Genomic DNA, 56,419 nt, shown 5'->3' on the forward strand with positions numbered 1-56,419 from the left:
AGCCGGAGAAGGAACGCCTGCAGTCGCCGGAAGAGCGCGAAGAGCTCGACGGCCTGTACGAATGCATCCTGTGCGCCTGCTGCTCGACCTCGTGCCCGTCGTTCTGGTGGAACCCGGACAAGTTCGTCGGCCCGGCCGGCCTGCTGCAGGCCTACCGCTTCATCGCCGACAGCCGCGACGAAGCCACCAGCGAGCGCCTGGACAACCTGGAAGACCCGTACCGCCTGTTCCGCTGCCACTCGATCATGAACTGCACGGACGTGTGCCCGAAGGGCCTGAACCCGAACAAGGCGATCGGCAAGATCAAGGAATTGCTGGTGCGCCGCGCAATCTGAGACCGAAAGCAGCAAGCGTGTGCCGGTAGTCGTTTCGGTAGGGTGGGCGGATCTTCCGCCCACGCGTCCCGCACGCGTGATTTGAACGCGTGGGCAGAGAATCTGCCCACCCTACGCAGGACATGCCTGGCGCTGGGTTCAACCGGCGCGAGCGTGGCCGACAATGCGCGCAATTTGCCGCGTATACAGTAAAAGTACCGTACTGCCGAATCACGGCAGCCGGAGTATAGTGTTGACCCAACAACGGACTCTAGTGTGAAAACGCATCAATCCGACCCAGCCAACCGTGCGCGCCTGCGCTGGCGCGCACGCCGTGGTCTCCTCGAGAACGATCTGATACTGACGCGTTTCCTCGACGCGCACGAAACGGAGCTGAGCGACGAGGAAGTCGATGCGCTGACCCGTTTGCTGGACCTGGCGGACAATCCGCTGATGGACCTGCTGCTCGGCCGCGCCGAGCCCGAAGGCGAGGTCGACCTGCCGCATGTACGCGCCCTGGTGGCGCGGCTGCGGCAAGCGTGACGAGATAGAAGGACTTTGAAGAAACCGTAGCGAGCGGCCGCCAGTGCAACGCGCAGCAGGTTTATCGAGGGTCCCAGGTTTCGTTTTATTTTGTAGAACCCACTCCCAAGAAGGAAGTGCCATGAACATCTCTGATACCAAAGCCACCCTGTCGTTCTCGGACGGCAGCCCGTCGGTCGACATGCCGATCTACAAGGGCACCATCGGCCCGGACGTCATCGACATCCGCAAGCTGTACGGCCAGACCGGCAAGTTCACCTACGATCCGGGCTTCATGTCGACCGCCGCCTGTAATTCGAGCATCACCTACATCGACGGTGACAAGGGCGAGCTGCTGTACCGCGGCTACCCGATCGAGCAGCTGGCCGTCAACTGCGACTTCCTGGAAACCTGCTACCTGCTGCTGAACGGCGAACTGCCGAACGCCGAGCAGAAGAAGACCTTCACCGACACCGTGACCAAGCACACCATGGTCCACGAGCAGATGCAGTTCTTCTACCGCGGCTTCCGCCGCGACGCGCACCCGATGTCGGTGCTGGTGGGTACCGTCGGCGCGCTGGCCTCGTTCTACCACGATTCGCTCGACATCAACGACGCCAAGCAGCGCGAGATCTCGGCGATCCGCCTGATCGCCAAGCTGCCGACCCTGGTCGCCATGGCCTACAAGTACTCGGTCGGCCAGCCGTTCATGTACCCGCGCAACGACCTGTCGTACAGCGCGAACTTCATGCACATGATGTTCGCCAACCCGTGCGAAGAGTACAAGGTCAACGACGTGCTGGTGCGCGCCCTGGACCGCATCCTGATCCTGCACGCCGACCACGAGCAGAACGCATCGACCTCGACCGTCCGCCTGGCCGGTTCGTCGGGCGCCAACCCGTTCGCCTGTATCGCTGCCGGCATCGCCTGCCTGTGGGGCCCTGCCCACGGCGGCGCCAACGAAGCGGCCCTGACCATGCTGAAGGAAATCGGCAGCGTCGACAACATCCCGTCCTTCATCGAGAAGGTCAAGGACAAGAACTCGGGCGTGAAGCTGATGGGCTTCGGTCACCGCGTGTACAAGAACTTCGACCCGCGCGCCAAGCTGATGCGCGAAACCTGCCACGAAGTGCTGGAAGAGCTGGGCCTGCAGGACGACCCGCTGTTCAAGCTGGCGATGGAACTGGAACGCATCGCGCTGGAAGACGAATACTTCGTGTCGCGCAAGCTGTACCCGAACGTCGACTTCTACTCGGGCATCGTGCAGTCGGCACTGGGCATCCCGGTCTCGCTGTTCACCGGTATCTTCGCGATGGCCCGCACCATCGGCTGGATCGCCCAGTGGAACGAGATGATCGCCGATCCGGAACAGAAGATCGGCCGTCCGCGCCAGCTGTTCATCGGCTCGCCGGTCCGCGACGTCCCAAGCATCGACAAGCGCTGATCGCCTCCCGGCGTCACCAAAAAAGCGGGCTGCGGCCCGCTTTTTTTATGGCTTTCATGACCTCACAGCAAGGTCCATAACTGCCAAGAAAGAGCGACGAATGGCCGAGTCGCCAAGCCGCCACGTTGTGTAAACACAAGCATTGACGTACTGGCTAGATTGTCTATACTGCCATAATTCGACCAAGCACATCAGATGATCGATTCATGCCCACTACCCCTGTCGCGCGCCATTTCCTGCCAGTCCGGCAGTGGCTGCGTTGCGGCCGTAGAGCGTGGCGGCGGGGCATTCTGTCGCGTCGTGCAAGAGTATTTCCGGAATAGCGCCTGGCTTTCTTTGGCTCGGTGAGGGACTGACACAGGCCTGGCCTGGCGCCTCCCCGAGCTACCACCCAACGATCGAAACGCGGCCTTCAATGGCCGGGTTCCCCTATTGTCGCCGCGAACGCCGCGGCTGTTTATGGAGTGAAGAATGAAACCGAATATCGTCGTATCGTGGCTGGACCTGGAGCGCCTGGAGCGCCTGCTCGACAAACTGCCTGCCGCCCAGGCGCGCGCACGCGATGCACTGATGGACGAACTGGGGCGAGCGAGACTGGTCGAGCCCTGGGACATGCCGCCGGACGTGGTCACGATGAATTCGCGTGTGCGCTTCAGCTTCGATGGCGCCGAGAACGAGGAGATGACCATGACCCTGACCTATCCGAAGGACATGCGCGACAGCGCCGAGCAGCTGTCGGTCCTGACCCCGGTCGGCACGGCCCTGCTGGGCCTGCGGGTCGGCGACAGCATCGCCTGGCAGCGCCCCGACGGCGGGCAGTTCAAGGTCACGGTGCGCAGTATCGAATACCAGCCCGAGCGGGCGGGCGTGCTGCACCGTTGAAGCAGCGGGGCGCGCGCTGGATACCGGCGCGCGACCCCGATGAAGGACAAGCCGGTCAAGCCCACCACGCGGACGGAACCCTCTCCGGCCCACCCCAACAGCGCCGCGCACGCGGCGCGCAGGTCCCAGGAAACTCACGCACGGCCCCTTCGAGCACGTCGCCGCTCAGCCGCGCGCGCAGGGGAATGCTTTTGCATAATTTATTACATGTCCATGTGTACAATGCTGGCGCTTATATTCGACTTCACAAAAGGATACCCATGAAGCGCTTCCTGACCGCCTGTTTCCTGTTCCTGAGCCTGGTGGGCGCCGCCCGCGCCGAGACCGATCCCGTCCTGGCGCGCCAGGTGAACGCCTTCGTCGACGCGTGGCACGACGACGCCGCCAATGCGCGCATGGCCTACTTCGACAAGATGGCGAAGGATGGCGTCTATATCGGGACCGATCGCACCGAATTGTGGAAGCGCGACGAGTTCAAGGCATGGGCGAAGAAGTATTTCGATCGCAAGTCGGCATGGAGCTTCAAGGCCACGCGCCGCAACGTGTACGCGTCCGCCGACAAGTCGCTGATCTGGTTCGACGAGCTGCTCGACACGCCCAATATGGGACCCTGCATGGCCAGCGGCGTGATCCGCAAGACGAAGGACGGCTTCGAGATCGTGCACTACCAGCTGTCGATGGCGGTGCCGAACGACGTCAACGACAAGGTGCACAAGCTGATCGCCGACCACGAGGCGGCCGCGGCGAAGAAGTAGGACCTGCCGGGAGGCGGCCCTTGTGCTAAGGTAGCCGCCTCCGGCAAGAACATGACAAGCAAGTGAGCACACCCTATCTCGGCCCTGATGCCGGCCCCGATGCCGGCCCTTACATCGGCCGCTTTGCGCCGTCGCCCACCGGCCCGCTGCACGCGGGCTCGCTGGTGGCGGCGGTGGCCAGCTACCTCGACGCGCGCTTCCATGGCGGCGCCTGGCTGGTGCGCATCGAAGACATCGACGAAGGCCGCAGCGTGCCCGGCGCGGCCGAGGGCATCCTCGCGCTGCTCGATGCGCTGGGCATGCACGCCGACGGCGAAGTCGTCTGGCAGAGCCGGCGCAAGCACCTGTACCAGGCGGCGGCCGAGCAGATCGAGGCCAGTACCTATCCCTGCGGCTGCAACCGGCGCGAGATCGCCGATTCGCGCCTCGGTTTCGCTCCGGACGGCGCGGCCATCTACCCCGGCACCTGCCGCTATGGCCTGGCGCAGGGACGCGGCATGCGCAGCCTGCGCCTGCGCGTGCCCGATGCCGGCAACGACACCGTCAGCTTCACCGACCGCTTCGCCGGGACCGTGACCCAGCATCTGGCGCGCGACTCGGGCGACTTCGTGCTCAAGCGCGCCGACGGCTTCTGGGCCTACCAGCTGGCGGTGGTGGTGGACGATGCGGAGCAGGGCGTGACCGATGTCGTGCGCGGGGCCGACCTGCTCGATTCGACGCCGCGCCAGATCTTCCTGCAGCGCCTGCTGGGCGTGCCCACGCCGCGCTACCTGCATGTGCCGGTGGTGCGCAACGCGGATGGCGAAAAGCTGTCGAAGCAGACCGGCGCGCTGGCGGTGACGGCGGGCGACGAAGCGGCGGCCGTCGCGGCCTTGATGCAAAGCGCGGGTTTCCTCGGACTGGACATGGAACAGGCCGGGTCGCTGGACGCCTTCTGGCGTGCGGCGATTCCGGCCTGGGGTAAGTTGCTCGAACGGCGCGCAGGCGCTGCGCTGGCGTAGCGACGCCGCATTGCTACGTGGTAGGCAGGTTCTCGACACTTTGCTGCAAGTGGCGCCGCAAGCCCATCACTCCCAAGCCCGCCAGCCCGAAGGCCAGCATGGCCCATGCGCCCGGCTCGGGAATCGGCGCCGCCACCATGAAGCCACGGATTTCCCCGCCCGGATACTGGGTCGTGTGGATGTTCAGGTAGGCCGTGTTTTCCGTCAGCGCGTCGAGCAGGGCGGTGCTGGCGTCGGTCGCGGTACCGCCGAAGGCCGCCAGGAAGGCCGGACTGTAGACGGCCGGGTCGGCCAGGTCGAAGGTCTGGGAATAGCTGCCTGACGTCACCCCCAGCGGAAAGCCGAACAGCGGAATGGCGACCCCTGCCGTACCGGTGAGCGGCTCCGTCGTGCAGCAGTGGATATGGGCGTCGATCGTCGGGGTGACCAGGTCCTGGAACGGGATGTTGGCGCTCAGGATCATGCCATCGAGCGTATAGCTGGCAACGCTGAAGCCGGGCGACGGGTTCGGTATCGCTTCAGCCGGTCCGCTGGACACGGAACGGTAGAAATCGATCGCGTAGGCCGCCGGCGCCATCGCCAGTGTGGACGCCGCCAACGCGAGGGCGGACAAGACATTTCTCATGGCATACCTCCTGATTAGGAAAGAAACCACAGCAGCGCCCCCGGCCGGGAGCGCCTCGGAAAAAGTAGCACAGCGGGGGTGGCCCGCCCACACGGTACGGAAGGGCAAAGGATATTCGGCACGCACAGCCGAGTCAGGCCTTGCGCGCCGGGAAGCAGGAGAAAACGCTCCTGTTCTTATTGGGGGTTGCGCATGATGGTGATCTCGCCGTCGGCCTCGAGGAAGGCACATTTCATCTCATTGCGCGGGCAGTCGTGTTCGCGCAACGCTTCTTCGAGGTCGGTTTCACAAAGGCGGCAACTGCGCACGACCTTGTCGAAGAACACGCCGTCGCGGCCGATGAGGACAGCGCTGCCGTCGACCAGTTTCGAAAACTTTTCGCTGCGCGCGGTGGTCAGCGCCACCAGGGAATTGATACCCACCAGGGTCGCTGCCGCGATCAGGCCGCCCACCAGCGACTCGTCGCCCCCGGACAGCGAGTTCGATACCGCTTCCGACAGCAGCATCACGACCAGCAGGTCGAAGGGCGTGAATTGTCCGACGGTGCGCCGCCCGGACAGGCGGACCATGACGAGCAGCAGGCAGTAGACGACCAGGCCCCGCACAATGAATTCCCACCAGGGAAGCTCCATATCGAACATACGACCCTCATACGCTTGGCACCGTTGAGCTCATTGTAATCAGTTTGCCAACGCGGTGATTTCAAGCGTGCGGCTGCTTCAGGCGGGCTTCTTCCGTGCGGCATCGGCCTGTTCGGCAGCCAGCGCGGCCTCGTAGGCGGCCAGCGCCTTTTCATAGCGCGCCAGGGCTTCCTCGTAGAGGTCGAACACGCAAGGAAAGCAGCCGCTGCGGCAGCAATCCTCGAGCCCCGGCTGGACCGGCGGCTGGGGGCGGATGAGCGTGGCCATGACTACTTCTCGCGGTTCAGGAGTTCCTGGATTTCGGCGCGTTCCTTCTTGCTGACGTGGCCGCGCAGCGCGGCCAGCACCAGTTCCTTGCCGGAGCCGGAAAACGCCTTGTGGATCAGCTCCTTGATCAGGCTGGTCTGGAGGCTGTCCTGCGGCTGCGCAGGCGCGTAGACGTGCGCCCGCGCGCTTTCGTCGCGGCTCAGGAGGCCCTTGGCGTGCATCACCTGGAGCAGGCGCAGCACGTTGGCGTAGCCCATGTCGGGCCGCGCCTCGACCGCGGCTTCATGGACCTGGCGCGCGGTCGCCGGGCCGAGCTGCCACAGCAGGCGCAGCATTTCCAGCTCGGACGGGGTCGGCTTCGGTGGGGCGTCGTTTGCACTCATGCTTCTAGATTAAATGATCTAGAAGAGGAAGTCGAGCCGCCCCTGGCCTCAGTCTTCGAGGTGGTAGCTGCGCAGCTGGAACACCATGCCGCCATCCTCGCGTGCGCAGACGCCGGTCATGGTCTCGCCGTGCTTGATCACCCAGGTGAGCGCGCTGCCGTCGGCCTTGCCGGCGCAGGCGGCATGGGCGGCGGCGGGAATGTCGGGCAGCTCCACCGATGGCGGCGCGGGGGGCGCGGGCGGGGCCGGGATCGAGGGCATCGACGGCAGGCCTGGCGCGGCGGGCGGCGCGGGCGGGGCCGGCGGAGCAGGGGGCTGCGGCGGAGGCGGGCATTTGCCGCGGGTCTGCCTGCATTCGACATGCACGCCGGCCTGGCTGGCGCCGGCGCCCGCGGCCAGCAGTGCGGCGAACAGGATCAGCGGAATCGTTTTCTTCATGGTGGTCTCCTTCGGCTGCGGCCCGCACCCTGCGGCGGGCCATGACTGCATGATGCAGGCCAATTGTGGAGAAAACGTGGAGGCTTTAGAGGTCGCAGCGGTAGCCGAGCCCGTAGATCGAGCGGATCGGCTCCAGCCCGGGCGCGGTAGCGTCGATCTTGCGCCGCAGGTTCTTGATGTGGCTGTCGATCGCGCGGTCGGTCGCGTCCAGGCTGTCGGCGCGGGCCGCGTCGAGCAGCTGGGCGCGCGACAGCACCTGGCCGGGACGGCGCGCCAGCGCGGCCAGGATCGCGTACTCGCTCGGCGTCAGGTCGAGCGCCTGGCCGTGCAGCCTGGCGCGGCGCGCGCCTTCGTCGAGCGCCAGCACCGGGGGCGGCGGCGCGCCGCCGGCACGGCGCAGGATCGCCTTGATGCGGGCCATCAGCTCGCGCGGGCTGAAGGGCTTGCACAGGTAGTCGTCGGCGCCGCTCTCGAGTCCGAGCAGCCGGTCGATCTCTTCCACCCGCGCCGTCACCATCACCACCGGGACCGCGGAAAATGCGCGCAGCGCGCGGCACAGCGCCAGGCCGTCGAGGCCGGGCAGCATCAGGTCGAGCACCACCAGCGCCGGCGGCGCCGCCCGGATCGCGGCCAGGGCCGCGGCGCCGTCGTGGAACACCTCCGGCTCGTAGCCCGCCGCGCGCGCGTAGTCGGCCACCAGGGCCGCCAGTTCCGGCTCGTCCTCGACGATCGCGATGCGGGTGCGTGATGCGCTCATACGATTTCCTTTTCGCTCAGCGGCAGGCTGAAGGTGACGCGCAGCCCGCCCAGCGGCGAGTGGGCGAAGGCGAGCCGCCCGCCGTGGGCGTCGGCCAGGCGCCGGCACAGCGCCAGGCCCAGACCCGCGCCGCCGTGCGCGCGGCTGCGCGAGGCATCGACCCGGTAGAAGCGCTCGCTCAGGCGCGCCAGCGCCGCATCGGGCACGCCCGGCGCGCTGTCGTCGAGCACCAGCTGCAGGCTGCCCTCGCGGACCTGGGCGCCAAGGCGGATGCGCCCGCCGGGCATGGTGTAGCGCAGGCTGTTCTCGAACAGGTTGGCCAGCACCTGGCGGATGCGGTCGGGATCGGCCAGCACGACGCTACCCGACGCCGCCTCGGACGGGGGCGGGCCGAGCTCCAGCGCCAGTCCGGCCGCGCCGAGGCGCTGCGCGAACGCCTCGGCCTCGGCCGTGGCCAGCCGCCACAGGTCGATGCGTTCGCGCCGGCATTCGAGCGCGCCGACATCGGTGCGCGCAAGAAGGTAGAGCTCGTCGATCAGCTTGTTCAGCGCCAGCACCTGGCGCAGCATCGCTTCCAGCGTCTCCGGGGTGGCGCCGCGCACGCCGTCCTGGACGGCTTCGAGCTGGGCGCGCAGCACGGCCAGCGGGGTGCGCAGTTCGTGCGAGGTGTCGGCCACCCAGTGGCGGCGCGCCGACTCGGCCTGGGCCAGCCGCTCGGCCAGCACGTTGAAGTGGCGCGCCAGGTCGCCCAGTTCGTCGCTGCGGTCTTCAGGCAGGCGCACGCCGAAGTCGCCGCCCGCCAGCCGGGAGGCGCCGCGCGCCAGCCGGTCGATCGGACGGCGGAAGTGGCGCGCCAGCAGGCTGGCCGCCAGCGCGCTGAGCGCCACCGCGGCGCCGGCGATCAGCCACAGGCTGCTGCGCAGTTCGGCAAGGAAGGCATAGGCCATCGCGTCGCTCGGCTGGTGGCTGCGGGCGACGCCCAGGTAGCCCACGGTGCGGCCTTCGGCCTCGATGGCGCGCCGCGCCAGCGGCCGGGCGCCGGGGGGCTGGCCGGCCAGGTAGCGGCCATCGGCGTCGAGCAGGGCGACGCGCTGGTGCAGGTCCTGCGTGACGCCGGGCGGCGGCGGCGCCATCGCGCCGGCCACTGGCACGGGCGGCGGCGGCAGCGGCGGCAGGGGCGGCGCGGGCGGGGCCGGAGGCAGGGGCGGGGCGGGCGCCGTGGGGGAAGCCGGGGGCGCGGGCGGGGCCGGCGCAGCCACGATGCGCGCCACCGCGGGCGGCGCGGCGGGAGCGGCCGCGGCCGGCAGCGCCTGGCTGGTGCGCAGCGCCTGCAGGCGTGCCAGTTCGCGCGCGATCCAGCCGCGCCGCGCTTCATCGGCCGGCACGAAGTCCCAGCCGCCGTGGGCGAGGTACTGGCGCGACAGGGAGGCGGACAGCTCGTCCAGGCGGTCGAGTTCGATCGCGACCGCGTACTCGCCGAAGCTGTCGAGGACGTTCTGCCGCAGCAGGAGCACGCCCCCGGCGGCCACGAGCAGGAGGGCCAGCAGGACCGAGGCAAACAGGCGGTAGCCGATGGAAATCTTCACGGTTATCAAGTTTCGTTGTTGTGTGCTTAACTTGGTGGATTCTTGCTACAAAATTAATATTTTTATAATTAACATCCTATAAATTGCGCAGAGAGGATAAGAGTTCCCTCGGAGGTTGCCAGACCATCCCGGGTAGGGGAGCGAGGCATGGTCCTACAAAACGACTGCCCGAATGTGGTGTTCAGGGAAGCTTTCGATGACTAGGATGTGCAACTCGCAGCAGCATTTAGCTGATGTTTCAAATGATCAGGAGGCAATCATGGCATCGAACAACCAAGGCGGCAATCAGGGCAACCAAGGCAACCAGGGTAACCGGGACAATCAAGGCAACCAGGGCAACCAGGGCAACCAGGGCAACCAGGGCGGCGGCGCCAGCCAGCAGAGCGGTGGCGGCAGCAACCGCGGTTTCGCATCGATGGATCCGCAGAAGCAGCGTGAAATCGCCAGCGAAGGCGGCCGTGCGGCCCATGCCTCGGGCAACGCCCACGAGTTCACCTCGGAAGAGGCGCGTCGTGCCGGCTCGATGAGCCACAAGAACGACAGCCAGCAAAGCGGCCCTGGCGGCAGCCAGCAAAGCGGCAACCAGGGCGGCCAGGCCGGCCAGGGTGGAGGCGGGGGTACCCGCGGCGGTACGCCGGAGCAGCACGCCAAGGCCGGCGCGCAGAGCCACAAGAACGACAACAAGCGCTAAGCGCGTTTGGTGTCGGAAACCGCCGGCGTGGCCGGCGGTTTCTTATTCTGCGCAGTGCGCCGACGGCGCTCCAGTGCACGTCGCGCTGCTAGCGTCCATCCGCCAACAGTTCGCCCACCTGCAGCTTGCCGAGCAGCTCGACCAGCGCGTCACGCCAGCCATTCAGGGTCAGATCTGTCATTCGGACACCGATCGAGCACCTTTGATTTATCTCAAAATGCTGAGATTATTTCTCTTTTCCTGCCGCGCAATTACGGTCACAGAGACCGGAAAACAGGTCTCAGCAAACTCAAAGTCGTTCTGAGATTTCGCAAGGGTCGTGCGTCCATGTCCGAATGACAGACCTGACCCTGAACTGGACTTTGCATGCCAAGGCCGGCGCTTCAGTACACGTCGCGCCGGTAGCGGCCATCCGCCAGCAGGTCGCCCACCTGCTGCCTGCCGAGCAGCTCGACCAGCGCGTCATGCACGCCGCCGGCCATGCCCTGCAGGCTGCCGCAGACATAGATGGCCGCGCCGTCGGCGACCCAGGCGCGCAGCATCCCGGCCTGTTCGCGCAGCAGGTGCTGCACGTAGCATGGCGCCTCCTGGTCGCGCGAGAACGCGAGGTCCAGCCGCGCCAGCGCGCCATCGCCCAGCCATTGCCCGAGTTCTTCGCGGCACAGGAAATCATGCGCCCGGTTGCGTTCGCCGAACAGCAGCCAGTTGTCGCGCGCGCCGGCGTCGATGCGGGCCTTGATCAGTGCGCGCAATCCCGCCAGGCCGCTGCCGTTGCCGATGGCGATCAGGGGACGGCCGGCGTTCCCGTCCAGGCGGAAGCGCTGGTGGGCGCGGATCCGCAGCCGGATCGTGTCGGCGTCGCCCGCGCCCGCACACAGCCAGCCGGAGGCCGCGCCCGGACTGCCGTCCTCGCGCTGCTGCAGGCGCACCAGCAGTTCCAGCCGGCCCTCGGCAGGGACCGAGGCGATCGAATACTCGCGCGGATGATCGGGGTCGCCTGGCGCGCTGACCTGGGCCAGGTCGCCCGCTTCCCACACGGGCAGCGCGCCGTCGGCGGGCGCCAGCGCCAGCCGGTAGAGCGGGGCGCCCGCGCTGCCGGGATTGAGCCGGGTGCGCGCGGCGATGCGCCAGTCGCCATAGGCCGGCGCTTCCCAGTCCGGCGCATCGCTGGTGCCCGCCAGGCGGCTGAGCTGGTGCTGCCATTCGGCCAGCGCGGCGGGCGCGCCGCGGTCGACGTCGATGCGCCCGAACAGCGGCGTCGCGCCGCGCCCGGCGAGCCAGGCGTCGAGCGCGCGGCCGAAGCCGCAGTAGTTGGCGTAGCTGCTGTCGCCCAGCGCCAGCACCGCGTAGTGCAGGTGCGACAGGTCGTGCGACTCGCCCATGATCTTGCCGGCGAAGCGCGCGGCGGTGTCGGGCGCGTCGCCTTCGCCATAGGTGCTGCAGATGAACAGGATGCGTCCGGCCGCTCCCAGCAGGCCGGGATCGAGATCCGAGATGCAGGCCGCGCGCGCATCCAGGCCCCCGAGCGTGAGGGTCGCGGCGGTGCGCTGGGCCAGGTATTCGGCGCTGCCGGTCTGGCTCGCGTACACCACCAGCCAGTCGGCGGGCGCGGCGATGCCGCCGGCCTTGCCGTTGCTGCGCGCCATCCGGGCGCGCCAGATCGCCAGGCACATCGCGAGATAGCTGCCGCACAGCGCGAGCGCGCCGCCCCAGCGCAGCGGGTCGATGGTCAGCATCATTGGAGCAGGGCGCGCCAGGCGGCGGAAGTGGTTTCGAGCAGGGCGCCGGGACGGCGCAGCAGGAAGCGCGCCGCGATGCCGCGCGCGTCGGCATAGGCCAGGCCCTCCTCCGGGCCCAGCACGGTGAGGGCGGTCGACAGCGCGTCGGCGGCCATGCAGGTCGGCGCCAGCACCGTCACCGAGGCCAGCCCGTTGGCGACCGGATAGCCGCTGCGCGGGTCGAGCGTATGCGTGACGCGGCGCGGCCCGTGCTGGAAATAGCGGCGGTAGTCGCCCGAGGTGGCGATCGCCAGCCCGTGCAGGGCGACGACCGGCGCCGCGGCGGTGTCCCCCACGGCGTCGGGCACGCCTTCGATCTCGACCCACCATGGATCGCCGCCGGGCTTGACCCCGGCGCCGCGCAGCTCGCCGCCGGCTTCGACCAGGTAGTGGCGCAGGCCGTGGCGTTCCAGGCACTGCGCCATGCGGTCGACCGCATAGCCCTTGGCGACCGAGGAAAAATCGAGGATGGCGCCACCCGGCTGGTACAGGCGCCGGCCTTCGGGGTCGAGGCGCGGCTGGTGCGCGCGGCGGCGCGCCAGCACCTCGTCGATGGCGGCGGCGGCCGGCGCATAGAAGCCGGCCTGGTCGTAGCGCCCGGTGGGGCCGAAGCCCCACAGGTTGACCAGGGCGCCGCCGGCCGGGTCGTAGGCGCCATCGGTATCGCGGGCGACCTGCAGCGCGTACTCGGCCACGTCATGGAACTGCGGCGGCAGCGCATGCCAGCTGCCGCCCGGCGCGCGGTTGTAGCGCGCCAGCAGGGAATCGCTGTCCCAGTGGCTCATCTGGGCCACGATCTCGTCCAGCTCGCGCTGCAGCGCCTGGCCGAGGGCGTCGCCCGACTGGCCGGACGGCAGCATCATGCGCGCCGACCAGCTGCTGCCCATCGAGGCGCCGCCGGCCTGGTACAGGGCGCTGCCGGCGGGCGGCTGCGCCAGGTCGATCTGGAGCGGGATCAGGACTGCGCGCATCTTATTGCTGCTGCACTTCGAGCGTGGCCGAGTAGCTGTAGCGGCGCGCGCCGTTTTCGGGCGGCCCCTTGGGCTGCTCGACCGGGTACTTGGCGCTGAGCCAGTACATGTTCGCGGCCGGCAGGGTGAAGCTGGCTTCGCCCTTGGCGTCGGTGGTGAAGCGCAGTTCGCCGATGGTGCCGCGGTACTTGACGCCGCCCGGCACCAGGCTGAACGGGAAGTTGGCGAGCGGCTTGCCGTCCAGCTGGAAGCGGAATCTGGCGGTGTCGCCGGCGTGCAGCTCGTTCGGGTTCGTCACCGGCACCAGTTCCAGGCCGGCGCCGCTCGGCTTGAGCGCGCCGCTGCTGGTCTTGTTGGCCGAGACGAAGGTTTCCAGGCGGGTGTGGGTAATGCTGCGGGTCACGTCCTGGGCGCCGGCCGGGATCTGGCTGGCCACGCTCTCCTCGGTGCCGCGGAAGCGCCTGGTTTCGCCGTTCAGCTTGTAGCTGCCCATCACGTTGTTGTTCACCATCGCGATGCGGTAGGTGCCGTCCTTCGGCAGGCGCAGGTCGAGCGTGCTGCGCAGCTTGCCCAGCTGGGCGGCCGGGGCCGCGGCGGTGGCGCCGTCCGGATCGGTCACGGTGACGTTCTCCATGCGCAGCGGCACGTGGTCGAAGTCGAACAGGCCTTCCGAGATCGCGCCGTCGATGGTCACCCAGGCTTCCTCCTTCTCGACCAGGGTGGCGCTGGGCAGCATCCAGCCGCGGTGGGCGCTGGCGCCCAGGGACACGCCGGCCAGGATCAGGCCGAGGACCGTGTTCTTCATCAAATGAGCTTGCATGCCGGTTTCCTTTGGGTTTTTTGTCATTGGATCTGGATCGCTACCGCGCCGAGTTCTTCCTTGCCGGCCGCATTCGCCGCCAGCTTGCCCTTGGCCGGCCAGGTGAACGGCACTTTCACGACTTCACGGCCGCCCGCTTCGCGCGCCGCCTCGACCACCAGCTTGTAGTCGCCCGCCGGCAGCTTGTCGAGGCCGGTGCGGGCCTGGGAGAACGAGAGCGTGTGGCTGCCCGCGGCGCGGGTCGCGCCGCTGACGCCGTCGAGCGGCAGGTCGAGCTCGCGGCCCGACTTGCGCCACCAGGTGCGCAGGTCCTTGACCCACTTCTCGCCGGCGTCGTCCTTCTTCTTGACGTCGTACAGGACCGCCAGGTTGGAAGCGACGCTCTGGTCGGGACGTTCGATCCAGATGGCCACGTAGGGCTTGTGGTACTCGGCGACGTTCAGCTGCGGCAGCTCGAATTTGACCGACAGGTCGGCGGCCATGGCCCAGCCGGATGCCAGCGGCAGGGTGAGGGCGAGCGAATGAGACAGTTTCATCAGGTACCTTCTTGGAGGTGAATGGACAATTAATGAACGAACAAGAGTGCGAGCACGGCCGGCAGGACGATGCCGAAGCCGATCACGGGCCAGGTGGAAGGCCGGTTGGCCGCGTGGTACTTCAGGATCAGGAAACCGGTGACGCAGAAGACGATGCAGGCGAGCGCGAAGATGTCGATGAACCAGCTCCACACCGCGCCGGTGTTGCGGCCCTTGTGCATGTCGTTGAGCCAGGAAATCGCGCCGCGCGAGGTCAGCTCGTACTCGGCGCTGCCGTCGACGGCGATGCGCAGCCAGGCGTCGCCGCCCGGACGGGGCAGGGCGACGTAGGCGTCTTCCTCGCTCCATTCGGCGCGCTTGCCGCGCACGTCGACCGGGAAGGCGCTGTTCGCCCAGTCGGCGATCTCGCCCGGGAGCGGCAGCTCGGCGTCGGCGTGCTCCTCGGCGTAGGCCTGCAGCTGGGTGCGCAGCAGGGGCGGCAGCTCCGCCTTGATGCGCGTGACCTCGGGCCTGGCCTCGATCTGGGCCGCATGGTTCAGGGTGAAACCGGTGATGCTAAATAGCAACATCGCCATCAGGCAGATGGCGGAGCTGATCCAGTGCCATTGGTGCAGCTGCTTCAGCCAGATGGCGCGGCGCGCGCCGGGCAGGGCGGCGGCGGTCGCGGGGGCGGGCGGGGTGGGTACGGTGGGGTGCATATTCCAAATGATAACGATTATCATTTACGTGGTCAACCGGCAAGTCAACTGTACATTTTGTAATAAATAATTTCTCCCCTCCCGCCCTGCCGCGCTTTGTATGTTGCGTTACAATACCGTGCGCTAATTGGCAGGATAGTGCAAAGAACTACCCCTCTGAATAACGTCCTTCCCCCACAACTTGATGTCTTGTAAGTGCGATCCGCTAACCGGTCAGGCCGTGTCGCGGAAGGTTAGACCAACCCGCCCCAACCCTCGCGAAGCGCGAAAGAAAGGTGAGCAAGAATGATGCAACAATACAACGCCAACTCCTACCTGTTCGGCGGTAATGCGCCGTACGTGGAAGAGTTGTACGAGGCCTACCTGAACAATCCGGGCTCGGTGCCGGACAACTGGCGCGCCTATTTCGACCAGATGCAGAACGTGCCGGCGGTCGATGGCTCCGCCAAGCCGGACGTGGTCCACTCGTCGGTGATCGCTTCGTTCGCGGAGCGCGCCAAGCAGGGCCCGATCCGTACCGTGATCGCCAGCGCGGATTCCGAACTCGGCCGCAAGCGCGTCGCCGTGACCCAGCTGATCGCCGCCTACCGCTACCTCGGTTCGCGCTGGGCCAACCTGGATCCGCTGCAGCGCCAGGAGCGTCCGCCCCTGCCGGAACTCGATCCGTCGTTCTACGGTTTCACCGAAGCCGACCAGGACACCGTCTTCAACATCAGCAACACCTACTTTGGCCAGGAAACCGCGTCGCTGCGCGACATCCTGAACATGCTGCGCGACACCTACTGCCGCTCGATCGGCGCTGAGTTCATGTACATCAGCGACCCGGCGGAGAAGCGCTGGCTGCAGGAACGCCTGGAGTCGATCCGCTCGACCCCGACCTTCTCGGCCGAAAAGAAAAAACACATCCTCGAGCGCCTGACCGCAGCCGAAGGCCTGGAACGCTACCTCCACACCAAGTACGTCGGCGCCAAGCGCTTCTCGCTGGAAGGCGGCGAGTCCTTCATCGCCTCGATGGACGAAGTGATCCAGCGCGCCGGTGAAAAGGGCGTGCAGGAAATCGTGATCGGCATGGCCCACCGCGGCCGCCTGAACGTGCTGGTCAACACCCTGGGCAAGAGCCCGGCCGACCTGTTCGAGGAATTCGAAGGCAAGCACGCCGACGACCTGCCGTCGGGCGACGTGAAATACCACCAGGGCTTCTCGAGCGACATCTCGACCCCGGGCGGCCCGGTCCACCTGTCGCTGGCGTTCAACCCGTCGCACCTGGAAATCGTCAACCCGGTCGTCGAAGGCTCGGTCAAGGCGCGCATGGAACGCCGCGGCGACCGCAAGGGCAAGGAAGTGCTGCCGATCCTGGTGCACGGCGACGCAGCGTTCGCCGGCCAGGGCGTGGTCATGGAAACCCTGAACCTGGCCCAGACCCGCGGCTACGGCACCGGCGGCACCGTCCACATCGTCATCAACAACCAGATCGGCTTCACCACCTCCGACCCGCGCGATGCGCGTTCGACCCTGTACTGCTCGGACGTCGTGAAGATGATCGAGGCGCCGGTGCTGCACGTCAACGCCGACGATCCGGAAGCGGTCGTGCTGGCCACCCAGATCGCGATGGACTACCGCGTCGAGTTCCAGAAGGATGTCGTGGTCGACATCATCTGCTACCGCAAGCTGGGCCACAACGAGCAGGACACCCCGGCCCTGACCCAGCCGCTGATGTACAAGAAGATCGCCAAGCACCCGGGCACCCGCAAGCTGTACGCGGAAAAACTGGCTGCCCAGGGCACCATCCCGGGCGACGGCGGCGACCAGCTGGTGGCCGCCTACCGCGCCGCGATGGACGCCGGCAAGCACACGGTCGATCCGGTGCTGACCGACTTCAAGAACAAGTACGCCGTCGACTGGGCGCCGTTCCTGAACAAGAAGTGGACCGACGCCGCCGACACCGCCGTGCCGCTGACCGAACTGAAGCGTCTGGCGCAGCGCATCACCACCGTGCCGGAAAACTTCAAGGCGCACTCGCTGGTCGAAAAAGTGCTGGCCGACCGCGCCACCATGGGCCGCGGCGAGCTGAACCTGGACTGGGGCATGGGTGAACACCTGGCCTACGCCTCGCTGCTGTCGTCGGGCTACGCCATCCGCCTGTCGGGCCAGGATGCCGGCCGCGGCACCTTCGTGCACCGCCACGCCGTGCTGCACGACCAGAACCGCGAACGCTGGGACCAGGGCATCTACCTGCCGCTGGCCAACGTGTCCGAGAGCCAGGCGAACTTCACCGTGATCGACTCGGTGCTGTCCGAAGAAGCGGTGCTCGGCTTCGAGTACGGCTTCTCGACCGCCGAACCGAACACCCTGACCATCTGGGAAGCCCAGTTCGGCGACTTCGTCAACGGCGCCCAGGTCGTCATCGACCAGTTCATCGCTTCCGGCGAAGTGAAGTGGGGCCGCGCCTCGGGCCTGGTCATGATGCTGCCGCACGGCTATGAAGGCCAGGGTCCGGAGCACTCGTCGGCCCGCATCGAGCGCTTCCTGCAGCTGTGCGCCGACAACAACATGCAAGTGGTGCAGCCGACCACCGCCGCCCAGATCTTCCACCTGCTGCGCCGCCAGATGGTGCGCCAGTTCCGCAAGCCGCTGGTGATCTTCACGCCGAAGTCGCTGCTGCGTAACAAGGATGCCGGTTCGCCGCTGGCCGACCTGGCCAAGGGCGGTTTCCAGACCGTGATCGGCGAGTGCGACGAGAAGATCGAAGCAGGCAAGGTCAAGCGCGTGATCGTCTGCTCGGGCAAGGTCTACTACGACCTGGTGAACACCCGCAAGGCGCGCTCCGCTTCCGATACGGCCATCGTCCGTATCGAGCAGATGTATCCGTTCCCGCACAAGTCGTTCGCCGCCGAACTGAAGAAGTTCCCGAACGCGACCGAAGTGGTGTGGGCGCAGGATGAACCGCAGAACCAGGGTCCGTGGTTCCAGATCCAGCACAACATCTTCGAAAGCATGGAAGATGGCCAGCGCCTGGCGTATGCCGGCCGTGCCGCATCGGCGTCGCCGGCTGTCGGCTACTCCGACAAGCACGTGGCGCAGCAGAAGGAACTGCTCGAAACCGCGTTCTCGAAGCTCAAGGGCTTCATCCTGACGAAGTAATAAAAACAACTCCCCCACGCTCCCGGCGCCTGGCGCCGGCGTGGGGGTTTTACAAAGAATAATTAAACGGAGTTTTACATGGCACAAATCGAAGTCAAGGTCCCCCAACTGTCGGAATCGGTTGCAGAAGCAACCCTGCTGTCCTGGCACAAGAAGGTCGGCGAAGCCGTCACCCGTGACGAGAACATGATCGACATCGAAACCGACAAGGTGGTCCTGGAACTGCCGGCGCCGAGCGCCGGCGTGATCGTGCAACTGATCAAGGCGGACGGCGCGACCGTCACCTCGGGCGAAGTCATCGCGATCATCGATACCGAAGCCTCGGCACAGACCAGCCCGCTGCAAGTGAGCGCACTGCCGGTGCAAGCCGCCGCTGCTCCTGCCGCCGCCGCGCCGGCCGCCGACCAGTCGAAAGCCGGCGTCGCCATGCCGGCCGCCGCCAAGATCCTGGCCGACAACGACATGAGCGCCGCCGGCGTCGCCGGCTCGGGCCGTGACGGCCGCGTGACCAAGGGCGACGCCCTGGCCGCCGTCGCCAGCAAGCCTGCCGCTGCCCCGGCACCTGCCGCCAAGCCGGCCCTGCAGCAAGTCGCTGCGCCGGTCGCGAACCTGGGCGACCGTCCGGAAGAGCGCGTGCCGATGAGCCGCCTGCGCGCCCGTATCGCCGAGCGCCTGCTGCAATCGCAGCAGACCAACGCCATCCTGACCACGTTCAACGAAGTGAACATGGCGCCGGTCATGGAACTGCGCAACAAGTACAAGGACAAGTTCGAGAAGGAACACGGCGTCAAGCTGGGCTTCATGTCCTTCTTCGTCAAGGCCGCTGTCGCCGCCCTGAAGAAGTACCCGATCCTGAACGCGTCGGTGGACGGCAACGACATCATCTACCACGGCTACTTCGACATCGGTATCGCCGTCGGTTCGCCGCGTGGCCTGGTGGTGCCGATCCTGCGCAACGCCGACCAGATGTCGATCGCCGACATCGAGAAGAAGATCGGTGAATTCGGCCAGAAAGCCAAGGACGGCAAGCTGACCCTGGACGACCTGAACGGCGGTACCTTCTCGATCTCGAACGGCGGCGTGTTCGGCTCGATGCTGTCGACCCCGATCATCAACCCGCCGCAGTCGGCGATCCTGGGCGTGCACGCGACCAAGGACCGTGCTGTCGTGGAAAACGGCCAGATCGTGATCCGCCCGATGAACTACCTGGCGATGTCCTACGACCACCGCATCATCGACGGCCGCGAAGCCGTGCTGGGCCTGGTCGCGATGAAGGACGCCCTGGAAGATCCGGCCCGCCTGCTGCTCGACCTGTAATCGGCCCGGGACTCGAGGTCCGCGCGCCGCCTGACCATGTGCGCTGTTTGGAGAACGACATGAATCTGTCCGACGAAATCAAACGGCTGCACGAGCTGCACCAGGCAGGCGCGCTGACCGACGCCGAATTCGAACAGGCCAAGGCGAGGGTGCTGTCGGCCGCGTCCACCGTGAACCTGAAGAAGGGGAACGGCACGCTGTCCGACGAACTCAGCGCACTACGCCGCTCGCGCGCCGACCGCTGGATCGGCGGCGTCTGCGGCGGCCTGGCGCTCGCCTCGGGAGTCGACTCCTGGGTCTGGCGCCTGGTGTTCGCGCTGTTCACCTTCACGTTCGGGTTCGGCGCCGTGGTCTATCTGCTGTTGTGGATTTTTGTTCCGGAAGAATAATCAAGGTCCCGCGCAGCACCACCATCACTTCCGCCAGTAGCGGACGGTGTGCTGCGGCCCGGCCAAAACAAGGAATCATGTAATGAGCGATAAACAATTTGACGTCGTCGTGATCGGCGGCGGCCCTGGCGGCTACATCGCCGCCATCCGTGCTGCCCAGCTGGGCTTCAAGACCGCCTGCATCGACGAGTGGGCCAACGCCAAGGGCGGCCCGGCTCCGGGCGGCACCTGCACCAACGTCGGCTGCATCCCGTCCAAGGCGCTGCTGCAATCGTCGGAACACTTCGAGCACGCCGGCCATGCGTTCGCCGAGCACGGCATCAACCTGTCGGGCCTGGAACTGAACCTGCCGCAGATGCTCAAGCGTAAGGACACCATCGTCAAGCAGAACAACGACGGCATCCTGTTCCTGTTCAAGAAGAACAAGGTCACCTTCTTCCACGGCCGCGGCGCGTTCGCGGGCAAGGCCGAAGGCGGCTACACCATCAATGTCTCGGGTCCGACCACCGACACCCTGACCGCCAAGAACGTTGTCGTCGCCACCGGCTCGAACGCGCGTGAACTGCCGGGCGCGGCCTTCGACGAGAAGCTGATCCTGTCGAACACCGGCGCACTGGCGATCGACGCCGTCCCGGGCAAGCTGGGCGTGATCGGCGCCGGCGTCATCGGCCTCGAAATGGGCAGCGTGTGGCGCCGCGTCGGCGCCGACGTCACCGTGCTGGAAGGCCTGCCGACCTTCCTGGGCGCGGTCGACGAGCAGATCGCCAAGGAAGCGCACAAGCTGTTCACCAAGCAGGGCCTGAAGATCAGCCTGGGCTGCAAGATCGGCGCCATCACCAAGGGCGAGAACAGCGTCACCGTCGAGTACACCGACGGCGCCGGCGCAGCGCAGAACGTCACCTTCGACCGCCTGATCATCTCGATCGGCCGCGTGCCGAACACCACCGGCCTCGGCATCGAGACCGTCGGCCTGCAGGTCGACGAGCGCGGCTTCGTGGTCGTGGACGACGAGTGCCGCACCAGCCTGCCGGGCGTGTGGGCGGTCGGCGACGTGGTGCGCGGCCCGATGCTGGCGCACAAGGCCGAGGAAGAGGGCGTCGCGGTTGCCGAGCGCATCGCCGGCCAGCACGGCCACGTCAACTTCAACACGATTCCATGGGTGATCTACACCTCGCCGGAAATCGCGTGGGTCGGCAAGACCGAACAGCAGCTGAAAGCCGAAGGCGTGGCCTACAAGGCCGGCAGCTTCCCGTTCATGGCGAACGGCCGCGCACGCGCGCTGGGCGACACCTCGGGCATGGTCAAGTTCATCGCCGACGCCACCACCGACGAGATCCTGGGCGTGCACATGGTCGGCCCGATGGTCTCGGAGCTGATCTCGGAAGCGGTCGTCGCGATGGAATTCAAGGCGTCGTCGGAAGACATCGCCCGCATCTGCCATGCGCACCCGTCGCTGTCGGAATCGACCAAGGAAGCAGCGCTGGCGGTCGACAAGCGTTCGCTGAACTTCTAAAGCAAACGGGCCATTGGCCCTGTAGGGTGGGCGGATCTTCCGCCCACGCGTCCAACGAACGTCAACCGGTCGCTGTGTCGGCCGGGCACGCGCCGGTTGAACGCGTGGGCGGGCGACCCGCCCACCCTACGTTTACACCGTACCGACATGAACGTCCAAGAGTTTTACCAGCACGAGCTCACCGTGCGCGGCTTCAAGTCCGACCCGGCGCAGCAGCGCGCGGTCGACCGCCTGCAGCAGGCGTACGACGACTGGGTCGACTACAAGGCCCAGCGGTCGTCCGCTTTCAAGCGCTTCATCAACCGCCCCGATGTCCCGCAGGGCGTGTACATGTGGGGCGGGGTGGGGCGCGGCAAGTCCTTCCTGATGGACAGCTTCTACTCGGTGGTGCCGGTGGTGCGCAAGACCCGCCTGCACTTCCACGAGTTCATGCGCGCCGTGCACCACCAGCTCGACGAGCTGAAAGGCATGGCCGACCCGCTCGACGAAGTCGCCAAGCGCATCGCCAAGAAATACCGCCTGATCTGCTTCGACGAGTTCCACGTCTCGGACATCGCCGACGCGATGATCCTGTATAACCTGCTCAAGGCCTTGTTCGACAATGGCGTGAGCTTCGTGATGACCTCGAACTACGAGCCGTCCACGCTGTACCCGGACGGCCTGCACCGCGACCGCATGCTGCCGACCATCGCGCTGCTGAAGGAAAAGCTCGATGTGCTGAACGTCGACGCCGGCAACGACTACCGCAAGCGCGCGCTGGAGCAGGTGCAGGCCTACTACACGCCGCTCAATGCCGCTTCCGACCATGCGCTGCGCGACGCCTATGCCCGCATCGCCACCGGCGCCGACGAGGACCCGCGCGTGCACATCGAGAACCGCGAGATCCGCGCGCTGCGCAAGGCCGGCGGCATCATCTGGTTCGACTTCCACACCCTGTGCGGCGGGCCGCGCTCGCAGAACGACTACCTGGAGCTGGCGAGCCAGTTCCACACCGTCGTCCTGTCGGGCATCCCGGCGATGTCGGCGGGCCAGTCCTCGGAAGCGCGCCGCTTCACCTGGCTGATCGACGTGTTCTACGACCACAAGGTCAAGCTGATCATGTCGGCGGCGGTCGAACCCGAGGAGCTGTACACCCAGGGCATGCTGGCGAACGAATTCCACCGGACGGTATCGCGTATCATCGAGATGCAGTCGCGCGAGTACATGCTGTCCGAGCGGCGCGGCGCGGCCGATGCCATCGCCTGATCGAAAGGAACACATCATGAACCACCCAGCATTGCGCGGACTCGCGGCGCTTGTCCTGGCGGCGGGCCTGGGCGCCTGTTCGTCGGTCGAGCAGGAGCCGCCCGCCGCGCCTTCCGCGCCGATCACCTCGGTCGCCCAGGCCGACGAGCGCCTGGCCGCGGTGGCTGCGGAACGCGACGCGATCAATGCCCGCTTCGCCGAGCGCGAACCGGTGTGCTACGAAAAATTCTTCGTCAACCGCTGCCTGGAAGAGGCCAGGGAAAAGCAGCGCCTGGCCCTGGCGGCGCAGCGGACGATCGAGATCGAGGCCGAGCGCTACAAGCGCAAGGAGAAGGTGGAAGAGCGCGACCGCGCGATGGCGCAGGCCGAGGCCGAGTACAAGGCCGAGGAGGAACGGATGGCGGCCGATCCGCCGCCGGCGCGCGCGGACTCGGCCTTGCCGCCGCCACGCGCGCGCGGTGCCGACGCGCGCACGGAAAGCGCCTTGCCGCCGCCCCGTCCGCGCACCTCGGACGCGCGCGCGACGCGCCAGAAACAGCGCGCGCGCGCGGATGCGCAGAATGCGCAAGCCGAGGCGGCCGAGCGGGCGGCCAACGTGGCGGCCTACGAAGAGCGCCGCCGCAAGTCGGAAGAGCGCCAGCGCGACGTAGCCCAGCGCATGGCCGAGCGCGAGGCCAAGGCGGCGCGCAAGGCGGCGGAGGAGGCGAAGGCGAAGGCGGCGAATGGCGCGGCGCCGGCCGGGAAATAGGTTTTTTCCTGCAGCGCCGGCGCTACCCGCCGGCGCGATCGCGCCGCCTCACACCACCCGCTGCACCCCCGCATATCCCCCATCCTGCGCCGGCTTGACCAGCTTGATGATGGCCATCGTGCAATTCCCGCCCTTGCCCTGGGAGCGCTCGCCCGCCTTGTTGATCAGCATTTCCGACGCCTGGCGCGGCGTCGTCCTGAGCATGACCGAGGCCAGTTCGGCATCGGTGAAGAAATGCCACAGCCCATCCGAGCACAGCAGGAAACTGTCGCCCGCCGCCAGCCCCGACTGGCTGCCGATGGTGACGAAGGGTTCCTTGCGTTCGTTGCCCAGCACATTCAGCAGCAGCTTCGAGCGCCGGTGGTTGCGCGCGGCATCGAGGGGCAGGCGGTCGCTCGCGACCAGGTGCTCGATATACTCCGTATCGCTGCTGCGCGCCACGCACTTGCCATTCTGGAAATAATACAGGCGCGAATCCCCGACATGGGCCCAGACCGCCTCTCCATGCGGGCTCAGCACCAGGCCGACGAAGCTGGCGTGGCTCTGCGACTGGCTGGCCACCCCATTCATCTTGATGACCAGGTGGGTTTCGCTGATGATGTCGCGCAGCAGCTGGGCGAGGCGTTCGACGCCGGGATGGTCGCCCGGCTTGAATTCGTCGAACACCTGGCGCGCGGTGTGCAGCACCTGCTCGGCCCCGGCCGCGCCGGCGATGCCGTCGGACAGCACCGCCAGCACATAGCCCGGGGCGCGGGCGCCGCCCAGCAGGGCGGCGCGGTCGTTCTGCTGCGGGCGGTTGCCGATGTGTTGCGCGGTTCCCGCTTCGATCTTGTAGGAAGTCATAAACTCGTGTTTTCGTAGCGCCAACGCCAAACTTTGTTGGCGGCAACCTCAGCGTAGATTAAACTATGCACCGAGAAGCCGCAGTGTTGCAAGCCATTACGACTTCCGACACAAAAACCGCCGGCTTGCCGACCGCCGCGCAACTGGCGCCGCCAAGGCGCCGGACCGCCGGATCGCCCATTTTCCCGAAACGCAACAAGCAAAACTGTTTGGAACAGACATCATGATCGACGTCCACGATATCCAGCGCCGTATTATTGAACTCGACGTGGAACATCGCGACCTCGACGCTGTCATATCCATGCTGACGGCCGATGGTCATGCCGACCAGTTACAGTTGCGCCGGCTGAAAAAGCGTAAACTGCAGCTCAAAGACCATATTACGCTGCTGAAGATGCAGCTGGTGCCCGATATCCCGGCCTAAACAATGGCCACACCGACACACCTATTTTGACCGATCATCTCCCAGTTCCCGGCCCAGCCGCAGAACCGGCCGGAGCCGTGCCATTCGATGGCGCCGTGGAGGCCGCTGCACCCGCTGGCAAGTATGACGCCGAGCTCGACCGCCTGTTCGGAGCCGGAGGTCCGCTCGCGCCCGCCGTCGGTACCTTCAAGCCGCGCCAGTCCCAGACCGAGATGGCCAAGGCGATCGCCCAGGCGATTGCCGACCAGCAGGTCCTCATGGCCGAGGCCGGCACCGGCACGGGCAAGACCTTTGCCTACCTCGTCCCGGCCCTGCTGTGGGGCGGCAAGACCGTCATCTCGACCGGCACCAAGAACCTGCAGGACCAGCTGTTCCTGCGCGACATCCCGACCGTGCGCGCCGCCTTGCGCGCCCCGGTCTCGGTGGCCCTGCTCAAGGGCCGCGCCAACTATGTCTGCCATTACAATCTCGAGCGCACCCTGCAGAACGGCCGCCTGACCTCGCGCGACGACGTCGGCCACCTGCGCGAGATCTCGCGTTTCATCAAGATGACGAACTCGGGCGACAAGGCCGAGCTGGCCAAGGTGCCGGAAACGGCCACCATCTGGAACCTGGTCACCTCGACCCGCGAGAACTGCGTGGGCGCCGAGTGCCAGTACTACCAGGACTGCTTCGTGATGAAGGCGCGCCGCGAAGCCCAGCAGGCCGACGTCGTGGTGGTCAACCACCACCTGTTCTTCGCCGACGTGGCGCTGAAGGACACCGGCGTGGCCGAGCTGCTGCCGTCCGCCAACACCATCATCTTCGACGAGGCGCACCAGCTGCCCGACACCGCCACCCTGTTCTTCGGCCAGTCGGTGTCGACCTCGCAGGTGCTGGAACTGTGCCGCGACGTGCTGGCCGAAGGCCTGGCGCATGCGCGCAGCGGTCCGGACTGGGCCAAGGTGGTCACGGTGCTCGAGAAGGCCGCGCGCGACCTGCGCCTGGCCTTCGGCCAGGACAGCATGCGCCTGTCGCTGCCGCAGATCCTGCCGACCTCGCAATTCTTCCCGGCCCTCGACACGCTCAAAAAAGAGCTGTCCGGCATGATCACCGTGCTCGAAGAAAACGCCGCGCGCGCCGAGACGCTGGAACAGTGCCGCGTGCGCGCACTCGAGATCGCCGCGGCCTACGAGGCCTGGAAGCCGGACCCCAAGTCCGCCGCCGGCGAGGCGGCCGTGCTGTGGGTCGAGGCGTTTTCCTCGTCGCTGCAGCTGCACAAGACGCCGCTGTCGATCGCCCCGATCTTCTCCAGCCAGCGCGAGGGTACGCCGCGCAGCTGGATCTTCACCTCGGCGACCCTGGCGGTGAAGAACGACTTCAAGCATTTCTCCGACCAGCTGGGCCTGACCGGCGAGCCGGCCAAGACCTGGCCGAGCCCGTTCGACTACCAGGAGCAGGGCATCCTGTACGTGCCGACCGGGCTGCCGGAGCCGAACTCGATGGGCTATACCGACGCCGTGGTCGACTGCGCGCTGCCGGTGATCGAGGCGGCGGGCGGGCGCACTTTCTTCCTGTGCACGACCATCAGGGCGGTGAATCGCGTGGCCGAGCGCCTGCGCGCCGAGTTCGAGGCGCGCGGCCTTGAATTCCCGCTGTTCGTGCAGGGCGAGCGCGGGCGCACCGAGCTGCTCGATTCCTTCCGCAACGCCGGCAATGCCGTGCTGGTCGGCAGCCAGAGCTTCTGGGAAGGCGTCGACGTGCGCGGCGAGGCGCTGTCGCTGGTCATCATCGACAAGCTGCCGTTCGCGCCGCCGGACGATCCGGTGCTCGCGGCGCGCATCGAGGTGATGGAGAAGCAGGGCATGAACGGCTTCATGCATCACCAGTTGCCGGAAGCGATCATCACCCTCAAGCAGGGCGCGGGACGCCTGATCCGCGACGTCGAGGACCGGGGCGTGCTGATGATCTGCGATCCGCGCCTCATCACCAAGCCTTACGGGCGCCGCATCTGGCAGAGCTTGCCGCCGTTCCGCCGCACCCGGGTGCAGGCGGACGTGCTCGGGTTCTTCCAGCCGGGCGCAGCCGCCGAAACCGGCGGTGCGTAACGTGGGCGGGAGATCCGCCCACGCTACTGCTCAGGGCTGGATCACGATCTTTCCCACGACCTTGCGCGCCGCCATGTCGTTCAGGGCGCGCGCGGTATCGGCCAGCGGATAACGGGCCGATACCAGCGGCCTGAGTGTTCCCTCCGCCATCCAGTCGGTCAGCCGCTGCATCGCCGCCGCATGCGCCTGCGGCTCCTTGCGCGTGAAGTCGCCCCAGAACACGCCCACCACCGAGGCGCCTTTCAGCAGCATCAGGTTCCACGGCAGGCGCGGAATCTCGCCCGCCGCGAACCCGACCACCAGGTGGCGGCCGCGCCAGGCGATCGAGCGCAGGGCCGGCTCGCTGTACGGCCCGCCGACCGGATCGTAGATCAGGTCCGGACCGCGTCCCGCCGTCGCGGCCCTGATGGCCTCGCGCAGATCCTGGCGTTCGTAGTTGATCAGTTCATCCGCGCCGTGCGCCTTGCACACCGCCAGCTTGTCGTCGCTGGACGCGGCCGCGATCACGCGCGCGCCGAGCGCCTTGCCGATCTCGATCGCCGCCAGGCCGACGCCGCCCGCCGCGCCCAGCACCAGCATGGTCTCGCCCGGCTGCAGCGCGCCGCGGTCCGCCACCGCGTGGTACGAGGTGCCGTAGGTCAGGGTGATGGCCGCGGCCGTGTCGAAATCCATGCCGGGCGGCATCGCGAGCAGCGAATCGACTGGCGCCAGCGCCTGTTCGGCGAACGCGCCGGTACGGGTGAAGCCGATCACCGCCTGGCCCGGCGCGAAGGCGGTCACGCCGGGGCCGACCGCGCGCACGGTGCCGGCGAACTCATTGCCGGGCGTGAAGGGCAGGTCGGGGCGCATCTGGTACTTGCCTTGTACCGTCAGCACGTCCGGAAAGTTCACGCCCGCCGCCTTCACGTCCACCACGGCCTCGCCGGGACCCGGGACCAGGTCGGGCAGGGTGTCCAGCACCAGGTCGTCGGGCTCGCCCCAGTCCTTGCAGCGTATCGCTTTCATTGTTGTTCTCCAGATTGATGTAAGGGGCGAGACGCCCCAGGGAAGGATACCTCCCGCCCGCACTGCCGCGTCCGGTACGCTTGTGCGCCCGCAAGGCGGCCGGGGAACGGCGCGCTAGAGTCGGGAAGTGCGAGCACGCCGCTCGGCGCCTGGAACCGGGGGAAGGGATGGCGATCCGATATGGTTGTTTCTTCAGTTATGCGCATGGCCGACACGAGCTGATGAAGCGGTTCAAGTCGGCCCTGGCCGACGCCTTGCGCTGTTACCTCGAACCCTACTTCGACAACGAAGACGAGCTGTTCGTCGATACCGAGCAGCTGGGCGGTGGCGACGACCTCGACCGCAAGATCGCGCGCGCCATGTGCGAGAGCGTCTGCATGATACTCATCTATACGCCGAAGTACGAGGCCCACCCCTATACGCGGCGCGAATACGCGGCCATGCGCCAGATCGAAGCCGAGCGCAGCCGCTGGTATGCCTTGCCCAGCCACCTGATCATCCCCGTGATCATGACACGCCATCCCGATTCGCTGCCGCGCCAGATCACCGAATCCAGCCTGTATGTCGATTTTTCCCATTTCACGATGGCCACGGCCGACCTCAAGTCGAATCCCGACTTCCTTCCCGACATCGACAAGATGGTCAAGCGGATCGCGACCCATTACGAATACCAGAAAAAGACCACCCCGCCCGGCCACGACTGCAACCAATTCGTGCTCCCCGATGTCCCACCCGAATGGCGCGAACTTCCAGAGCTGGCATTCCCAAAATAAAAAGCACACGAGGAGCACCATGGGGCACAACGGCATTGCCCTGCCGCCGCTGGCCACGTCCGGCGCGGTGACGACCTTCTATGCGTACGAGGGAGGCGCGGCGCGCAACGCGATGCTGTCCGCGCTCGCCCTGCGGCTGGCGGGCGGCGCGGCGGCCGCGCCGGTCCTGGTGATCGACTGGGACCTCGATGCGCCCGCACTGCACCGCCATGTCGACCCGCCTCCCGATGCCGCCATCGAACCCGGCCTCGACGCGCCGTCCACCCAGCCCGGGCTGCTCGAATTCTTCGAGGCTTGCCGGGCGCAACTGCGCCGCAGCGGCGGGGAGCGCAGGGAGCGTGGCGAGGCGCTGGCCGAGCAGGTGCTCGACGCGGTGGCGTGGCGCGCCCATCTCGAACGCGCCGACGGGCGCCGTCCGCTCTACCTGATGCGCGCGGGACGCTTCGACGGCGACTACGCCGAGCGCGCCCGCCGGCTCGACTGGGAAGCCCTGTTCGACGCCTGCCCGGCGTTGTTCCGGCGCTTCGCGGCGCGCATGGCGCGCCACTTCTCGCATGTGCTCGTCGCCAGCGGCCCGGGACGCTCGCCGGCGGCCAGCGTCTGCACCACGCTGCTGCCCGACCGCCTGGTCGGCCTGTTCACGCCGGCCCCCGGCAGCATCGAGGGGCTGGAAGGCGCCGTGCGGCGCGCCATCGACTACCGCTGCAGCCACGAGGACGAGCAGCGGCCCTTGCTCGCCTATCCGCTCGCCTGCGCGCCGGACGGCGCACGCAGCGACCCCTGCCTGCGCTGGCGGCGCGGCGACGCCCGCAAGGGCGTGCCCGGCTACCAGCCGCGCCTGGAAAGCCTGCTGCGCGCCTGCTACGGCTGGCCGCGCGTGAATCTCGACAGCTGTTTCGACGAACTCCAGTTGCCGCTCGCCGATGCGCTGTCCACCATGGGGCCGGGCGGCGACCGGCGCGCGCTGGCGCAGCTGGCCGGCCTGCTTGCCGAATGGGTGGCGCCGGGCCATTTTCCCTGGCAGTCGCTCGAAGAGATCCGGCTGCGCGCGGCCATGTCCCGCGCCCGTGCGGCGGAAGGCGGCGCCGTGGTGGCCCCGCTGGCGCTGGCCGACGCGCTGGCCCAGCTCGGCGAATTGTGCCGGCGCGAGCGGCGCGGCGCGGAGGCGCGCGCCTGCCTCGAAGAGAGCCTGGTCGTGCGTGAAGGCGTCCTCGGCGGCGAGCATCCGGCTACCCGCGGCGCGCGCGCCGCGCTGGCTTCGCTCCTGCTCGAAACGGGCGCCCTGCAGGAGGCGCGCCGCCAGCTCGAGCTGCTGGCCCAGGCATGCACCCGGCAGCTCGGGCCCGACCATCCCGACACTCTGGGCGCGCGCTCCCGGCTGGCGCGGGTGCTGGGCTGCCTCGGCGAAGCCGAACGCGCGCTGGCGCTGCACGAACAGGTCATCGCCGCATGCGAACGCGCGCTGGGCGACGAGCATCCCGCCACCCTCGACAGCCTCGAGGACCTCGCCGCCAGCCTGGCGCTGCAGCACGAATACAGCCGTGCGCGGGTGCTGTGCGAGCGGGTGCTCGATACCCGCCGCAGCCGGCAGGGCGCCGAGCACCAGGACAGCTTGCGCTGCGGCCAGCGCCTGGCCCAGCTGATGGGCGAAACGGGCGAGCTGGGCAATGCACGGCGCCTGCTCGAGGCCGTGCTGCGCGCGCGCGAACGCCACGACGGCCCCGATGCCGCCGCCACCCTGGGCGCGCGCGAAGCGCTGGCCGAGATCCTGGCCGCGCAGGGCGACCTGGCGGCGGTGCGCAGCATCCAGGAATCGCTGGCGCGCACCCGCGAGCGCCATCCCGGCGCCGGGCATCCGGACAGGGAGGCCCGGGCTGCCTGCATCCGCCACCCGGCCGCGCCATGAGTTAACCAAACGACATCCCATCCTGCACGCGCAGCCTGGTGCGCGCCGGGATGCCATGGGGCCCGGACTCAGGCAGAATATTGGCCTGATCTACACGTTTTGGCCGGAATGGCATGATCAGGATTGCCAAAATGACCGCGATGCTGTCCGGATCGTGGCGGGAACCGCTTCCAAAATGTGAAATTCTCGCGGCAAAAGATCGATAAGACCGTTGCTTCAGGTAAAATCGCGGGATGCGAATTCTTATCAGTAACGACGACGGCTACCTGGCGCCTGGTATCAACGCGCTGGCGGAGGCCCTTGCCACGATCGCCGAGATCGTGGTGGTCGCTCCCGACAGTAACCGGTCGGGCGCGTCGAACTCGTTGTCGCTGGACCGTCCGCTGTCGGTCCAGAAGGCTGCTAATGGTTTCTATTTTGTCAACGGTACGCCGACCGATTGCGTGCACATCGCACTGACCGGCATGTCGAACAGCCCGCCCGACCTGGTCGTTTCCGGCATCAACAATGGCCAGAACATGGGCGACGACACCTTGTATTCGGGCACTGTCGCCGCGGCCACCGAGGCTTACCTGTTCGGCATCCCGGCGATCGCTTTTTCGCAGGTCCATTCCGGCTGGGCGCATGTGGACGCCGCCGCGCGCGTGGCGCGCGAGATCGTCGAGCGCCGCTTCGACATGCTGCCGTCGCCCTACCTGCTGAACGTGAACATCCCGAACCTGCCGTACGAGGAAATCGGGCCGCTGACCCCCACGCGCCTCGGCCGGCGCCACCAGGCCGAGCCGGTGATCCGTTCGCACGACCCGCGCGGCCGCGAGATCTTCTGGATCGGCGCGCCCGGCGCCTGCCGCGACGCGGGCGAGGGGACCGACTTCCACGCCACTTCGCAGGGCCGCGTGTCGATCACGCCGCTGCAGGTGGACCTGACCCATCGGAGCCAGCTCGAACTGCTGGCGCAGGGAATCGCATGAAAGACCAGCGCAGCAATTTCCCGCTCCCGCTGTCGTCGGTGACCAGTCCCGCCCGCAAGCCGGGCGCGCCCGTCACCGTCGCCACGCCCCAGACCGCGACCCAGAATGCGGCGCGCACCGCCGTCAGCGGCGGCGCCGCCAAGCCGCCCCAGGCCCCCGGCCCGGCGCCGCGTCCGCCCGGCTACGCCCAGACCCGGGCGCCGAGCGCGCCGACGCCGCAGCGTTCCGACCTGATGGCCACCGAAGCGGTGCGCCGCGCCATGGTGGCCAAGGTGGCGCGCCAGGGCGTGGCCGACCCGAAGGTGCTGGGCGCGATGGAGATCGTGCCGCGCCACCTGTTCATCGAACCGGCCCTGTCGGCCCAGGCGTACATCGATGCGTCCCTGCCGATCGGCCACAACCAGACGATTTCCCAGCCCTACATCGTCGCGCGCATGATCGAGGCCATGCGCGCCGGTGGCGAACTGGGACGCGTGCTCGAGATCGGCACCGGCTGCGGCTACCAGGCCGCGGTCCTGTCCTTCGTCGCGAAGGAGGTGTATTCCATCGAGCGAATCAAGCCGCTGCACGAGCTCGCGAAGACCAATTTGCGGCCGCTGCGTATTTCCAACCTCCGTTTGCAGTACGGCGATGGTATGCTGGGGCTGCCCCAGGTTGCGCCTTTCGACGGCATCATCCTCGCAGCCGCCGGGCTCGAGGTGCCGCGGGCCCTGCTCGAGCAGCTGGCCATCGGAGCGCGCCTCGTCGCTCCCGTGGGCGCCCAGGTCCAGCATTTGCACCGCATTACCCGCATTGGCAAATCCGAGTGGGCCAGCGAAACGCTGGAAGCCTGCCACTTCGTGCCGCTGCGCCCGGGCACCATCTGACGGAGCCCGCCAGGGACTCCGCCCGTATGTCGACCAGACCATTAGAATGACAATGAAACAAGCACCTCGTTTAGCCCTACTGACGATCATCCTCGGCCTCGTGGCCGGCTGTACTTCCACCACCCGCCAGGCGCCGGTCACCGAGCGTCCCGCGACCGCGAACCACACCCGTCCGGCCCCGGCGCCGGCGCGCGCCGAGGAACCGAAGCAGGACGAGCGCGGCACCTACACCGTGCGCCGCGGCGACACGCTGCTGCGCATCGCGCTGGACCATGGCCAGAACTACCGCGACCTGGTCGCCTGGAACAACCTGCGCGACCCGGACGACATCAAGGTCGGCCAGGTGCTGCGCGTGACGCAGAACGAGCGCAGCGCCGCCGTCCAGACCCAGCCGGTGCCGACGCCGCCGCCGGCGACCCCGGCCGTGCCGCGCAAGACCGCGCCGCGCGCCGACAAGAAGCCGTACAGCGAAGCGACGGTCGCCGAGACCAGGGAAACCTCGCCGCGCGCCGACGCCGTGGCGCCGCCGGTCGCACCGGCCCCGTCCGTGCCTGTCGGCGGCAGCGTGATCGTCGACGATGAAAAACTGAGCTGGATGTGGCCATCCGACGGCCGCATCATCGCGACTTTCGACGAAGGCAAGAACAAGGGCATCGATATTGCCGGCAAGATGGGCCAGCAGGTTGTCGCTGCCGGCGCGGGCAAGGTAATGTATGCTGGCAGCGGTATCCGAGGATATGGTAACCTCGTCATCGTCAAGCACAGCAACAGCCTGTTGTCCGCCTATGCACATAATCGAAAGATTGTGGTCAAGGAAGGCGATAACGTGGCCAAGGGCCAGGTGATCGCCGAAATGGGCGATTCGGATGCTGACCTGGTCAAGTTGCATTTCGAGATCCGTCAACAGGGCAAGCCCGTCGATCCGGCGAGGTTCCTGCCCGGACGATAGGAAGGGTATGACGCAGCCGCCGCACTCGCTGGACCACGACGCTTCGGACGAGTTTCCGGACGAACCGGAAAGCGAGGGCGTGCTTGCGACCAATGGCGCCGAGCGGGAGGAAATCCTTCCCGGCACGGCCGAGATCGACACGGTCGACGAACTGCGCAAGGTCTTGCAGGCCGAGCTCGCGACCGACACCACCCAGCACTACCTGAACCAGATCGGCGCCCGTCCCCTGCTGACGGCGACGGAAGAGACGCATTTCGCCACCCTGGCCAAGGCGGGCGATTTCGCCTCGCGCCAGAAGATGATCGAGCACAACCTGCGCCTGGTGGTCTCGATCGCCAAGCACTACATCAACCGCGGCGTGGTGCTGCTCGACCTGATCGAGGAAGGCAACATCGGCCTGATGCGGGCCATCGACAAGTTCGAGCCCGAGCGCGGCTTCCGCTTCTCGACCTACGCGACCTGGTGGATCCGCCAGAGCATCGAGCGCGCGATCATGAACCAGGCGCGCACCGTGCGCCTGCCGGTGCACATGGTGCGCGAGCTGAACCAGGTGCTGCGCGCCAAGTACCACCTCGAAGCGCAAAAGCACGACGGCAAGGACGCCGCGGCCGAGGACATCGCCAGCCTGGTCGGACGGCCGGTGGAAGAGGTGCAGGATATCCTGACCCTGTCCGAGCACGCCACCTCGCTCGATGCGCCGCTCGACAACGATCCGCAGTCGAGCCTGATGGACATGCTGCCCGACGACGGCGAGGACAGTCCCGATGCGCGCGCCGAGCAGCACGAGATGACGACCCTGGTGCGCGACTGGCTGGGGCGGCTGCCCGACAAGCAGCGGCTGGTGGTGACGCGGCGCTTCGGGCTCGACAACGACGATCCGGCCACGCTCGAGACCCTGGCCGAGGAGATGGGCGTGACGCGCGAGCGGGTGCGCCAGATCCAGCAGGAGGCGCTGGTCAAGCTCAAGCGGGCGATGGCGGCGCGCGGGGTGGTGCGGGACTCGTTGCTGTGATCGCCTGGTAGCCGGGCAAAACCACCCTCCCGGTAGCGCCCCATCCGATTCCTTGCTATGATGCCCGCCGGGCCGGAATCGGCCATTTTTTGTTTGCGACGGCTCCGCCGTCTTCCCGCGCGGGCCACGAGCGTCTGCGCCGCCGGCCGAATGCTTACCCGGCGTCCATTCCCATCTCTCTGTCACCATGCAAGAAACTTTTATCGACATCAAAGCCCTCGACAACGACGCGCGCGGCGTCGGCCATCTCGAGAATGAGGACGGCACGCCGGGCAAGGTGATTTTCGTCGAAGGCGCACTGCCGGGCGAACGTGTCAGCTTCGAAACGCTGCGCAAGAAGAAGAACTGGGAATCGGGCCGCATGCTCACCCTGCAGCGCGCCTCGTCGATGCGCGTCGAGCCGAAATGCAAGCATTTCGGCTACTGCGGCGGCTGCTCGATGCAGCACCTGGAGCCGACGGCCCAGGTCGCCATGAAGCAGCGCGTCCTCGAGGACAACCTGTGGCACCTCGGCAAGGTCAAGCCGGAGAACATCATGCGCCCGATGTATGGCCCGACCTGGGATTACCGCTACCGCGCGCGCCTGTCGGTGCGCCATGTGGCCAAGAAGGGCGGGGTGCTGGTCGGCTTCCACGAGCGCAGCTCGTCCTATGTGGCCGACATCACGACCTGCGAGATCCTGCCGGACCACGTGGCCGCCATGCTGGTGCCGCTGCGCGAGCTGATCGGCGCGCTGTCGATCTACAACCAGATGCCGCAGATCGAGGTGGCGATCGGCGAGGAAAGCACGGTGCTGGTGCTGCGCATCATGGCCCCCTTGAGCCCGAAGGACGAGGAGCTGGTCAAGGCCTTCGCCGACAAGTGGAACATCCAGTGGTGGCTGCAGCCGAAGGGCCCGGACACCGCCTATCCGTACTACCCGCTCGGCAAGGAGCTGTACTACCTGCTGCCCGAGTTCGGCATCCGCATGCCGTTCAAGCCGACCGACTTCACCCAGGTGAACCACCACATCAACCGCGTGCTGGTGTCGAAGGCGCTGCGCCTGCTGGACGTGCAGAAGGACGAGCGCGTGGCCGACCTGTTCTGTGGCCTCGGCAACTTCACCCTGCCGCTCGCCACCCAGGCGCGCGAAGTCGTGGGCATCGAAGGCAGCACCGCCCTGACCACCCGCGCGCTGGACAATGCGAAGGCCAACGGCCTGGCGGACAAGACCTCGTTCTCGACCCGCAACCTGTTCGAAGTGAGCAAGGACGACCTGGTCGCGCTGGGCAGGTTCGACCGCATGCTGATCGACCCGCCGCGCGACGGCGCGATGGCGCTGTCGCTGGCGCTAGCCGAACTGCGCGAGACCCATGAGGAGCTGATGCCGCAGCGGATCGTCTACGTGTCGTGCAGCCCGTCGACCCTGGCGCGCGACGCCGGGATCCTGGTGCACAAGGCCGGCTATGTGATGAAGAAGGCGGGGGTGGTCAACATGTTCCCGCATACCTCGCACGTCGAGTCGATCGGGGTGTTCGAGCTGGGCGCGAAGCCGTCGCGCAGCGTCGAGTTCGACGAGAAGGCGGTCGCCATCGCCGAGGGCGCGCCGGAGGCCTGACAGCCTGGCGGGGTGGGCCGGTTTGCCGGCCACCCCGCCGGTTCCGGCGGACATAAAAAAGCCGACCCGAAGGTCGGCTTTGTCGTCAGCGGGGAGGGCGCTTAGTCGCGGTCGCCGCCGGCAATGCCCAGCAGTTGCAGCAGGCTGGTGAAGATGTTGTAGACGTCCAGGTAGATCGCCAGGGTCGCGCTGATGTAGTTGGTTTCGCCGCCGTTGATGATGCGCTGCACGTCGAACAGGATGAAGGCCGAGAAGATACCGATCGCCATGACCGAGATCACGATCGACAGTGCCGACATCTGCAGGAAGATATTCGCCACGACCGCCAGCAGCAGGATCACCACGCCGGCCATCAGCCAGCTGCCCATGCCCGAGAAATCGCGCTTGCTGGTGGTGGCGATGCTGGCCATCACGGCGAACACGGCCGCGGTGCCGCCGAAGGCGGTCATGATCAGGCTGCCGCCGTTGGTGTAGCCCAGGGTGTGGCGCAGCAGCGGGGTCAGCATCAGGCCCATGAAGAAGGTGAAGCCGAGCAGGACCGCGACGCCGGCCGCCGAGTGCTTGGTTTTTTCGATGGCGAACATGAACCCGAACGCAATCGCGAGGAAGATGACGAAGCCCATGCCGCCGCTAAGCATCGGCAGTTCCATGGACACGCCGATATAGGCGCCCAGGACGGTGGGGATCATCGACAGCGCGAGCAGCCAGTACGTATTGCGCAACACCTTGTTGCGCGTTACCTGGCCGCCTTTGGTCAGGTCTATAGTGCGTGGTTGTTGCGTATTAGGGAACATATTGCCTCCGGTTGGTAAAAGGATGCGTCACTGACAGCATACCCCGGCTGGCTTAGGCGGGGATGAAGCGGGACGGATTTTCGCCGTCACTCTACCACTTAGCTTGTCACTGACGCAATATCCGATATATGGGGGATGTATGGTAAAATTAAAGGTTGATTGAGTCCCAAAGTTCTCGATTTAAACCTTTCTTTTTATTGGAGTTTTTACATGGCAATCGAACGCACCCTGTCCATCATCAAGCCGGACGCAGTTGCAAAAAACGTGATCGGCCAAATCTATAGCCGCTTCGAAGGCGCTGGCCTGAAGGTGGTTGCTGCTCGCATGACCCAGCTGTCGCGCGCCGAAGCCGAAGGCTTCTACGCCGTGCACGCTGCCCGTCCGTTCTTCAAGGACCTGGTCGATTTCATGATCTCGGGCCCGGTGATGGTGCAAGTGCTGGAAGGCGAAGGCGCGATTGCCAAGAACCGTGACCTGATGGGCGCCACCGACCCGAAGAAGGCCGAAGCCGGTACCATCCGCGCTGACTTCGCCGATTCGATCGACGCCAACGCCGTTCACGGTTCGGACGCTGCCGAAACCGCCGCTGTGGAAATCGCTTACTTCTTCCCAGCACTGAACGTCTACTCGCGTTAATCGGAGCGGGCGTTCAGCCCGACTGATGATTGCGTAACCCGCTCGCCCGCGGTCCAGGACTGGCGCGAGCGGGAATTTGAATTATAGGAATCTAGCCATGACGACTCTCACCAACCTGCTGGACTTCGATCCCGCGCAACTCGTCGCGTATTGCGCCGAATTGGGTGAGAAGCCGTTCCGTGCAAAACAGCTGCAGCGCTGGATCCACCAGTTCGGTGCGTCGGACTTCGACAGCATGACCGACCTGGCCAAGTCGCTGCGCGAAAAGCTCAAGACGCGCGCGGAAGTGCGCGCGCCGGACATCATCAGCGACCACACCTCGTCCGACGGCACCCGCAAGTGGCTGGTCGACGTCGGCGACGGCAACGCGGTCGAGACCGTGTTCATCCCGGAAGAGAACCGCGGCACGCTGTGCATCTCGACCCAGGCCGGCTGCGCCGTCAACTGCCGCTTCTGCTCGACCGGCAAGCAGGGCTTCAACCGCAACCTGACGGTCGCCGAAATCATCGGCCAGCTGTGGATGGCCGAGTTCGAGCTGCGCAAGACCAAGGGCATCGAGCCGGGTCCGAAGGGCGAGCGCCAGATCACCAACGTGGTGATGATGGGCATGGGCGAGCCGCTGCTGAACTTCGAGCCGACCGCCACCGCGCTCAAGCTGATGCTCGACGATAACGCCTACGGCCTGTCGCGCCGCCGCGTGACCCTGTCGACCTCGGGCGTGGTGCCGAACATCGACAAGCTGTCCCAGGAAGTCCCGGTGGCGCTGGCGGTGTCGCTGCACGCGTCGAACGATCCGCTGCGCGACATCCTGGTGCCGCTGAATAAGAAATATCCGCTGCGCGAGCTGCTGGCCGCGTGCAAGCGCTACCTGGAATTCGCCCCGCGCGACTTCATCACCTTCGAATACTGCATGCTCGACGGCTTCAACGACAGCGACGAGCACGCACGCGAACTGATCGCGCTGGTCAACGATCCCGAAGTGGGCGTGAACTGCAAGTTCAACCTGATTCCGTTCAATCCGTTCCCGGAATCGGGCCTGACCCGCTCGAAGAACCCGCGCATCAAGGCCTTCGCCCAGGTGCTGATGGACGCCGGCATCGTGACCACGGTGCGCAAGACCCGCGGCGACGACATCGACGCCGCCTGCGGCCAGCTGGCCGGCGAGGTGCAGGACCGCACCCGTGTCGCCCAGCGCATGGAAAAGATGGCCGAGTACCAGAAGAAGTTCGGCGCCGACTTCGGGCGCATCGTGGAGATTCCTTCCTGATGGTCCGCGCCGCCGGCCGCATTGCCGCCGCGACCTTCGCCGCGTCTGCCCTGTTCCTGCTGGCCGCCTGCGCCGGCCCCGGTGCCGGCAGCGGCGAACTCAAGACCGCCTCCGACCAGACCCCGGCCGAGAAGCGCGCGGGCATCCGCGTGCAGCTCGCGGTCGGCTATTACCAGGACGGCAAGTACGACATCGCCCTCGACGAAGTCAAGCAGGCGATCGCGGCCGATCCCGACTACGCCGAGGCCTATGGCCTGCGCGCGCTGATCTACACAGCCATGGGCCAGCTGCCGCTGGCCGACGAGAATTACCAGCACGCCCTGCGCATTGCGCCGGGCAATCCGGACCTGTCGAACAACTACGGCTCCTTCCTGTGCCAGTCGATGAACAAGCCGGGCCAGGCGATGCGCTATTTCGACACGGCGATCCGGAATCCGGCGTATGCGACGCCGGTGAGCGCCCTCGTGAACGCGGGCGTGTGCAGCATCAAGAACAGGAATTTCGACGCGGCCGAGCGCTACCTGCTCGATGCCTTGCGTTTCAACCCCGACCTGCAGGCCAGCAACCTTGGCCTTGCACGGATCTACTTCGAGCGGCGCGATTATCAACGCGCCGGTTTTTTCATTAACCGCCTGATCGACACAGCGAAACTCGATGCGCTGTCGGCCGACGCGCTGTGGCTTGCCATGCGCGTCCAGCGCAAGCTCGGCGACCGGACCCATGAAGCGACCCTGGCCGCCCAGCTGCGTCGCCGCTTCCCGGGTTCGACCGAGTACGCGGCGTTCGAGCGCGGAGCATTTGATGAGTGAGACAGCAATGAACGAGCATGCAGACCAGCCGGCCGCACCAGGCAACAACTCCGGCATTCCGGGCAAGACCCTGCAGTCCCAGCGCGAAACGCTGGGCTGGACCGTGGAGCAGGTGGCCGACCAGCTGAAACTGGCGCCGCGCCAGGTGGTGGCGCTGGAAGCCGGCGACTATGCGTCGCTGCCCAGCCCGGCCGTGACGCGCGGCTTCGTGCGCGCCTACGCCAAGCTGCTCAAGATCGACGCCGCGCCGCTGGTGGCGATGATCGAGCTGAACATGCCGCCGCAGGCCCAGGCAGGCGCCCCGATGGCGCGCCGCGAGCAGCGCCCGGCCGCCTTCAACGAAACCCGCTTCCCGATCGGCGGCAAGCGCAACCGCGTGCCGCTGGGCTGGATCGCCGCCGCCGTGGTGGTGGCTGCCGCCGCGGCCGCGGCCTGGCAGTTCGGCCTGATCGGCGCCAGCCAGCCGCAGGGCGACGCCAATCCGGCCGACGGCCTGGCGACGCCTGGCGGCACCGTGCTCGAGGCGCCGGCCGCCGGCGCACCGGCCAGCGGCGCGCAGGAACCGGTCCACAATCCCTCGGTGCCGCTGATCTCGGTGCCGGCGCCGGGCGGCACCGCACCGGCGACGGCCCCGGGCGCGGCGCCGGCCGCTCCGGCGACCACTCCCGGCGCGGCGCCGGCCACGCCGCCGGCAACGCCTCCGGGCGCCGCCGTTCCTGGCGCCGCGCCGGCAAGCCCGGCAGGCGTCCCGCCCGCAGCGGTACCTGCCTCGGGAACCGCCGCGACGGTCTCCGCAGTACCGGCCGCGGCCGGCACGAACACCCTGGTCCTGAACGTGCGCGAAGATTCCTGGATCGAAGTGCGTACCGCGAAGGACCGCCGTGCGCTGATCGCGCGCCTGGTCAAGGCCGGCAGCACCGAGAGCTTCGAACTGGCCGAGCCGGTGAACCTGGTGGTCGGCAAGCCCTCGGCCGTATCGGCAAGCCTGCGCGGCTCGGGCGTCGAGCTGCCCTTGGCGCCGGGCAAGACTTACGCGCGTGTCGCACTGAAATAAGCGAACCATGGAACAGATGACTTCCCTGAACGAAGCCTGCCTCGCCGGTCCGATCCCGTCCGGCCCGCTGGCGCGCAGCGCCCGCCGCAAGGTGCTGGTCGCGCATGGCGCGCGCCAGGTCTGGGTGGGCGGCGACGCGCCGGTGGTGGTGCAGTCGATGACCAACACCGACACCGCCGACGTGATCGGCACCGCGATCCAGGTCAAGGAACTGGCGCGCGCCGGTTCCGAGATCGTGCGCATCACGGTCGACACGCCGGCGGCGGCGGCGGCCGTGCCGGCGATCCGCGAACAGCTCGACCGCATGGAGGTCGACGTGCCGCTGGTGGGCGACTTCCACTACAACGGCCACCTGCTGCTGCGCGACTATCCCGAGTGCGCCCAGGCGCTGTCGAAGTACCGCATCAACCCGGGCAACGTGGGGCAGGGCGCCAAGCGCGACACCCAGTTCGCCCAGATGATCGAGATCGCCGCGAAATACGACAAGCCGGTGCGCATCGGCGTCAACTGGGGCAGCCTGGACCAGTCGCTGCTGGCGCGCATCATGGACGAGAACGCCTCGCGCGCCACGCCGTGGAGCGCCCAGGCCGTGATGTACGAAGCCCTGATCACCTCGGCGATCGAGAACGCCGTGCGCGCCGAAGAAGTCGGCCTGGCGCGCGACAAGATCATCCTGTCGTGCAAGGTGTCGGGCGTGCAGGACCTGATCGCGGTCTACCGCGAACTGGCGCGCCGCTGCGACTACCCGCTGCACCTGGGCCTGACCGAGGCCGGCATGGGCAGCAAGGGCATCGTGGCCTCGACCGCCGCGCTGGCGGTGCTGCTGCAGGAAGGCATCGGCGACACCATCCGCATCTCGCTGACCCCGGAACCGGGCGGCGACCGCACCAGGGAAGTGGTGGTCGGCCAGGAAATCCTGCAGACCATGGGCCTGCGCAAGTTCACCCCGATGGTGATCGCCTGCCCGGGCTGCGGCCGCACCACCTCGACCGTGTTCCAGGAACTGGCCGACAACATCCAGACCTTCCTGCGCGAGCAGATGCCGGAGTGGAAGAAGACCTATCCGGGCGTGGAAGCGATGAACGTGGCGGTGATGGGCTGCATCGTGAACGGTCCGGGCGAGTCGAAGCACGCCAACATCGGCATCAGCCTGCCGGGTACCGGCGAGTCGCCGGCCGCGCCGGTGTTCGTCGATGGCCAGAAGTTCGCGACCCTGCGCGGCGAGCGCATCGTCGACGAGTTCAAGACCATCGTGCTGGATTACGTCAAGAAGAACTATAGCCGCGAGGCCGTGGCGCAATAAGCGCCGCAGGCCTGGGCGCGAGCAGATACTGAAGGTATAACAATGTCCAAACCAGAAAAAATCCTTGCCGTCAAAGGCATGAACGACATCCTGCCGGCCGATGCGCCGCTGTGGGAACTGTTCGAGAACACCACCGAAACGATCCTGAAGAGCTACGGCTACCAGAAGATCGTCACCCCGATCGTCGAGGAAACCGGCCTGTTCGCGCGCGCCATCGGCGCCGTCACCGACATCGTCGAGAAGGAAATGTATTCCTTCACCGACTCGATGAACGGCGACGCCCTGACCCTGCGCCCGGAAGGCACGGCCAGCGTGGTGCGCGCGGTGCTCGAGCATAACCTGGTCTACGATGGTCCGAAGCGCCTCTGGTACAAGGGCCCGATGTTCCGCCACGAGCGTCCGCAGCGCGGCCGCTACCGCCAGTTCTTCCAGTTCGGCGCGGAAGCGGTCGGCTTCTCCGGCCCGGACATCGACGCCGAGCTGATCATGCTGTGCCGCCGCCTGTGGGACGACCTGGGCATCGCCAACGTGCGCCTGGAACTGAACTCGATCGGCAACGCCGACGAGCGCCTGCGCCACCGCGTCGACCTGATCGCCTACTTCGAGAAGAATGCCGACATCCTCGATGCGGAAGCCAAGCGCCGCCTGCACAGCAACCCGCTGCGCATCCTCGACACCAAGAACCCGGCGATGCAGGAAATGGTCAACGGCGCCCCGCGCCTGCTCGACTACCTGGGCGAGGAATCGATGGCCCACCTCGACGGCCTGAAGAAGATCCTCGACCGCAACGCGGTGCAGTACACGATCAACCCGCGCCTGGTGCGCGGCCTGGACTACTACAACCGCACCGTGTTCGAGTGGGTCACCGACGAGCTCGGCTCGCAGGGCACCATCTGCGCCGGCGGCCGCTACGATCCGCTGATCGAGACCTTCGGCGGCAAGCCGACCCCGGCGGTCGGTTTCGCGATGGGCATGGAGCGCATCATCGAGCTGATGAAGGCGGCCGGCGAGCCGGCCGAGCCGAACCAGTGCGACGTCTACATGGTCCACCAGGGCGAGGAAGCGCAGATGCAGGCCTTCATCCTGGCCGAGCGGATTCGGGATGCCGGCCTGGATGTTGTGTTACATTGCGCAACGCCGAGCGGTGCTGGCAGCTTCAAGAGCCAGATGAAGAAGGCCGACGGCAGCGGCGCGGCATTTGCCGTGATCATCGGCGAGGACGAAGTGGCGAACAAGGCCGCGGCGGTCAAGTCGATGCGCGGCGAAGCCGGCGAGCAGCAGCAGTCCAGCGTGCCGTTCGAGGACGTGGTCGACTACCTGGTCGACCAGATCGTGGGCGGCCACGACCATGACCACGAGCACGTGCATTACCATCCGTAACAAGCAGGAAGCAATTCGCAGGCAGCACCGGAACCGATCCACTGTTAAACCAATAAAAGCGCAGGCACGAACAGACACATGGCATACGATCTCGAAGAACAGGAACAGATAGCATCCTTCAAGGCCTTCTGGTCCAAGTACGGCAATATCATCACCTGGGTGCTGATCCTGGCGCTCGGTTCCTACGCCGCCTGGAATTTCTGGGGCTCGCACAAGCGTACCCAGGCCGTCGAAGCCTCGGCCCTGTACGACGAACTGCAGGCCTCGCTGCTGGCGAACGACAACGCCAAGGTGCAGCGCATCGCCGGCGACCTCCAGAAGAAGTACGAGGGCACCGCCTACTCCCAGATGAGCGCGCTGGCCGCGGCCAAGACCGCATTCGAAGCGAACGACCTGAAGACCGCCAAGGCCCAGCTGCAATGGGCGGCCGACAACGGCAACGACGAGTACAAGTCGATCGCCCGCCTGCGCCTGGCCGGCGTCCTGCTGGACGAGAAAGCCTACGACGCGGCCCTGAAGCTGCTGGGCGGCGAATTCCTGCCGCAGTTCAGCGCCGAAGTGAACGATCGCAAGGGCGACGTGCTGGTCGCGCAGAACAAGCTGGCCGAAGCGCGCCAGGCCTATGTCGCGGCCCTGGCCGCCATGGACAAGAACAATCCGGGCCGCCAGCTGGTCCAGATCAAGCTCGAAGCCATCGGCGGCAGCGTCCCGGCTGAGCCGAAAGCAGCCGCGTAACAGCCCTGAATCAGTCGGCCCGCGCGCGCCTTCGGGTGTGCGCGGGCTTTGCGCCCTCTATAGTCCAGAGTCCAGAAACAAGGTAAAAAGAATATGCGTATTAGCAGGAAGCTCGTTGGTGTTGGTGTACTGGCCCTGATGACGGGCTGCTCGACCATCAGTTCGCTCAATCCCTTCTCCGGCAAGCCAAAGGGCGACCAGCCGGCCAAGCTGGTCGAGCTGAAGGCGTCGATGGCGGTGCGTACCGCGTGGAAGCTGGATATCGGCAAGGCGCGCGGCTACCAGTTCTCGCCTGCGCTGACCGGCAACACCGTGGTGGTGGCCGGCGCCGACGGCGACATCGCGCGCGTCGAGGCCGCCAACGGCCGCCAGTTGTGGAAGATCAAGGCCGGCACCGACCTGACCGCCGGTGTCGGCACCGACGGCAACCTGATCGTCGTCGGCGGCGCCGACGGCATGCTGCTGGCCTTCGACATGGACGGCAAGGCGCTGTGGAAGACCCAGCTGTCGAGCGAGCTCCTGTCGGCGCCGGTGGTGGGGCAGGGCATCGTCGTGGCGCGCAGCCTCGACAACCGCATCGTCGGCTTCGACGCCAAGACTGGCGAAAAGAAATGGACCGTGCAAAAGGTCGCGCCGCCGCTGACCCTGCGCATCGCGCCGGGCATGGTGATCGCCGGCACCGACGTGATCGTCGCCCAGCCGGGCGGCAAGCTGTCGTCCCTGATCCTGGCCACCGGCGCCCCGCGCTGGGACGTCGAGGTCGGCGTGGCGCGCGGCACCACCGAACTGGAACGCGTGACCGACATCGGCGGCGCGCCGACGGTGTTCGAGAACGACGTCTGCGCCGTGTCCTACCAGGGCCGCGTGGGCTGCTTCGACCTGAGCACCGGTTCGGCGCGCTGGACCCGCGAGCTGTCCTCCGAAGTCGGCGTCGCGGTCGACCAGCGCTTCGTCTTCGCCCCGGACGAGAAGGGCGCGCTGAACGCATTCGCCCGTGATACGGGCGCCAGCAGCTGGAAGAACGACAAGCTGTCCTTCCGCCGCCTCTCGACCCCGGTTTCCTACGGACGGGCAGTGGCGGTCGGCGACTACGAAGGCATCGTGCACTTCCTGTCGCGCGAGGACGGCACATTCCTGGCTCGCGCCGCTACCGACGGGAGCCCGATCGTGGGCTCGCCGGTGGTGGCCGGCTCGAACCTGATTTTTCAAACACAAAATGGAACTGTGGCCGCCATCGCGGTCGAATAGAATAAGTACATGAAGCCGGTAATCGCACTCGTGGGTCGTCCCAATGTCGGGAAGTCGACCCTGTTCAATCGCCTGACACGTTCGCGCGACGCGCTCGTGGCCGACCTCCCTGGCCTGACCCGCGACCGCCACTACGGCGAAGGCCGGGTCGGCGACCGCCCATTCCTGGTCATCGACACGGGCGGTTTCGAACCGGTCGCCAAGGAAGGCATCATGCACGAGATGGCGCTGCAGACGCGCCAGGCCGTGGCTGAAGCCGACGTCGTCGTGTTCATCGTCGACGGCCGCCAGGGCCTGACGCCGCACGACAAGACCATCACCGATTACCTGCGCAAGTCGGGCCGTCAGGTCATGCTCGTGGTTAACAAATCGGAGGGCATGAAGTACACCGCCGTGACCGCCGACTTCTACGAGCTCGGCATGGGCGACCCGTACGTCATTTCCGCCGCCCACGGCGACGGCGTGCACGACCTGGTGCGCGAAGCGCTCGACATCGCCTTCGCCCAGCGCCCGGGCGACGAGGAAGAGCTCGCGCCGGCCGACCACGGCATCAAGATCGCCATCGTCGGCCGCCCGAACGTCGGCAAGTCGACCCTGATCAACACCCTGGTCGGCGAGCAGCGCGTGATCGCGTTCGACATGCCGGGCACCACCCGCGACTCGATCGAGGTGCCATTCGAGCGCGACGGCAAGAACTACACCCTGATCGACACCGCCGGCATCCGCCGCCGCGGCAAGATCTTCGAGGCGATCGAGAAGTTCTCGGTGGTCAAGACCATGCAGTCGATCTCGGACGCCAACGTCGTCATTCTTTTGCTCGATGCGCAGCAGGATATTTCCGAGCAGGATGCACACATTGCCGGCTTCATCCTGGAAGCGGGCCGGGCGCTCGTGGTCGTCGTCAACAAGTGGGACGGCCTGCAGTCGGACCAGCGCGACCAGGTCAAGACCGACCTCGACCGCAAGCTCGACTTCCTCGGCTTCGCCAAGACCCATTTCATTTCGGCGCTGAAGGGCACCGGCGTGACCCAGATGATGAAGTCGGTCGAAGCTGCCTACGCGGCCGCGACCGCCAACCTGTCGACGCCGCGCCTGACGCGCGCGCTGCAGGAAGCGGTCGAGAAGCAGGAGCCGAAGCGCAAGGGCAGCACCCGTCCGAAGATGCGCTATGCGCACCAGGGCGGCCAGAACCCGCCGATCATCGTCATCCACGGCAACGCGCTGGAAGGGATCACCGAACCTTACAAGCGTTACTTGGAGAAACATTTCCGCGAGACCTTCAACTTGGTGGGGACGCCCTTGCGCATTGAGCTGCGTAGCGGCAAGAATCCTTTTGCCAAGGAGCAGAAATAGGACGTAGCGGCACGACAAAAAACGGCAAAACAGGTTACAGTAGCTCAGGGCTTTTCATTCGCGACAGCAGAATGTGGCCTTGACTCTTGAAAACTGGCAAAACGCCTCAACTTTTAAACTACAACAACATTACGGAGCTGTTATGAGCAACAAAGGGCAACTGTTACAAGACCCATTCCTCAACGCCTTGCGCAAGGAACATGTCCCGGTTTCGATTTATCTCGTCAACGGAATCAAACTCCAGGGCCATATCGAATCCTTCGATCAATACGTCGTTTTGCTTCGTAATACCGTTACCCAGATGGTCTACAAGCATGCCATTTCCACCGTCGTGCCGGCTCGCGCCGTCAACCTTAACCTCGACTCCGAAGCCGAGTAAGGCCGATGGCTGACGCCCCCGGCAACACCACCATGCGCGCAGCGCTGGTCGGCATCGATTTTGGTGCTGGCGACTTCAACGCCAGCCTGGAAGAGCTGTCGCTGCTTGCGCGCTCCGCCGGCGCCGAACCGATCACCACGATCAGGGCGAAGCGCGCCAGTCCGGATCCCGCCCATTTCGTCGGCAGCGGCAAGGCCGACGAAATCGCCATGGCCTGCAAGGCCGACGGCCTCGATATCGTCATCTTCAACCATGCGCTGTCGCCGGCGCAGCAGCGCAACCTCGAGCGCCGTCTCGAGAAGCGCGTGATCGACCGCACCAGCCTGATCCTCGACATCTTCGCCCAGCGCGCCAAGAGCCACGAGGGCAAGCTGCAGGTCGAACTGGCCCAGCTGCAGCACCTGGCCACGCGCCTGATCCGCGGCTGGACCCACCTTGAACGCCAGAAGGGCGGTATCGGCCTGCGCGGTCCCGGCGAAACCCAGCTCGAGACCGACCGCCGCCTGATCGGCGAGCGCGTCAAGATGCTGCGCACGCGCCTGACCAAGCTGCGCAAGCAGCACGAAACCCAGCGCCGCGCGCGCGGACGCAACCAGACGTTCTCGGTGTCGCTGGTCGGCTATACCAATGCCGGCAAGTCGACCCTGTTCAACACCCTGACCAAGGCCGGCGTCTATGTCGCGAACCAGCTGTTCGCCACCCTGGACACCACCAGCCGCCGCCTCTACCTGGGCGAGGAGGTCGGCAGCATCGTGATTTCCGACACCGTCGGTTTCGTGCGCGAGCTGCCCCACCAGCTGGTCGCGGCCTTCCGCGCCACCCTCGAGGAAACCATCCACGCCGACCTGCTGCTGCACGTGGTCGACAGTTCCTCGCCGACCCGCATGGAGCAGGTCGAGCAGGTCAACGAGGTGCTGCGCGAGATCGGCGCCGATCATGTCCCCCAGATCCTGGTCTGGAACAAGATCGATGCCGCCGGGCTGGAACCGGGAATCGAGCGTGATGAATATGATAAGATCAGCCGAGTGTTTATCAGCGCCCACAGCGGCGCCGGCCTGGATCTGCTGCGCGACGCCATCGTCGAGGCGGCATTGTCCGGGCCTACGCCGGCTGCGCCAGGTCTGACGAATACGAATGTGCAGGACGAAGCCTTGGGCTTCGCCGAGGACGACCCGTCGGTGGGCGGTTCCCTGGGCGGTCCTGCCGATAATATGTCAACTTCCACCCATGTCGGGCCACACTAGCCTATGCTTGTTTCCTTACTAAAACGTTTCGGCATCAAATTGTCGCTGAACGATCCCCGCTGGGGCCGCAACCCAGACGACGACCGCAAGGCCCAGGAGGGCCGCCGCCCGGGCGAGGGGCCGCCCGACCTCGATCAGCTCTGGCGTGACTTCAACGCCCGCCTGAACCGCATGTTCGGCAACCGCGGCAATGGCGGCGACAGCGGCGGCTCGCCCGGCCGCGGCGACATGCGCGGCGCCAGTGTGACCGCTACCGTGGTCGCCGTGATCGTCGGCCTGATCTGGCTGGCGAGCGGCGCCTTCATCGTGCAGGAAGGCCAGACCGGCGTCGTCACGACGTTCGGCAAGCTGAGCCACACGACCACTCCGGGTTTCAACTGGCGCTGGCCGTATCCGTTCCAGTCGCACGAGACCGTCAACGTCTCGCAGATCCGCACCGCCGAGATCGGCTACCGCGCCAACGTGCGCAACAAGCAGCCGCAGGAAGCGCTGATGCTGACCGATGACGAGAACATCATCGACATCCAGTTCGCGGTGCAGTACACGCTGAAGGATCCGGTCGCATGGCTGTTCAACAACCGCGACCAGGACGAGACCGTGCGCCAGGTGGCCGAGACCGCGATCCGCGAAGTGGTCGGCAGGAGCAAGATGGACTTCGTGCTGTACGAGGGCCGCGAGAAGGTCGCGGTCGACGTCCACACCATGATGCAGGGCATCGTCGACCGCTATGCGCTCGGCGCCCTGATCACCAACGTGACGATGCAGGGCGTGCAGCCGCCGGAGCAGGTGCAGAGCGCCTTCGACGACGCCGTGCGCGCCGGCCAGGACCGCGCCCGCGCCCGCAACGAGGGCGAGGCCTACGCCAACCAGGTGATCCCGCAGGCGCGCGGCCAGGCCTTCCGCCTGCAGCAGGACGCCGAAGCCTACCGCTCGATGGTGGTGGAGAACGCGACCGGTAACGCCTCGCGCTTCAACCAGGTGGTGGCCGCCTACGCCAAGGCGCCGGCCGTCACCCGCGACCGTATCTACATCGACACGATGCAGCAGATCTTCACCAGCACCAGCAAGGTCATGGTCGATACGCGCGCCAACAACAGCATGATCTACCTGCCGCTCGACAAGCTGATGGCCCAGGTCGCCGCCGGCGACGCCGCCGTCGGCAGCAAGTCCGGTCCGGTGCAGGTGCCGCAATCGACGCCGCCGGCCGATGTAACCCAAGCCCTGGATTCGGTGCGCCAGCGCGACGAGCGCAGCCGCGATTCCTCACGTGACCGGGAGAGCCGTTAATGAACCGCCTCGTAACTCTTTTCGTGGCGGGCTTCATCGCCCTGATGCTGCTGTCGTCCACGGTCTTCGTGGTCGACCAGCGCCGCTTCGCCATCGTGTTCGCACTGGGCCAGGTGCGCGACGTGATCACCGAGCCGGGCCTGCACTTCAAGCTGCCGCCGCCGTTCCAGAACGTGATCTACCTGGACAAGCGCATCCTGACCCTCGACACGCCGGACGCCGACCGCTTCATCACGGCCGAGAAGAAGAACATCCTGGTGGATGCCTTCGTCAAGTGGCGCATCGTCGATCCGCGCCTGTACTTCATCAGCTTCAGCGGCGACGAAGGCCGCGCGCGCGACCGCATGTCGCAGATCGTCAAGGCGGCCCTGAACGACGAGATCACCAAGCGCACCGTGCGCGAAGTGATTTCCGGCGAGCGTGGCCGCGTGATGGAATCGGTGCGCGACAAGGTCGTGGCCGAAGCCAAGGAGATCGGCGTCGGCATCGTCGACGTGCGCCTGAAGCGCGTGGACTACATCGAGCAGATCAACAACTCGGTGTACGAACGCATGCGCGCCGAGCGCGTCCGCGTGGCCAACGAACTGCGTTCGACCGGCGCCGCCGAGTCCGAGCAGATCCGCGCCGACGCCGACCGCCAGCGCACCGTGATCATCGCCGAAGCCTTCCGCGAGGCCGAGAAGATCAAGGGTGACGGCGATGCGAAGGCATCGGTGATCTATGCCGACGCGTTCGGCAAGAACCCGGAGTTCGCCAAGTTCTACCGCTCGCTCGAGGCGTATCGCGCCAGCTTCAAGTCGCATGGCGACGTGATGGTGATCGATTCGAACTCGGAGTTCATGAAGTACTTCAAGGCGCCGGGCAGCAAGTAGCAGGCAGGGGGGACGGCAAGCCGTCCACGCTGCCAGTTCATGCAGACAAGGGCTCCCGCGCAGGCGGGGGCCCTTGTTTCGTGCCGCAGGCTTGCCGCACGCCTCAGGCCCCACAAGACGCTTTTCCCGGCAATAAGCACGCGTAAACACCCGCGCAAACAGTGGCAAATTGCCAACCTGCCGCCCCGTTCCGCCTGCATCCCCGCCTGCGACTCCCCATTTTGAGGTAAAATTGCCGATTCGGCGTTAGCGCCGCGCGTCGGCACGTCTGTTGCCGCCATTAACAAAAAATCCCACTACGCTGTCGCCTATGCCGAATTGGCTATTGCCTGAGAATATTGCCGACGTCTTGCCGTCCGAAGCACGCAAGATCGAGGAACTGCGCCGCCTGATGCTCGATAACTTCCGGCTGTACGGCTACGAGCTGGTCATGCCGCCGCTGCTGGAATACGTCGAGTCGCTGCTGGCCGGCGCCGGCCAGGATACCGAGCTGAAGACCTTCAAGGTGGTCGACCAGCTCTCCGGTCGCCTGCTCGGCCTGCGCGCCGACATGACCACCCAGGTCGCCCGCATCGACGCCCACCTGCTGAACCGCGATACCGTCACCCGCCTGTGCTACGCCGGCAGCGTGCTGCATACCCGTCCGTCGGGCCTGCACGCCACCCGCGAGCCGCTCCAGATCGGCGCCGAGATCTACGGCCACGCCGGCCTCGAAGCCGACGCCGAGATCCAGGAACTGGCGCTGGGCTCGCTGGCCCTGGCTGGCTTCACCGAGGTGCGTCTCGACCTGTCCCACGTGGGCGTGCTGCGCGCGCTGCTGGCCGAAGATGACGCCGCCCGCCGCGACGAGACCCAGCTGTACAGCCTGCTGCGCCTGAAGGATGCCGCCGGGCTGAACGAGATCTCGCAGAACTACGCCCCGCAGACCCGCAAGGCGCTGCTGGCGCTGCCCCAGCTGTACGGCGACATCGACGTGCTGGCGAAGGCGCGCGAAGCGCTGCCGCAGCTGCCGGGCATCACCCGCGCGCTGGCGGAACTGGCCGCGCTGGCCGGCTCGGCCCTGGGCCGCGCCGACGTCGCGATCGACCTGGCCGACCTGCGCGGCTACCAGTACGAGAGCGGCGCCATGTTCGCGCTCTACGTGCCGGGCCTGCCGAACGCGGTGGCGCGCGGCGGCCGCTACGACCATGTGGGCGAAGCCTTCGGGCGCGCGCGTCCGGCGACCGGCTTCTCGCTCGACCTGCGCGAACTGGCGCGGCTGCTGCCGACCGCCGAGCGCAAACACTCCATCCGCGCACCCTGGGGCAATGCCCCCGAGCTGCGCGAAAAAATCGCTGACCTGCGCAAGGCAGGCGAAGTCGTGATCCAGAGCATGCCGGGTCACGACAATGTTCAGGACGAGTTCGAGTGCGACCGAGTGCTCGTCCTCGAAAACGGAAATTGGATTCTCAAAAACTTAGGTTAAGTGATGTCAAATACTAACGTGGCAAAGAACGTCGTTGTCATCGGCACCCAATGGGGCGATGAAGGCAAAGGTAAGATCGTCGATTGGCTCACCGACCACGCCGCCGGCGTGGTGCGTTTCCAGGGCGGCCATAACGCCGGCCATACCCTGGTGATCAAGGGCCAGAAGACCGCGCTGCAGCTGATCCCTTCGGGTATCATGCGCGAAGGCGTGGCCTGCTACATCGGCAACGGCGTCGTCGTCTCGGTCCCTGACGTCATGCGCGAAATCGACAAGCTCCAGGCTGCCGGCATCGAAGTCGTGTCGCGCCTGAAGATCTCGGAAGCCTGCCCGGCGATCCTGCCTTACCACGTCGCCATCGACGTCGCCCGCGAAGCCAAGCGCGGCGTCAACAAGATCGGCACCACCGGCAAGGGCATCGGCCCGGCCTACGAAGACAAGGTGGCGCGCCGCGCGATCCGTATCGCCGACATGCTCAACGAGACCCGCTTCGCCGAAAAGCTGAAGGAAAACCTCGAGTACCACAACTTCGTGCTGACCAACTACCTGGGCGGCACCGCGATCGACTTCCAGAAGACCTTCGACGACGCGATGGCCCTGGTGCCGCGCCTGCGCCCGATGGTCGGCGACGTCTCGTCGGCCCTGTACGCCGCGCACAAGGCCGGTGGCAAGCTGCTGTTCGAAGGCGCCCAGGGTTCGCTGCTGGACGTCGACCACGGAACCTATCCGTTCGTCACCTCGTCGAACTGCGTGGCCGGCAATGCCGCCGCCGGCGCCGGCGTGGGCCCGAACATGCTGCACTACATCCTCGGCATCACCAAGGCCTACACGACCCGCGTGGGTTCGGGTCCGTTCCCGGCCGAGCTGCCGACCGACGCCGGCGTGGGCGAGCACCTGTCGCGCGTGGGCCACGAGTTCGGCACCGTGACCGGCCGTGCGCGCCGCTGCGGCTGGTTCGACGCCGCGCTGCTGCGCCGCTCGGTCCAGATCAACGGCGTGTCGGGCATGTGCCTGACCAAGCTCGACGTGCTGGACGGCCTCGAGTCGCTCAAGCTGTGCACCGGCTACAAGATCGACGGCCGTACGGTCGACATCTTCCCGGTCGGCGCCGAGGAAGCCGCCCTGTGCGAGCCGGTGTACGAGGAAATGCCGGGCTGGACCGACAGCACCGTCGGCGCCAAGTCGATGGACGACCTGCCTGCGAACGCGCGCGCCTACATCAAGCGCATCGAAGAGCTGGTCGGTGTCCCGGTCGACATGGTGTCGACCGGCCCGGACCGCGAAGAAACGATCGTGCTGCGCCACCCGTTCGCGGCATAAAGTAAAACTATTCAAGACAGAAGAAACCGGAGTACCTGAATCATGACCACCCCTGCATCGACCGACAATGACCTCTGGGTTTCGTGGGATGAATACCACCGCCTGATCGAGCGCCTGGCGCTCAAGGTGTACGAATCGGGCTGGAAGTTCGATATGGTGCTGTGCCTGGCGCGCGGCGGCGTGCGTCCCGGCGACGTCTTCTCGCGCATCTTCGACGTGCCGCTGGCGATCCTGTCGACCAGCTCCTACCGCGAGGAAGCCGGCACCAAGCAGGGCGACCTGGACATCGCCAAGTACATGACGATGACCAAGGGTCCGCTGTCGGGCCGCGTGCTGCTGGTCGACGACCTGGCCGACTCGGGCGTTACCCTGCAGAAGGTGATCACCCACCTGACCGAGAACTTCAGCGGCGTCACCGAAGTCAAGTCGGCCGTCATCTGGGTCAAGGGTACCTCGTCCTTCCGTCCGGATTACCACCTGGACGACCTGCCGCACAACCCGTGGATCCACCAGCCGTTCGAGGACTACGACGGCCTGCGTCCGCACCAGCTGGCGGCATGGATGAAGAAGTTCGAGAAGTAATCGACTTTCGCTGAAGGCTGAAAGATCGAAGGCAGGGAAGGGCGCGAGCCTTTCCCTGCCTTTTTCGTTCGGACCCCCGACATGCCGGGCCCGGATGGCCATTCTGTTAATATTGCGACACTTTCCATGTCGGGCGTCAACAAAAAGAATCCATGACCCAAAGTTTTTTCCAGACCTTCATCCTGCTGTTGCTCGTCACTGACCCCTTCGGCAACGTCCCCCTGTTCGTCGCGGCGCTGAAGGACACGCCGCTGCAGCGCCGTCCGCGCATCGTGGTGCGCGAATGCGCGATCGCCTTCCTGCTGCTGCTGGTGTTCATGTTCTTCGGCCAGCACTTCCTGGCCGCGCTGCACCTGAGCCCGATCGCGCTGCGCATCGGCGGCGCCGTGATCCTGCTCATCATTGCAATCCGCATGATCTTCCCCCATCCGGACGGCGTCCTCGGCCGCAACGAGCACGGCGAACCCTTCATCGTCCCGCTGGCGATTCCGGCGCTGGCCGGGCCCTCGGCGCTGGCCACCGTGCTGCTGTTCAGCGCCGACAGCTTCACCGAGACCATGGTCCACGTGGCCGCGCTGGCGGCGGTGGGCGTGGTGTGGCTGGCCGTGTTCCTGAGCGCCGAGCGCCTGCAGCAGAAGCTGGGTCCGCAGGTGATGACCGCTTTCGAGCGCCTGATGGGCCTGATCCTGACCGCGATGTCGGTCGAAATGCTGCTCGGCGGTATCCGTGAGTTCGTCAAGACGCTGTAATCCAGTCGTGCGGGCGGGAAAGGCCAAATCTGGCACACTTTCCCCGACGCGGGTCGCGCGTCATCCACCTGGACCATGACAAGAATGAAGCAGGAACACGCCATACCTTCCGAGTGGCTGCCCTTCCTCAGCGGGGGCGGGACGATGGGCGCCATGATGCGCTCGCACGACTGGTCGGCCTCGCCGCTCGGGCATCCGCGCACCTGGCCGCAGGCGCTGCGCACCGTGGTCGGGCTGATGCTCAATTCAAAGTTTCCCATGTTCGTGGCCTGGGGCCCGGAGCTGGGATTCCTGTACAACGATTCCTACGTATCGGTGCTGGGCGGCAAGCACCCGGCCTCGCTGGGCATGCGCTTCCACGACATCTGGGCCGAGATCTGGGACGACGTGCACCCGCTGATCGTGCGCGCGCTGAAGGGCGAGGCAAGCTACATGGACCGCCTGCCGCTGCTGATGAACCGGCACGGCTATGACGAGCAGACCTGGTTCCGCTTTTCGTACTCGCCGGTGCGCGACGAGGGCGGCACGGTCGCCGGCATGTTCTGCGCCTGCGTCGAAATGACGGGCGAGGTGCTGGCCGAACGCTACCGCGAGGAGGAAAACCAGCGCCTGGTGACCCTGTTCGAGCAGGCGCCGGGCATCATCGCCGTGCTGCGCGGGCCGAACCACGTGTTCGAGCTGACCAACCGCTCCTACCTGCAGCTGATCGGCCACCGCCAGCTGGTCGGCAAGCCGGCGCGCGAAGCGCTGCCCGAAGTGGCGGGGCAGGGCTTCTTCGAGCTGCTCGACCAGGTGTACCGGACCGGCGAGCCCTTCGTCGGCCATGCCGAGCCGCTGCGGGTGCAGCGCGATCCCGACGCGCCACTGGAAGAGCGCTTCATCGACTTCGTCTACCAGCCGATCCGCGGCCCCAAGGGGGAAGTGGAGGGCATCTTCGTCGAGGGTAGCGATGTCACGGTGCGCAAGCGGGTCGAGGACGAGCTGCGCGCCGCGAACCACCACAAGGACCAGTTCCTCGCCATGCTCGCCCACGAGCTGCGCAATCCGCTGGCGCCGATCACCACCGCGGCGCAGCTGCTCCAGCGCGGCACCCTCGATCCGGCCGCGGTCAAGCGCGCCAGCGACATCATCGCGCGCCAGGCCGAGCACATGACCTCCCTCGTGAACGACCTGATGGACGTGTCGCGCGTGACCCGCGGCCTGGTCACGATCGAGAACGAGAAACTGGACGTGCATGAACTGGCGGCCGAGGCGATCGAGCAGGTGCGCCCCCTGCTCGACGCGCGCCGCCACGCCTTGAGCGCCGAGATTTCCTCGGAGCCGCTGCATGTCGAAGGGGACCGCACGCGCCTGATCCAGGTGCTGTCGAACATCCTGAACAACGCCGCCAAGTACACGGCGCCGGGCGGCAGGATCGCGCTGCGCGCCTTGCCCGACGGCGGCGAGGTCCTGATCGCGGTACGCGACAACGGCCAGGGGATCGATCCCCAGGTCCTGCCCTACATCTTCGACCTGTTCACGCAGGCCGAGCGCACGCCCGACCGTTCGCAGGGCGGCCTCGGCATCGGCCTGGCGCTGGTCAAGAGCCTGGCGGCGCTGCACGGCGGCCGGGTCGAGGCGCATAGCGAGGGGCTGGGCAAGGGCAGCGAGTTCGTCGTGCGCCTGCCGCGCCTGGCGGAGCAGCCCGGGCCCGGGATCTCCCCCGCGGCCGACCTGCCGGCGGCCGGACGGGCCGCCCGCGTGCTGATCGTCGACGACAACGCCGACGCCGCGCAGATGCTGGCGACCCTGCTGGAGATGCATGGGCATGCCGTCAGCGTCGAATACGACGGCAAGGGAGGGCTGGTGCGTGCGCGCGGCGAACGGCCCGAAGTGGCGCTGCTCGACATCGGACTGCCGGACATCGACGGCCACGAACTGGCGCGCAAGCTGCGCGCGATGCCGGAGATGCGGGGCGCGATCCTGGTGGCGCTGACCGGCTACGGCCAGGTCGAGGACCAGCAGCGCGCCCACGATGCGGGCTTCGACCATCACATGGTCAAGCCCG

The 56,419-nt window shown here is 66.7% G+C and carries 55 protein-coding genes (1 of these 55 cut by a window edge); 40 read left to right on the plus strand and 15 right to left on the minus strand.

The features are described from left to right. From H162_RS0107575 to gluQRS, 6 genes are all read left to right on the plus strand, one after another. A partial coding sequence (locus H162_RS0107575; RefSeq protein ID WP_020652855.1) for a 4Fe-4S dicluster domain-containing protein occupies positions 1 to 335 on the plus strand: 335 nt, incomplete at its 5' end. 255 nt (positions 336 to 590) lie between these two features. After that, positions 591 to 857, plus strand: a complete 267-nt coding sequence (locus H162_RS0107580; RefSeq protein ID WP_020652856.1) for an FAD assembly factor SdhE — start codon at positions 591 to 593, stop codon at positions 855 to 857. A gap of 121 nt (positions 858 to 978) precedes the next feature. Then, a complete protein-coding gene (gene gltA, locus H162_RS0107585; protein WP_020652857.1) occupies positions 979 to 2,280 on the plus strand; it encodes a citrate synthase in 1,302 nt (433 codons plus the stop codon). A gap of 471 nt (positions 2,281 to 2,751) precedes the next feature. Next, positions 2,752 to 3,162, plus strand: a complete 411-nt coding sequence (rnk, locus tag H162_RS0107590; RefSeq protein WP_020652858.1) for a nucleoside diphosphate kinase regulator — start codon at positions 2,752 to 2,754, stop codon at positions 3,160 to 3,162. Between the two features lie 260 nt (positions 3,163 to 3,422). Beyond that, positions 3,423 to 3,917: a nuclear transport factor 2 family protein gene (locus H162_RS0107595; protein WP_020652859.1), complete on the plus strand. Its 495-nt coding sequence runs from the start codon at positions 3,423 to 3,425 to the stop codon at positions 3,915 to 3,917. Between the two features lie 62 nt (positions 3,918 to 3,979). Next, a complete protein-coding gene (gene gluQRS / locus H162_RS0107600) occupies positions 3,980 to 4,918 on the plus strand; it encodes a tRNA glutamyl-Q(34) synthetase GluQRS (protein ID WP_020652860.1) in 939 nt (312 codons plus the stop codon). 13 nt (positions 4,919 to 4,931) lie between these two features. On the opposite strand, the gene H162_RS0107605 is transcribed toward gluQRS, so the two are convergent. The 7 genes from H162_RS0107605 to H162_RS30370 form a co-directional block, all read right to left on the minus strand. Next, entirely contained in the window at positions 4,932 to 5,543 is a 612-nt protein-coding gene (locus H162_RS0107605) for a CHRD domain-containing protein (protein WP_040786797.1), read from the minus strand. A gap of 176 nt (positions 5,544 to 5,719) precedes the next feature. Then, the gene (locus tag H162_RS0107610) at positions 5,720 to 6,184 is read right to left on the minus strand and encodes a DUF421 domain-containing protein (RefSeq protein WP_020652862.1); all 465 of its coding nucleotides are present in this window, start codon (positions 6,182 to 6,184) and stop codon (positions 5,720 to 5,722) included. A gap of 78 nt (positions 6,185 to 6,262) precedes the next feature. Continuing rightward, complete coding sequence (locus tag H162_RS0107615; protein WP_020652863.1) at positions 6,263 to 6,451, minus strand: oxidoreductase-like domain-containing protein; 189 nt, start codon at positions 6,449 to 6,451, stop codon at positions 6,263 to 6,265. 2 nt (positions 6,452 to 6,453) lie between these two features. Next, positions 6,454 to 6,834, minus strand: coding sequence for a BlaI/MecI/CopY family transcriptional regulator (locus H162_RS0107620; protein ID WP_026354365.1), 381 nt, complete (start codon positions 6,832 to 6,834; stop codon positions 6,454 to 6,456). Positions 6,835 to 6,882: 48 nt separating this feature from the next. Further along, positions 6,883 to 7,272, minus strand: coding sequence for a hypothetical protein (locus H162_RS0107625; RefSeq protein ID WP_026354366.1), 390 nt, complete (start codon positions 7,270 to 7,272; stop codon positions 6,883 to 6,885). Between the two features lie 85 nt (positions 7,273 to 7,357). Beyond that, positions 7,358 to 8,029 carry a response regulator gene (locus H162_RS0107630; RefSeq protein ID WP_020652865.1) on the minus strand — a complete coding sequence of 224 codons (672 nt, stop codon included), beginning with the start codon at positions 8,027 to 8,029 and terminating at the stop codon, positions 7,358 to 7,360. After that, on the minus strand, positions 8,026 to 9,615 hold the full coding sequence (locus H162_RS30370) for an ATP-binding protein (RefSeq protein WP_020652866.1): 1,590 nt from the start codon (positions 9,613 to 9,615) through the stop codon (positions 8,026 to 8,028). The genes H162_RS0107630 and H162_RS30370 overlap by 4 nt, the downstream gene beginning before the upstream one ends. A gap of 259 nt (positions 9,616 to 9,874) precedes the next feature. On the opposite strand from H162_RS30370, the gene H162_RS30375 reads away from it, so the two are divergent. Continuing rightward, positions 9,875 to 10,306: a KGG domain-containing protein gene (locus tag H162_RS30375; RefSeq protein WP_020652867.1), complete on the plus strand. Its 432-nt coding sequence runs from the start codon at positions 9,875 to 9,877 to the stop codon at positions 10,304 to 10,306. Positions 10,307 to 10,689: 383 nt separating this feature from the next. Here the strand turns inward: H162_RS30375 and H162_RS0107655 are convergent, their stop codons facing one another. From H162_RS0107655 to H162_RS0107675, 5 genes are read right to left on the minus strand one after another with little or no spacing between them, the layout of a single operon-like run. Further along, on the minus strand, positions 10,690 to 12,045 hold the full coding sequence (locus H162_RS0107655; RefSeq protein ID WP_020652869.1) for a sulfite reductase subunit alpha: 1,356 nt from the start codon (positions 12,043 to 12,045) through the stop codon (positions 10,690 to 10,692). Then, the gene (locus tag H162_RS0107660) at positions 12,042 to 13,055 is read right to left on the minus strand and encodes an FAD:protein FMN transferase (RefSeq protein WP_020652870.1); all 1,014 of its coding nucleotides are present in this window, start codon (positions 13,053 to 13,055) and stop codon (positions 12,042 to 12,044) included. The genes H162_RS0107655 and H162_RS0107660 overlap by 4 nt, the downstream gene beginning before the upstream one ends. 1 nt (position 13,056) lies before the next feature. Then, entirely contained in the window at positions 13,057 to 13,875 is an 819-nt protein-coding gene (locus tag H162_RS0107665; protein ID WP_156885510.1) for a DUF4198 domain-containing protein, read from the minus strand. Between the two features lie 23 nt (positions 13,876 to 13,898). Continuing rightward, the gene (locus H162_RS0107670) at positions 13,899 to 14,411 is read right to left on the minus strand and encodes a DUF2271 domain-containing protein (RefSeq protein ID WP_020652872.1); all 513 of its coding nucleotides are present in this window, start codon (positions 14,409 to 14,411) and stop codon (positions 13,899 to 13,901) included. Between the two features lie 29 nt (positions 14,412 to 14,440). Then, positions 14,441 to 15,109 carry a PepSY-associated TM helix domain-containing protein gene (locus tag H162_RS0107675; RefSeq protein WP_020652873.1) on the minus strand — a complete coding sequence of 223 codons (669 nt, stop codon included), beginning with the start codon at positions 15,107 to 15,109 and terminating at the stop codon, positions 14,441 to 14,443. A 285-nt stretch (positions 15,110 to 15,394) separates the two neighbouring features. Between H162_RS0107675 and H162_RS0107680 the strand changes: the two genes are divergently transcribed. The 6 genes from H162_RS0107680 (at position 15,395) to H162_RS0107705 (ending at position 23,462) form a co-directional block, all read left to right on the plus strand. Next, positions 15,395 to 18,250, plus strand: a complete 2,856-nt coding sequence (locus H162_RS0107680; protein WP_020652874.1) for a 2-oxoglutarate dehydrogenase E1 component — start codon at positions 15,395 to 15,397, stop codon at positions 18,248 to 18,250. 78 nt (positions 18,251 to 18,328) lie between these two features. Beyond that, positions 18,329 to 19,567 (plus strand): 2-oxoglutarate dehydrogenase complex dihydrolipoyllysine-residue succinyltransferase, encoded by a 1,239-nt coding sequence (gene odhB, locus H162_RS0107685; RefSeq protein WP_020652875.1) that lies wholly within the window; start codon positions 18,329 to 18,331, stop codon positions 19,565 to 19,567. Between the two features lie 59 nt (positions 19,568 to 19,626). Further along, positions 19,627 to 19,956, plus strand: a complete 330-nt coding sequence (locus H162_RS0107690; protein WP_020652876.1) for a PspC domain-containing protein — start codon at positions 19,627 to 19,629, stop codon at positions 19,954 to 19,956. Between the two features lie 82 nt (positions 19,957 to 20,038). Beyond that, complete coding sequence (gene lpdA, locus H162_RS0107695) at positions 20,039 to 21,469, plus strand: dihydrolipoyl dehydrogenase (protein WP_020652877.1); 1,431 nt, start codon at positions 20,039 to 20,041, stop codon at positions 21,467 to 21,469. Positions 21,470 to 21,616: 147 nt separating this feature from the next. After that, positions 21,617 to 22,714, plus strand: a complete 1,098-nt coding sequence (gene zapE / locus H162_RS0107700) for a cell division protein ZapE (protein WP_020652878.1) — start codon at positions 21,617 to 21,619, stop codon at positions 22,712 to 22,714. 16 nt (positions 22,715 to 22,730) lie between these two features. Then, entirely contained in the window at positions 22,731 to 23,462 is a 732-nt protein-coding gene (locus H162_RS0107705; protein ID WP_156885511.1) for a hypothetical protein, read from the plus strand. Positions 23,463 to 23,510: 48 nt separating this feature from the next. On the opposite strand, the gene H162_RS0107710 is transcribed toward H162_RS0107705, so the two are convergent. Then, complete coding sequence (locus H162_RS0107710; protein ID WP_020652880.1) at positions 23,511 to 24,305, minus strand: PP2C family protein-serine/threonine phosphatase; 795 nt, start codon at positions 24,303 to 24,305, stop codon at positions 23,511 to 23,513. A 223-nt stretch (positions 24,306 to 24,528) separates the two neighbouring features. Between H162_RS0107710 and H162_RS0107715 the strand changes: the two genes are divergently transcribed. Both H162_RS0107715 and yoaA read left to right on the plus strand, forming a co-directional pair. Continuing rightward, positions 24,529 to 24,729, plus strand: a complete 201-nt coding sequence (locus tag H162_RS0107715; RefSeq protein WP_020652881.1) for a YdcH family protein — start codon at positions 24,529 to 24,531, stop codon at positions 24,727 to 24,729. 26 nt (positions 24,730 to 24,755) lie between these two features. Continuing rightward, positions 24,756 to 26,816, plus strand: a complete 2,061-nt coding sequence (gene yoaA, locus H162_RS0107720) for a DNA repair helicase YoaA (RefSeq protein WP_026354369.1) — start codon at positions 24,756 to 24,758, stop codon at positions 26,814 to 26,816. Positions 26,817 to 26,846: 30 nt separating this feature from the next. On the opposite strand, the gene H162_RS0107725 is transcribed toward yoaA, so the two are convergent. After that, positions 26,847 to 27,821: an NADPH:quinone oxidoreductase family protein gene (locus H162_RS0107725; protein ID WP_020652883.1), complete on the minus strand. Its 975-nt coding sequence runs from the start codon at positions 27,819 to 27,821 to the stop codon at positions 26,847 to 26,849. Positions 27,822 to 27,988: 167 nt separating this feature from the next. On the opposite strand from H162_RS0107725, the gene H162_RS0107730 reads away from it, so the two are divergent. From H162_RS0107730 to rlmD, 7 genes are all read left to right on the plus strand, one after another. Continuing rightward, entirely contained in the window at positions 27,989 to 28,594 is a 606-nt protein-coding gene (locus H162_RS0107730; protein ID WP_026354370.1) for a toll/interleukin-1 receptor domain-containing protein, read from the plus strand. Positions 28,595 to 28,613: 19 nt separating this feature from the next. Then, complete coding sequence (locus H162_RS0107735) at positions 28,614 to 30,500, plus strand: tetratricopeptide repeat protein (RefSeq protein ID WP_020652885.1); 1,887 nt, start codon at positions 28,614 to 28,616, stop codon at positions 30,498 to 30,500. Between the two features lie 233 nt (positions 30,501 to 30,733). Next, a complete protein-coding gene (gene surE, locus H162_RS0107740; protein WP_020652886.1) occupies positions 30,734 to 31,471 on the plus strand; it encodes a 5'/3'-nucleotidase SurE in 738 nt (245 codons plus the stop codon). Beyond that, positions 31,468 to 32,337: a protein-L-isoaspartate(D-aspartate) O-methyltransferase gene (locus H162_RS0107745; protein ID WP_020652887.1), complete on the plus strand. Its 870-nt coding sequence runs from the start codon at positions 31,468 to 31,470 to the stop codon at positions 32,335 to 32,337. The genes surE and H162_RS0107745 overlap by 4 nt, the downstream gene beginning before the upstream one ends. A 52-nt stretch (positions 32,338 to 32,389) precedes the next feature. Then, positions 32,390 to 33,286, plus strand: a complete 897-nt coding sequence (locus H162_RS0107750; protein WP_026354371.1) for a peptidoglycan DD-metalloendopeptidase family protein — start codon at positions 32,390 to 32,392, stop codon at positions 33,284 to 33,286. Beyond that, positions 33,204 to 34,298, plus strand: coding sequence for an RNA polymerase sigma factor RpoS (gene rpoS, locus H162_RS0107755; RefSeq protein WP_371846843.1), 1,095 nt, complete (start codon positions 33,204 to 33,206; stop codon positions 34,296 to 34,298). Before H162_RS0107750 ends, rpoS begins: the two co-directional genes overlap by 83 nt. A gap of 187 nt (positions 34,299 to 34,485) precedes the next feature. Next, a complete protein-coding gene (gene rlmD / locus H162_RS0107760) occupies positions 34,486 to 35,895 on the plus strand; it encodes a 23S rRNA (uracil(1939)-C(5))-methyltransferase RlmD (RefSeq protein ID WP_020652890.1) in 1,410 nt (469 codons plus the stop codon). A gap of 101 nt (positions 35,896 to 35,996) precedes the next feature. On the opposite strand, the gene H162_RS0107765 is transcribed toward rlmD, so the two are convergent. Continuing rightward, positions 35,997 to 36,689, minus strand: a complete 693-nt coding sequence (locus tag H162_RS0107765) for a Bax inhibitor-1/YccA family protein (protein ID WP_040786801.1) — start codon at positions 36,687 to 36,689, stop codon at positions 35,997 to 35,999. A gap of 210 nt (positions 36,690 to 36,899) precedes the next feature. Here H162_RS0107765 and ndk point away from each other — a divergent pair, with 210 nt between their 5' ends. The 18 genes from ndk to H162_RS0107860 form a co-directional block, all read left to right on the plus strand. After that, positions 36,900 to 37,325, plus strand: a complete 426-nt coding sequence (gene ndk / locus H162_RS0107770) for a nucleoside-diphosphate kinase (RefSeq protein ID WP_020652892.1) — start codon at positions 36,900 to 36,902, stop codon at positions 37,323 to 37,325. 97 nt (positions 37,326 to 37,422) lie between these two features. After that, complete coding sequence (gene rlmN / locus H162_RS0107775; RefSeq protein ID WP_020652893.1) at positions 37,423 to 38,592, plus strand: dual-specificity RNA methyltransferase RlmN; 1,170 nt, start codon at positions 37,423 to 37,425, stop codon at positions 38,590 to 38,592. Then, the gene (pilW, locus tag H162_RS0107780) at positions 38,592 to 39,401 is read left to right on the plus strand and encodes a type IV pilus biogenesis/stability protein PilW (RefSeq protein WP_020652894.1); all 810 of its coding nucleotides are present in this window, start codon (positions 38,592 to 38,594) and stop codon (positions 39,399 to 39,401) included. The genes rlmN and pilW overlap by 1 nt, the downstream gene beginning before the upstream one ends. Positions 39,402 to 39,408: 7 nt before the next feature. Further along, a complete protein-coding gene (locus H162_RS0107785) occupies positions 39,409 to 40,455 on the plus strand; it encodes a RodZ domain-containing protein (RefSeq protein WP_020652895.1) in 1,047 nt (348 codons plus the stop codon). A 7-nt stretch (positions 40,456 to 40,462) separates the two neighbouring features. Continuing rightward, positions 40,463 to 41,758 carry a flavodoxin-dependent (E)-4-hydroxy-3-methylbut-2-enyl-diphosphate synthase gene (gene ispG, locus H162_RS0107790; protein WP_020652896.1) on the plus strand — a complete coding sequence of 432 codons (1,296 nt, stop codon included), beginning with the start codon at positions 40,463 to 40,465 and terminating at the stop codon, positions 41,756 to 41,758. Between the two features lie 42 nt (positions 41,759 to 41,800). Then, the gene (gene hisS / locus H162_RS0107795; RefSeq protein ID WP_026354374.1) at positions 41,801 to 43,138 is read left to right on the plus strand and encodes a histidine--tRNA ligase; all 1,338 of its coding nucleotides are present in this window, start codon (positions 41,801 to 41,803) and stop codon (positions 43,136 to 43,138) included. A 78-nt stretch (positions 43,139 to 43,216) separates the two neighbouring features. After that, positions 43,217 to 43,873, plus strand: a complete 657-nt coding sequence (locus H162_RS0107805; RefSeq protein WP_020652898.1) for a YfgM family protein — start codon at positions 43,217 to 43,219, stop codon at positions 43,871 to 43,873. A gap of 93 nt (positions 43,874 to 43,966) precedes the next feature. Continuing rightward, positions 43,967 to 45,121, plus strand: a complete 1,155-nt coding sequence (gene bamB / locus H162_RS0107810) for an outer membrane protein assembly factor BamB (RefSeq protein WP_026354375.1) — start codon at positions 43,967 to 43,969, stop codon at positions 45,119 to 45,121. Between the two features lie 9 nt (positions 45,122 to 45,130). Continuing rightward, complete coding sequence (gene der, locus H162_RS0107815) at positions 45,131 to 46,474, plus strand: ribosome biogenesis GTPase Der (RefSeq protein WP_020652900.1); 1,344 nt, start codon at positions 45,131 to 45,133, stop codon at positions 46,472 to 46,474. Positions 46,475 to 46,616: 142 nt separating this feature from the next. Further along, positions 46,617 to 46,853: an RNA chaperone Hfq gene (hfq, locus tag H162_RS33135; RefSeq protein WP_026354376.1), complete on the plus strand. Its 237-nt coding sequence runs from the start codon at positions 46,617 to 46,619 to the stop codon at positions 46,851 to 46,853. Between the two features lie 32 nt (positions 46,854 to 46,885). Next, positions 46,886 to 48,097 (plus strand): GTPase HflX, encoded by a 1,212-nt coding sequence (gene hflX, locus H162_RS0107825; protein WP_084676962.1) that lies wholly within the window; start codon positions 46,886 to 46,888, stop codon positions 48,095 to 48,097. Between the two features lie 3 nt (positions 48,098 to 48,100). Then, positions 48,101 to 49,384 carry an FtsH protease activity modulator HflK gene (gene hflK, locus H162_RS0107830; protein ID WP_026354377.1) on the plus strand — a complete coding sequence of 428 codons (1,284 nt, stop codon included), beginning with the start codon at positions 48,101 to 48,103 and terminating at the stop codon, positions 49,382 to 49,384. Continuing rightward, entirely contained in the window at positions 49,384 to 50,256 is an 873-nt protein-coding gene (gene hflC, locus H162_RS0107835; RefSeq protein ID WP_026354378.1) for a protease modulator HflC, read from the plus strand. The genes hflK and hflC overlap by 1 nt, the downstream gene beginning before the upstream one ends. Positions 50,257 to 50,566: 310 nt before the next feature. Then, complete coding sequence (locus H162_RS0107840) at positions 50,567 to 51,721, plus strand: ATP phosphoribosyltransferase regulatory subunit (protein WP_026354379.1); 1,155 nt, start codon at positions 50,567 to 50,569, stop codon at positions 51,719 to 51,721. A 3-nt stretch (positions 51,722 to 51,724) separates the two neighbouring features. After that, positions 51,725 to 53,041 carry an adenylosuccinate synthase gene (locus tag H162_RS0107845; protein WP_020652906.1) on the plus strand — a complete coding sequence of 439 codons (1,317 nt, stop codon included), beginning with the start codon at positions 51,725 to 51,727 and terminating at the stop codon, positions 53,039 to 53,041. A gap of 42 nt (positions 53,042 to 53,083) precedes the next feature. After that, the gene (locus H162_RS0107850; RefSeq protein ID WP_020652907.1) at positions 53,084 to 53,623 is read left to right on the plus strand and encodes a phosphoribosyltransferase; all 540 of its coding nucleotides are present in this window, start codon (positions 53,084 to 53,086) and stop codon (positions 53,621 to 53,623) included. Between the two features lie 152 nt (positions 53,624 to 53,775). Continuing rightward, positions 53,776 to 54,372 (plus strand): MarC family protein, encoded by a 597-nt coding sequence (locus tag H162_RS0107855; protein WP_020652908.1) that lies wholly within the window; start codon positions 53,776 to 53,778, stop codon positions 54,370 to 54,372. 84 nt (positions 54,373 to 54,456) lie between these two features. Continuing rightward, positions 54,457 to 56,419: the 5' portion of a hybrid sensor histidine kinase/response regulator gene (locus H162_RS0107860; RefSeq protein WP_051109896.1), read on the plus strand. It continues 56 nt past the right edge of the window; only the first 1,963 of its 2,019 coding nucleotides appear in the window; its start codon is at positions 54,457 to 54,459; its stop codon lies beyond the right edge, outside the window.

Origin of the sequence: Massilia niastensis DSM 21313 (assembly GCF_000382345.1) — a bacterium.
GTDB lineage: Bacteria > Pseudomonadota > Gammaproteobacteria > Burkholderiales > Burkholderiaceae_D > Telluria > Telluria niastensis.

Excerpts from the sequence above, each read along its gene's own strand:
- gltA (WP_020652857.1), top strand. The coding sequence starts at position 979 with ATGAACATCTCTGATACCAAAGCCACCCTGTCGTTCTCGGACGGCAGC.
- rnk (WP_020652858.1), top strand. The coding sequence starts at position 2,752 with ATGAAACCGAATATCGTCGTATCGTGGCTGGACCTGGAGCGCCTGGAG.
- H162_RS0107595 (WP_020652859.1), top strand. The coding sequence starts at position 3,423 with ATGAAGCGCTTCCTGACCGCCTGTTTCCTGTTCCTGAGCCTGGTGGGC.
- H162_RS0107605 (WP_040786797.1), bottom strand. The coding sequence starts at position 5,543 with ATGAGAAATGTCTTGTCCGCCCTCGCGTTGGCGGCGTCCACACTGGCG.
- H162_RS0107610 (WP_020652862.1), bottom strand. The coding sequence starts at position 6,184 with ATGTTCGATATGGAGCTTCCCTGGTGGGAATTCATTGTGCGGGGCCTG.
- H162_RS0107615 (WP_020652863.1), bottom strand. The coding sequence starts at position 6,451 with ATGGCCACGCTCATCCGCCCCCAGCCGCCGGTCCAGCCGGGGCTCGAG.
- H162_RS0107620 (WP_026354365.1), bottom strand. The coding sequence starts at position 6,834 with ATGAGTGCAAACGACGCCCCACCGAAGCCGACCCCGTCCGAGCTGGAA.
- H162_RS0107625 (WP_026354366.1), bottom strand. The coding sequence starts at position 7,272 with ATGAAGAAAACGATTCCGCTGATCCTGTTCGCCGCACTGCTGGCCGCG.
- H162_RS0107630 (WP_020652865.1), bottom strand. The coding sequence starts at position 8,029 with ATGAGCGCATCACGCACCCGCATCGCGATCGTCGAGGACGAGCCGGAA.
- H162_RS30375 (WP_020652867.1), top strand. The coding sequence starts at position 9,875 with ATGGCATCGAACAACCAAGGCGGCAATCAGGGCAACCAAGGCAACCAG.
- H162_RS0107655 (WP_020652869.1), bottom strand. The coding sequence starts at position 12,045 with ATGATGCTGACCATCGACCCGCTGCGCTGGGGCGGCGCGCTCGCGCTG.
- H162_RS0107660 (WP_020652870.1), bottom strand. The coding sequence starts at position 13,055 with ATGCGCGCAGTCCTGATCCCGCTCCAGATCGACCTGGCGCAGCCGCCC.
- H162_RS0107665 (WP_156885510.1), bottom strand. The coding sequence starts at position 13,875 with ATGCAAGCTCATTTGATGAAGAACACGGTCCTCGGCCTGATCCTGGCC.
- H162_RS0107670 (WP_020652872.1), bottom strand. The coding sequence starts at position 14,411 with ATGAAACTGTCTCATTCGCTCGCCCTCACCCTGCCGCTGGCATCCGGC.
- H162_RS0107675 (WP_020652873.1), bottom strand. The coding sequence starts at position 15,109 with ATGCACCCCACCGTACCCACCCCGCCCGCCCCCGCGACCGCCGCCGCC.
- H162_RS0107680 (WP_020652874.1), top strand. The coding sequence starts at position 15,395 with ATGATGCAACAATACAACGCCAACTCCTACCTGTTCGGCGGTAATGCG.
- odhB (WP_020652875.1), top strand. The coding sequence starts at position 18,329 with ATGGCACAAATCGAAGTCAAGGTCCCCCAACTGTCGGAATCGGTTGCA.
- H162_RS0107690 (WP_020652876.1), top strand. The coding sequence starts at position 19,627 with ATGAATCTGTCCGACGAAATCAAACGGCTGCACGAGCTGCACCAGGCA.
- lpdA (WP_020652877.1), top strand. The coding sequence starts at position 20,039 with ATGAGCGATAAACAATTTGACGTCGTCGTGATCGGCGGCGGCCCTGGC.
- zapE (WP_020652878.1), top strand. The coding sequence starts at position 21,617 with ATGAACGTCCAAGAGTTTTACCAGCACGAGCTCACCGTGCGCGGCTTC.
- H162_RS0107705 (WP_156885511.1), top strand. The coding sequence starts at position 22,731 with ATGAACCACCCAGCATTGCGCGGACTCGCGGCGCTTGTCCTGGCGGCG.
- H162_RS0107710 (WP_020652880.1), bottom strand. The coding sequence starts at position 24,305 with ATGACTTCCTACAAGATCGAAGCGGGAACCGCGCAACACATCGGCAAC.
- H162_RS0107715 (WP_020652881.1), top strand. The coding sequence starts at position 24,529 with ATGATCGACGTCCACGATATCCAGCGCCGTATTATTGAACTCGACGTG.
- H162_RS0107725 (WP_020652883.1), bottom strand. The coding sequence starts at position 27,821 with ATGAAAGCGATACGCTGCAAGGACTGGGGCGAGCCCGACGACCTGGTG.
- H162_RS0107730 (WP_026354370.1), top strand. The coding sequence starts at position 27,989 with ATGGCGATCCGATATGGTTGTTTCTTCAGTTATGCGCATGGCCGACAC.
- H162_RS0107735 (WP_020652885.1), top strand. The coding sequence starts at position 28,614 with ATGGGGCACAACGGCATTGCCCTGCCGCCGCTGGCCACGTCCGGCGCG.
- surE (WP_020652886.1), top strand. The coding sequence starts at position 30,734 with ATGCGAATTCTTATCAGTAACGACGACGGCTACCTGGCGCCTGGTATC.
- H162_RS0107745 (WP_020652887.1), top strand. The coding sequence starts at position 31,468 with ATGAAAGACCAGCGCAGCAATTTCCCGCTCCCGCTGTCGTCGGTGACC.
- H162_RS0107750 (WP_026354371.1), top strand. The coding sequence starts at position 32,390 with ATGAAACAAGCACCTCGTTTAGCCCTACTGACGATCATCCTCGGCCTC.
- rpoS (WP_371846843.1), top strand. The coding sequence starts at position 33,204 with ATGCTGACCTGGTCAAGTTGCATTTCGAGATCCGTCAACAGGGCAAGC.
- rlmD (WP_020652890.1), top strand. The coding sequence starts at position 34,486 with ATGCAAGAAACTTTTATCGACATCAAAGCCCTCGACAACGACGCGCGC.
- H162_RS0107765 (WP_040786801.1), bottom strand. The coding sequence starts at position 36,689 with ATGTTCCCTAATACGCAACAACCACGCACTATAGACCTGACCAAAGGC.
- ndk (WP_020652892.1), top strand. The coding sequence starts at position 36,900 with ATGGCAATCGAACGCACCCTGTCCATCATCAAGCCGGACGCAGTTGCA.
- rlmN (WP_020652893.1), top strand. The coding sequence starts at position 37,423 with ATGACGACTCTCACCAACCTGCTGGACTTCGATCCCGCGCAACTCGTC.
- pilW (WP_020652894.1), top strand. The coding sequence starts at position 38,592 with ATGGTCCGCGCCGCCGGCCGCATTGCCGCCGCGACCTTCGCCGCGTCT.
- H162_RS0107785 (WP_020652895.1), top strand. The coding sequence starts at position 39,409 with ATGAACGAGCATGCAGACCAGCCGGCCGCACCAGGCAACAACTCCGGC.
- ispG (WP_020652896.1), top strand. The coding sequence starts at position 40,463 with ATGGAACAGATGACTTCCCTGAACGAAGCCTGCCTCGCCGGTCCGATC.
- hisS (WP_026354374.1), top strand. The coding sequence starts at position 41,801 with ATGTCCAAACCAGAAAAAATCCTTGCCGTCAAAGGCATGAACGACATC.
- H162_RS0107805 (WP_020652898.1), top strand. The coding sequence starts at position 43,217 with ATGGCATACGATCTCGAAGAACAGGAACAGATAGCATCCTTCAAGGCC.
- bamB (WP_026354375.1), top strand. The coding sequence starts at position 43,967 with ATGCGTATTAGCAGGAAGCTCGTTGGTGTTGGTGTACTGGCCCTGATG.
- der (WP_020652900.1), top strand. The coding sequence starts at position 45,131 with ATGAAGCCGGTAATCGCACTCGTGGGTCGTCCCAATGTCGGGAAGTCG.
- hfq (WP_026354376.1), top strand. The coding sequence starts at position 46,617 with ATGAGCAACAAAGGGCAACTGTTACAAGACCCATTCCTCAACGCCTTG.
- hflX (WP_084676962.1), top strand. The coding sequence starts at position 46,886 with ATGCGCGCAGCGCTGGTCGGCATCGATTTTGGTGCTGGCGACTTCAAC.
- hflK (WP_026354377.1), top strand. The coding sequence starts at position 48,101 with ATGCTTGTTTCCTTACTAAAACGTTTCGGCATCAAATTGTCGCTGAAC.
- hflC (WP_026354378.1), top strand. The coding sequence starts at position 49,384 with ATGAACCGCCTCGTAACTCTTTTCGTGGCGGGCTTCATCGCCCTGATG.
- H162_RS0107840 (WP_026354379.1), top strand. The coding sequence starts at position 50,567 with ATGCCGAATTGGCTATTGCCTGAGAATATTGCCGACGTCTTGCCGTCC.
- H162_RS0107845 (WP_020652906.1), top strand. The coding sequence starts at position 51,725 with ATGTCAAATACTAACGTGGCAAAGAACGTCGTTGTCATCGGCACCCAA.
- H162_RS0107850 (WP_020652907.1), top strand. The coding sequence starts at position 53,084 with ATGACCACCCCTGCATCGACCGACAATGACCTCTGGGTTTCGTGGGAT.
- H162_RS0107855 (WP_020652908.1), top strand. The coding sequence starts at position 53,776 with ATGACCCAAAGTTTTTTCCAGACCTTCATCCTGCTGTTGCTCGTCACT.